The following is a 57,671-nucleotide window of genomic DNA, read 5'->3' as shown; positions in this document are numbered from 1 at the left end:
CGGCCCGCTGACTCTCTGACGACCGCCCCGAGCTGTGCGGCCAGCCGGGCCGTACGTCACGCCGCCGGCCAGCGGCCCGGAGGGCCCTTGATCGTCCCCCGCCCCGGGGCGCGCAGGCGTGCGACGCGCCCCGGGGACGGGCCGGGTCGGCGGCAGGGTCAGATGCCGGGGGCGTCGAGGTAGGTGTAGGTGTCGCCGGTGCTGCCGCCGAGGGTGGTGACGGTGATGGTGATGGCGCCGGCGGAGTGGGGCGGGGCGACGGCGGCGATCATCTGGTCGGAGGTGACGGAGAACGGTGCGGGCGCGCCGTCGAAGGTGACCTCCTGGGTGGTGGCCAGGTGGTTGCCGGTGAGGGTGACGTCGGTACCGCCGCCGGTGGGTCCGGAGTCGGGGCTGACGCCGTTCACGGTGGGCACGTCGAGGTAGGTGAAGGTCTGGCCGCCGGCGCTGCCGCCGGGGGTGATGACGGTGACGGGCACCGGGCCGGGGGACGGGACGGCCGGGATGGTGACGGTGACGGCGGTGTCGGTGACGGACTCGATGGTGGCGAGTCGGGAGCCGAAGCGCACCGAGGTGGCTCCGGCCAGGTCGGCCCCGGTGATGACCGCGGTGCCGCCGCCGGTGTAGGGGCCCATGGCGGGGCCTGCACTGGTGGTGATTCCGGTCAGCAGCGGGGGCGGGAGGTAGGAGAAGGTGCCGAAGACGGCGGTGCCGCCGGGGGTGGTGACGGTGACGGGGACCGTTCCCGACCCGGCGGGGGTGCTGACGGTGATCGAGGTCGCGGTGTTCGCCAGGATCGTGGCGGGGGCGCCGCCGAAGCGGACCGAGGTGGCTCCGGCCAGGTCGTGGCCCCGGAGGGTCACGATGGTGCCGCCGGCGGTGCTGCCGCGGTCGGGCTCGACGGTGAGGGCGATCACGCTCACGGCGTTGTCGGCGTTGTCCGTCACGTACAGCCGGTTCCCGGCGGGGGCGACCGCGACGCAGACGGGGCCGTTGCCCACGGGGATGCTGCCGGTGGCGGTGTCGGTCGTGGTGTCGATCACGCTGACGGTGTTGTCGGCGTAGTCGGTGGTGTAGGCGGCGGTCCCGTCCGGATTCACGGCCACGAAACGTGGCAGACTGCCGACGCCGATGGTGGCGATGACGGTCGTGGTGGCGGTGTCGACCACGCTGACGCTGTCGCTGCCCGCGTTGCAGACGTAGCCGCGGGTGCCGTCCGGGCTGAAGGCGATGATCACCGGGACGTCGCCGGCGGTGAAGCTGCCGATGACAGTGTTGGTCGCGGTGTCGATCACGCTGACGGAGCTGTCGCCGACGCAGCCGACGTAGGCGCGGGTGCCGTCGGGGGTGACGGCGACGCCGACCGGCATGGGGCCGGTGGTCACGGTGGCGGTGACCGTAGTGGTCGCGGTGTCGACCACGCTGAGGGTGTTGGCGCTCTGGCTGGTGACGTAGGCGAGGGCGCCGTCCGGGGAGAGCGCCACCGCGACGGCTGCGGCACCGACCGCGACGGTGGCCGTGAGGGTGTTGGTGGCGGTGTCGATCACCCCGAGGGTGCCGTCGTCGAACAGGGTCACGTAGACGCGGGTGCCGTCCGGCGAGACCGCCGTGAGGAACGGGCCGCCGCCGGTGGTGATGGTCGCGGTGACGGTGTCGGTGGCGGTGTCGATCGCGCTGATGGTGTTCGACGCCCGGTTCGCGACGTAGGCGCGTCCCCCGTCCGGGGACAGTGCCACCCCCAGCGGGGAGAGGCCGACGGGGATCGTGGCGTCGGCCGATGACATCACGGTGAAGCCCTGCCGGGGCAGCGCGACGGCGGACAGCAGCGCATCGGGTCGGATCGAGTCGGTCACGGCGCAGCCTCTCTGAGCACGGTTCGGAGCCTCGCAGCGCACTGCCCCGGACGTGGAAGGCGTTCATGGGACAAGTGGCTGCGGCTGATGCCGCCGCGGGGGCTTTGCCCGCGGCGCTGCGGCCCGTGCTGCAGGCGGTCGACGGCCCTCACTGGTCCTCATGACCGGAGGAGCACACGGGAGAACCGCTGCGACCGCCTCAGGCACGGCCCCCGGCAAGGGATGGGCAGCCCACCGGTTCTACTGCTCAAAGTGACCCATACCATCAAATGGGTGACAAGAGCCGGTCGTGCGGGATCACCCGAACAGCCCAGCATGCGACGCCGGCCTCTCTCGGGTCCCGCCTCGCGTACAGACCGGGCGGGAATCGGCGGGAATCCGCGTAGCGATCCGTGCGGCAGCGGCCTGCGCAGCGGCCGCGCCTTGGCACGGCGTCAGGTGGCGGAGTGGTCACGGTACCTGTGCAGGTGCCGACCGCAGCGGTGGCGGGGATCGTGCTCACCGCGGCGGGATTCCGGCTTGTGGAGCCGTTCCCGCTGCCGGTGGAGGTGAAGGCCGGCCCCGGGCTGTCGAAGACCTGTTCGGCCGAGGCGTCGCGCTCGCCCGGAGGGTCGTCACGGTGGCGTTGCGCGACCAGCGCCGGCTTGTCCGGGTCGGTGAGGCCCGGCCGGCGTGCGGCATGGGATGGCGTCAGTCGCCGGACATCCTGCAGTCGCGGCAGGCTCTTGGTGAGTCCGGCCCCGTCACCGAACGCGCGGGCGGGGCCGGCTCGCCGCCGGGTGGGTCGACAACCGCTAGAGCAGCCAGCCGAGGAAGGCCACGATGTTACCGAGCAGAGCGAGGAGCATGAGTCTCGTTCCTTTCAATTCCGTCGGAGCATGGTTACCGGCCGTATGAGTTCAGCGCCCGGGTGCGGCTACGGTCTGCAGCTCGTCGCACGCACTCCGTAGCTACCCGCGCCAAACGTGAGGTCACCCGAAAGATGGAGGATTCACCCCATTGGGCCAACCTGATGTGACCCGCCTCGTCAGGGGAGCCGCTCGGTGCGGCACGCCCGATCGGTTGCCCCGGGCACGGGCGGGGAGGAAAGAGGGCGCAGCGATCGTCACCGACCGCGGGGTCCCGCGTGGCAGCGGATCGGCGGCCGGTCGATGCGGGAGCGCGCTCGGTGGGCCCGGCGTGTGACGCGTGGTCGCGGTCTTCGGGCTGCCTCACGGACGGGCGGGGAATGCGCGCCGTGTTGTGCGGGTGCTACCGGGATGCCCGGTGCGAGGGTTTCTGCCGACGGTCCTCCTGGGACTCCTGCCGGGCGACGAGCAGTTGGCGCACCATCTGCTGCAAGGACACCACAGCCGTCACCGGCGGAAGGCCCGCGACGACGGCCTCGGGCATCGTGCAGGGTGTGCTGACGATGCACAGGAGGCTGGCGATACCCGCGAACACCAGGATGACCGACCAGGAGTTCGCCACCCTGCGCCCTCCCAGAGCGGCACGCAGAACGGAGAGGGACGCGACCATCCACGGTCCGTAGACGACGACCGGCCAGTACTGGGACAGACCCCTCGGCAGCTGCGAGAGGGCCACGTCCCGCAGCGGATGGTAGGAGATCATCCAACCGAGGATGCAGACCGCGGTGACGATCGTCAGCGTCAGGAATCCGATGACGGATCCGAGGACGTCGGGCCGGCGGCGTGCCGGGCGGGCGCGGTGCTCCCGGTGGTCGGCGACAAACTGGGGGTGGAAGCCCATGGCCGGCAGGCCGGCCTCCTCCTCGACCGCTTCCGCGTTCGAAGGATGCGGAAGCATCCCCGGGTCTACCCAGCCGTTGCCGACCGGGTCGACCCAGCCGTTGACGACCGGATAGGACAGGTCGGCGGACAGCTGCCCGGTGGACGGCCAGAGGGAGCGGTTGTGTATGACCCCGTTGTCGGGGGTGAATCCGGCTGTGCGGTAGGGGCTGGAATCGATGTCCGTCGACTCGTACACAGCAGTCCTCCTGTTTTGCGTCATCGTGGATCGTGGCCGGCGCTCTCGATCAGCCCGTTTATTCCTCTGATCGTTGCAGCCGCGTCGAGAACTCGAACTCGAGCCGGCGCAGGATGCGGAAGAGTTCGGCCAGCTGGCGTGAGCAATGCGTCAGCACCACGCGTTCGCCATTCTTCACGAGATAACCACTTTCCAGGTCGCCCGCGGGATTCGTCCGGTCCGGAACGAATAGCCAGTTGTCACCGGCACTGCACATCCGGTCCCGCTCCAGCGGCAATGGAAGAGGCGGCTTGACTGCTGTTGGACTCATGCCCCGACAACGATGGGCTAATCTCCGGGAAATGTACGGCATCCGGGTGTCCTGAAATATGCTCAGGCTGCCGGCGCTCGGAGCTTTTACCCGGGCCGCCGAGCTCCTTACCGGGCGTGCGGCGTTCTTGCGGCTGGCTTCGGATGGGGACGGTCGAAGCGGGCGCGACCCCGTCCGCTCGCTCGGCTTCCCCTCTTCCGTAGCGGGACGGCCTCGAACGGTGCCGGATGCTCTGCAATTCTCCTCAGCGGGGCTCGCTCGCGCGGGAGCCGCACGGCCACCGTTGCACCCCTTTCCCGTTCGGTCATCCGATTAACGGACGCTCGGATTGCGTGCGTGAAATGGCCGGTTGCACGTTTCCCGTTTCGGGTGACTGGTGATAGGACCGCTGGATGCCGCATCATGGTCGGCGTCCTGCCGCCGCCGTCACGAGGAACGCTCCGGGCGGACGACCGAACCCCACTGCCAGGCGTTCGAGCCGTCCGTTCCTGCCGACCGGAACGAACCACTGCCCGTGGCCGGATCCAGTGGGCCCCGACAATGAGTCGTACACGAGAGGTATTCACACCCTGTGATGGGAGGAGTACTCTTGGTCGAGACTTGGTTCAGTCGTGGATCAGCCGTCCGGACTCGGGTGAGTCCGGACGGCTGTGGGGGTGCAGTCGGTGCGACATCGCTGTTCCAGATCACCCTCGGGCGCCTGAATTCGAAACCGCGTCAGGCAGAAGCGACCACTCGTGATCGCTTCTCTTCGTTCGTTCGACCCTCTTCAATCACTGTGCCCCCTGTGGGGAGGTTTTGACGTGACCTAGCAGTATGGAGACGGACTTGGTCCGCACCACCGGACCTCCACCGTCTGTGCACCAATCACATGCCTGGGTGTCTGAACGCCCTGTATCCGTCGCCGCCGGCCACATACCTGAGTCGACGACGGAATCTCACCGCTGCCTCGGCCCGTCCGCACACTCGGATCAGGCGAGAACCTGTGTCCTGACGGGCTGTTGCCTCCTCACACGTCCGTAAGTAGGCACTGCCATTTTGCATCACCGAATCAGAATCTGCCAGCCGCTCCCCACCCATGTCGTGATCCGCCGTTCCGTCCTTCCCCGGGAAGGACGCAGGGCTCTGAATGAGCGAAACCTCAAAGGACCTTCCCAAACGGGCTGTCGAGCGCGCGTGACCACCGCTCGAACGGAGCGGGTCGGGGAAACGGCCGCCCCGGCGACTTCGGGCCGGCCGGCGTATCGCCCGTCGACCGGTCCTGGCGTCGACGGGCGGCCGGGCGGGCCGGGCAACGAGACGGGCGGGCGTCGGGCGTTCGGCGGTGCTCCGTGAGCCCGGGGTACTCGGAGACCGTGCACACGGAGCAGGCCCAGGGCCCCGGGCCTGCTCGCGGGCAGGCCCGTGCGACCGGGCGGGCCGGCCTGCCCGCCACCCGGTTCCCGGCGGCGTGGCTCAGTGACAGGGACTTGACCGGCGACCTGCTCCGGGTCGTGACGCTGGTACAGGACTACGGCTGGAAGTCGGGATTCTGCTTCGCCGCCGACGAGACCATCGGGCGGCAGCTGGGGCTGTCACGGGGCGGTGTCAACCGTCTGATCGCCAGGGCGAAGGCCAAGGACCTGGTTCGGGCGTCGCGGAATCCCGCCACCGGAACCATGAACCGTCGTGTCCGTCCGCCTGCCGACGACGAGCTCACCGTGTGCGTCGGCTCCTACGCCCGGGCGAGTCTGGCCGGTACCCGGTTCAAGGTCTATGCCCTGCTCTCCCTGCGGCAGCACTTCCCCGAACCGACTCCCGTCGCGCGGATCGCGCGCGAGTGCGGGATGAAGGAGGCGACGGCCCGTGAAGCGGTGGCCGAACTCCTGGCCCAGGGGTGGGTGAGCCGAGGAGCCGTCGAGAGGAGGGCGTACAGGTACGTCGTCCATCCCGTGCCCGTCCGCGTACCGGACGGGCAGCCGCAGTCCCTCCCGAGCGGGCCCGTCCCCGCGCCGCGGTCCGCGGACGGGCCCGCGGGCGACGGTGTCGGGGTCCTCGACACCGGACCGGATTCCCGTGACGGCGACCTGCTCGACCCGGGCCGGGAGGCCGCCGGTTCGGTGACAGCCGATGCCCCCGTTCCGGTGACACCGGCCACCCCCGATTCGGTGGCAGAAACACGATCCTTCCAACATGACCTGCTGAACACGTCCGCGGTCGTGGACGGTCGTCCGTCCCGCGGACCGGGAACCGTGCGCACCCGCGCGCGAGGCCACGCGGCGGGAGCCGACGGGGACGCAGCAGGCCCGAGGGGGCGCGAGGGACGGCAGACCGACCGCAGGACGATCCGGTCGATGACCGACGAGCAGAAGCGGTGGGGCCGGCAAACCGCGTCGTCGGCCCTGAGCCGCCTGCCGAGGCAACTGGCGGACCGGCTGACCGAGCGACAGCTCGACTTCCTCGCTCGGTACATCGTCGCGACCTTCGCCGACTACGGCACATCCCCCGAGGTCCACGGCGCGGTGGTCCTCGAAGCCCTGGAGTCGGCGTGGGAGTTCGCGCGCCGCAGGGAGCCGGTCGGCGCCGTGCCGTGGTCCTCGGTGGTCTCCCCGCTGCCCTGGCTGGTCAAGGTCGTCGACCGGGCGAGCGAGACGGTCACCGGGAGCAGGCCGGTCCGGAGCCCCGAGTGCGCGCTCTGCCGCGGGCCGCTGGTCGTCCGCGACGCCGACGATCCGGAAACCTGCCGTTCCTGCGGTCCCGCCGCCGCCGCTGCCGCCTGCCGCCGGCTCCGGGCGCAGTGGGAGCCGTCCGACCGGGCGCCGCACGCGCCACCCCCGGCGGACCCGTTCACGGCGCGGGTCGAGCCCGGTGCGGGCGAACCCGCCGACCGGTCGGCGGCAGGGGACGACGAGTCGGAAGGAGCAGTCCTTCGCCGGCGGATCGCCGCTCGCCGGATCGAGCGGGAACGGACCTGTGCCCGCGGTGGCGGGGCTCTGCCGACGGCCCGCCCCGCCGACGCCGCTCGGCACCGGCGGGGCGCCACCGAGGCCTCCGGTCGGGAGGCTGCCGGTCGGGGAGGCGTCGGCCGGGTGCCCGGACACGGGACCGGGCCCCGTGACGTGCCCCCGGGAGCCGTAGCGGCGTCCGATCCCGCTCCGCGGCGGGACGGCCGACCCGATGCGGGGAAGGCCGGCACGGCCGCCGCAGCGCGGCCGGGGCCTGCGGGACGCCACCGCGCAACCTCCAGCCGGGTCCGCCTCTCCGGTGGTCCGCCGGTTGCCGCCGGCGCCCGAGGCCGACGCGGGTGCGGGGCCAGCCGGCCGGGATCCCCACCCCGGGTCCGGCTCCTGTCGTTCCGATCGAGCCTGCGGTCGGTGTGCGGTGATCGCCGCCGTCGGGTCCCGACCGGTTCCCGCACGCGGTATTCCGCGATCGACGGGCAGTCTCCTCCGGATATGGTGTCCAATTTCCCGAGCGGACGGACCGGGATATGAAAATTTCCTGACGGAAGGGCTTCCGGTCCGATCGCACAAGCGGTTTGCATTTCTGGCGCGCTCGGCCGTACGAGTGAATCGACCGGTCTGGGGATTGCGGCTATTTCGGTCCGATGAGTAACTGGGTGCATCCGAATCGGGTGGGTCACCCATCCTCCCCGGGGGTAAGTAGCTGCGGTGTCTGCCGGCGCTTCCGGATTGCGCCTGATCGCTGAAGTGGCGCGTTGCCGCACCCCCGGTCGAGGAAATTGGATCAGCGGGCCGGTGCGACTCCATCGCACCGGCCCGCGTCGGCTCACGGGGTCGTCTCCGCAAGAGCCGGCAGAAGCACTCCTCCCGGGCGTGCACGGGCCTTCGGGGTCACACCGTCGATCAGAGGCCCCACGACAGGATCGTTCCCGGCGCAGCTTCTCGCGGCGCAGCTCCTCGTCGACGGTGCCTCCCACTCCGGTGCGACGTCCGGCCGAGGTCGGCCGGCCCGGCTGCGCATCCCCACCAGGACGCCTTCCCGGCCGCGACGCGCACAGGCGGAACGGCTGATTTCGGCCAGGTCGGTGCGGAATTCCGTGAGCGAGCCTCCGCCCTTGTGCGCCCGGAGGAAGTCCGCCCCAAAAGGCTCCACTGATTGCCGGGACCAATGACCCCGGATGTCTGCCATTCGCTGTCGGATCCGGACCCGGGTGGACGATACAAGCCGTTTCATTCCACCGGATCGTCGACGGCGTGAACTATTCCTACCTTCACACTAGGCGCTGCATTGCATAAATGCGCCCCCCTTTTCTTGCGGCGGATAGCTCCCCGCGAATAATCTATTTCTGATTTACTTCCACCAGTCCGGCGCCCGCTCGGCCGGCTGTGCGCCGAAGGGAATGGTCCGCAGGCGCCGGGCGTGGACCGGGACGCGAAAGCCACGAGCAGTCGCATGCGGCCCGTGAGCCGAGAAGCGGTCCCGCCGTTCACCGAGGAGGAGATTCCACTGACCACCGCAGAGATCGATGGACGGCCGACAGGAGCTCTCGCCGAAGATGTCCTGCGCCACTGGGTCAGGGGCCGTCCGCTGTCCTTCCGGCTGCCGTCCCTGGTCCGCGCGGTACCGGTCTCCCGGCGGCTGGCAGGGCTGTGGCTGGACGCCGAGGGCGTTCGGGCCGGCCATACCCGGGAGGCCGTCCTGCTGGTGATCTCCGAACTGGTCACCAACGCCGTCGAGCACTCCAACAGCGCGTACATCACCGCCTGGTTGCGCCGGACGGCGGACCGGCTCCTGGTGGAGGTCCGTGACCAGGGAAGGACCTCCGTGGTGCCGCGGCTGCACCGCGCCACGCCGGAGGAGGACCACGGTAGGGGTCTGGCGCTCGTCGCGGACCACTCGCAGGACTGGGGGGTGCGGCTCGGTACGGACGGCAGCTGCTCGGTGTGGGCCGCCGTCCCGCTATCCGGTCGGAGCGCCGCGGCGTGCTGACCGTTGCGGGACGGCCGCGATCCAGCCGGGCCGGGCGGCGCATCGAGCGTCAGCCCCCGTCTTCCACCGCGCACATCGTAAGGAGAACCCATGTCCAGCTCAGGCATCGAGGTCCGTGAGATCGTCAACAGCGTCATCAACTCGGTGGCCCGGCTCGACCGCGACGGCCTGCGTCGCCTCGATTCCGAAGGGCTCAGCGCGCAGTTCAACGCGCGTCTGGAGCTGGAGGACTACTTCCACGCGCTCTGGGAGCACCTGAACGAGTGCGGTGAGCACCCGGCCATCCGCACGGAATACCAGCCGCTGGCCGCCGTCCTCGACCTGCTCGCGGGCTTGAGTGAGAACGCCATGTTCGCGGACGGCGTCACCCGACAGGACCTGTTCCGCCAGCCCCAGCAGTGACAGGCCCCTCCGGAGGCAATGCCTCGGCGGGTCACGCATCAGCCCGTCCACCGAGTGCGCGGTTCCACGACCGCGCACTCGGGGATGGGCTGATCGGGTTTCATCGCGGTACGCCTCACGCCCGGACGGCGTCATGACGCCGTCCGGCGAGGTGGAGACGGTAGCCACCTCGCCGGACGCCGCCCGGCCTTCGCGGACCACGCGGGTACGTGACCTTCACCAGGTGGGCCCCGCTGTCCGGCGCATCGAGGACCGAGGCCTTGTCGACCGGTACCGTCGTGCCGCGCTGTGAAGCGGACGGCTCCACGGCGCGGCCCGACCGCCGGGGCCCCGCACCCGAGCGGGTGGACGACGGGCACCCTTGCGCCGCGAGAGCTCACACCGCGGAGTACCAGACGATCTCCAGGGCCTCCGTCAACTCGGCCGCCACGGCGTCCTCGCTGTCCAGCGCGGCGGCGGAGTCGCCGACCGAGTTGGACAGCGCCGCGCGGACGCTGTCGGCCGCCGCGGCGGCGATGTCCGCGCGGACCTGGCCGTGCTGGCAGGAGCAGTCGTGCCTCGCCCCGGCCAGGATGGCGAGGGTGTGGAGGTTGTCGGCACGGGCGGTGGCGGTGTCGTCGGCGATGTCGGCCTCGATGGCCGCCGCGTTGCTGTCGAGCGCGGCCGCGAGATCGGCGGCACACGTGGACACCTGGAGCACGGGGGCTTCCGCGGCCCGGGCCGCGGGGGCGATGGCGAGGGCAGCGCCGGTTGCGATCGCGACGGCGACGACGCCGGCGGCGAGACGAGAACGGATCATCCGAATCCCCTCCGAAAAGAAGCGTTGTTGCCGGCGGGGCGCCGGCATGGACGGAACGTAATGCACCGCCGAGCACGGATGGCAGGGCGCGCGGACGGGCAGGGTGGTGCGAAGAATTGATGTTCCGGCAATCGAAGGCGAATTCAGTAGTCTTCATACAAAATCTGCGCTACTCCATCCGAGTTGCTGTCGGGAAGGCCGGTGTTCGGGGTCCGGAAGGGCGGGGTGGGGAATTCGGTTAGCAATTCCCGGCGTTTTACCTGCCGCTGGTCGGTGAAATTACCCGGATCCGGCCGGCCGCGCGGGCCGCGCCGGCCGTGCGCAGGACGGGGGCGCGACCCCGCGCGTCCTCGGGCGCGGTCTGCCGGACCCTGCGCCGGGCGTGATCACGCCCGGCGCAGGGTCCGGCAGACCGCGGGGCCGTCGTACGCGCTATCTCCCCTCGGAGGGCTCCTGCCGCATCCGTGTCGTCCGGTTCGGGTGCCACGCCGAGCCGGTGTGGCTTCGCCGGTACGGCGTCGGGTCGTGCTGCCGATGCGCGGCGAGGTGGATCACGGCTTCGGACCGGACGTGCTCCTCGTCCTCGGCCGGGTCCTTCCGGATCCGGCCGAGGACGTCCGTCCACCGCCAGGACCGGCCGGAGCGCGCCGACGAAGCGCCGGCCTGTCGACCGGGCTCTAATCCGTCCTCCTGGCGGGTGTCCTGTCGGAGCGCCTCGGCCGCCGCGAGCGCTTCGGCGGACGGCGGACTGTACATCTTGCTGTTGCAAGCCGGCCTGGGCACAGGGAGCGGACGATCGAGACCGATCCCGTGCCGGTGGCCGATGACCGACAGGCCGGCACCGTCGGGCGCCAGTGAGTGCTGGGCGATCACCCGTCCACGAGGGGTCGCGATCGCCAGGAGCGGGTCACCGAGCCTCTGGCGCACTTCCACGGTGTGGCCGTGCAGGTGCCGCGGAACCGCGTAGAGGTTGCCCCGGTACGACACCATGCTGTTGGCCGAGACCGCGCGGGTCACGCTGATCCTGGCGGGGTACGGGTCGTGGGGGAGGTCGAGCAGGACCGGCGCGGGCGGCACGGTGCTCCCGTCGTGGCCGCCCCGTGTCGGGGCCTGGCGGGTGTGGATGAGCCTGGCCAGCCTGTCGAGGCTCTCCTGCGCCTCCAGCGGGCCGGTGTCCGCTCCGCCGGTCCGCCACCACAGGGCGAGGGTCTGCCCGATCGCCTCGTCGTCGGTGCCCTGCCGCGCCGGACCGAGGTCCGCGACGACACCGTAGTGCTTCGCGACCCTGCCCAGCGCCGTGGTCAGCTTGCCGCCTCCCGGGCAGTGGACCGCCGGCGTCCGGTCGAAGCGCCAGCGCCAGCCGGTCCCGCCGAGCTGGCGCAGGATCCGGTCGACGGAGCCGACCAGGTGGCCGAAGTCGATCTGCTCCGCGAGCGCCGCGCTCCAGCGCTGGGAGCGGGTCAGGCGTCCCACCAGGACGCAGGCGTGGGTGCAGCCCCAGTCCGCAGGGGGGTCGCAGAAGACGAACCAGCGGAAGTGCACTTCCTCCGCGTCGTCCTGCCGAGCGGGGCGGGTGCGGGGCGGACGCTGGCACAGCGGGCACCTGGGACGCAGCTGATGGGTCCGCAGAGCGCGGGTGAAGGTCGAGTAGCCGCCGTTGTAGCCGAGATCGACGAGTTCGGCGAACAGCGCCGACGCCTCGAAGTGGGCATCGTCCTGCAGTCGCTGGCGGCAGTAGGGGATGAACCGCTCGAACTCGCCCCCGCCGGAGCTGCGGACCCCGACCGTGCGCTTCCCGCTCAGATAGGAGCTCACCGTCTTGCGGTCACGGCCGAGGAGACGGGCGATTGCGGCGATGGACAATCCTCGGGATCGCAGGGCACAGATGTTGATGTATTCCTCTCCGGTCAGCAATTTTGCTCCTGTAAGGATCCGATAGGGATTACGGATCCCTCATGGGACCCATTGGAAGCCAGGAAATATACACGAAATCCGGAGGCGGGAGCAGAAAGGATTCTTCAAGACCTCGCCGATTGCTGTGCAATTTGAGTGAGCGAATCGAGCTGCAATCAATTGGCGACGGCCCCGTGCATCTCGTGTCAAGTCGCACGCGGAGATCGGCCAAAGAGTGGCCGGATCTCGACTGCCGGATGCTTGACAACTTTCGCAAGCGCGCAATGAGGGTCGACTGGAATAGACCTCTGTGGGCGCGGCGGCGCTCGCGGTCCTCCCAGGAATTCCGGGCCGTTCACGCATCCGGCGGCCCGTCGCGCCACCGTGCCCGGCGTACCGTGGCGCACGGCCGTGATCCTGGCCGGTCGCACGGTCGGCACCGCCGCTCGGAGAAACGGTCGATGGCATATGCCGGTGTACATGCGCACCCGCGCGCCCCCCGTCCGCTCCCGTGCCCGGACGTCGGCCGGGTCGGACGTCAACGGAAGTTGACACGTCGTGGGCTCGCCGCCGCACGCCGGAAGCGCACGCGGCCGCCAGGGGACCGACCCGCGGACGGTCCCGCCGGTGCGACCGGAAGGTCCACGCGTCCGGCGCGGCCGGGCGTTCACGCGGGGCAGGCCGCGCTCCAGGCCGCAACGTGCCGCCAATCGGGTGATGCGACGTCAAGTGCCTTGCCTGCTTGTCACCTCAATGGGTTACTGGAAGCTCCAAGCCGGTGGGTCGCCCATCCTCTCCGGGGGAGTGGGGCGTCGGCCTGCCGTACGGCCGGTCACTACCGTGGCGCCATGGGCTCCCCTGGGTGGGGCGTGAACGATCCGCCCGTCACCGCGACCGGCGACATCCATCCAGGACGGTCTTGTCCTCACGCCCGGAAAGCGGTCCGGCCACACCCGTGGACCGGCCCGCCGGCGCCCGCTCCACCGCCTCGGCCGTCCGTTTCGTCCCGGCCGGGGCCTGGTCCGGCCCGCACCGTGCGTAACCGCGATTCCTCCTGGGCCCGCCGTCGCGGCATTCACCCACCTCGTCCAAGGAGACAGTCGTGCCCATCTCCCCCAACCAGGGATCGTCCGGCGGCGGAACCACCGTCACCATCACCGGCGTCAACCTCGCCGGAGCCACGGCCGTGCACTTCGGCTCCAAGCTGGCCACCATCACCGCCAACACCGCCACCTCGGTCACCGTCATCGCGCCGTCGGGCAGCGGGACGGTCCAGGTGACCGTGACCACCGCGGGGGGCACCAGCAACCCGCTGAACTTCTACTACGTCGGCGCGCCGTTCAAGGCCTCGCTCAGCGACACCTCCGGGCCGCTGGCCGGCGGCAACACCGTCACCATCACCGGTACCGGGCTGTCGACCGCCACCGCCGTGAACTTCGGGGCCAACAGCGCCACGCCGACCGTCGTCAGCGACGGCGTCATCACCGTCACCGTGCCCGCGGGCACGGCGGCCGGATCGGTCGGGGTGAGCGTGACCACTGCGGGCGGAACCAACAACGGATTCAGCTACACCTACGTGGACGCGCCGACCGTGGCCACTGTCGTTCCTGCCGTGGGCCCGACCTCCGGCGGCACCCCGGTGACCATCACCGGCACCGCCCTGAGCACCACCCAGTCGGTCACCTTCGGCGGCACGCCGGCCCCGTTCGTCGTCGTCAGCGACACGCTCGTCACGGCCGTCACGCCGCCCGGCACCGCCGGGGCCGTCGACGTCGCCGTCACCACCGAGGGCGGCAGCGCGACCGCCGTGGGCGCGTTCACCTACCTCGCCGGCCCGGGGATCTGAGCCGGGAGTCAGGCCACTGGCGACCGGACCCCACGGCCGACGAGGCCGTCTGCCCGGGCGGGACCGTCATCGGTCCCGCCCGGGCAGTCTCGTCCCGCCGTACCCGCCGCCCGGCCCCCGTCGCCCCGGGGAACGGAGCCGGCTGCCCGATCGCGCAAGGGCCGGCGGCCGTGGGCGCCGCGATCGGGCGCAGGCCGAGCACGGCGCCCACGGCCGCCGCGCGCTGGACGGAGCCACCCGCGTCGAGGCGGCCCCGTTCCGAGGGGTTGATCGCGATTCGGTGAGTGGCGTCCGCGCGCAGCGGCCACTGGTTGATCCTTTCGGGATGGCTGCAGTCGCGAAGAGGAGATCAACACGATGACCGCACCCAACGGCGCGAGGTTGCCCGGACGTCTGGTCGGCGCTCCGGTCCCGGAGCATCCCGGTCCGTCCCGCCGCCCCGGCGGTCCCGCGGTCGGCGCGCTGCTGCGCGCGTGCCTCGGACACGCGCCGTGTGTACGACATCTTGATCCCCTTCTCCTTCTTCAGCCCCGAACAGCTGGCGAAGGTGAACGAGGACCGGGCCGACCGCGGGCTGGGACCGCTGACGGCCGAGGATCGGCCGCTCGCTCCCGCACCGCCGCGCAAGCCCCGGGTCGACAAGGGGACGAAGCGGTCCGCGAGACCGGACGTCCCGGGAGGTGCTTCGAGCACCCCCGGTGCTTCAAGCACCCCAACCTCAACATTCCGGTGGTCGTGGCCGCTCAGCTCAACCGGTGCGTCGAGCAGCGCGCGGACAAGAAACCAGCCATGGCCGACCTGCGGGAATCCGGTGGCATCGAGGCCAATGCCAACCAATCATCCTGCTCCACCGGGAGGGCGTCTACGCGAAGGATTCTCCGTGCGCGGGCGAGGCGGACCTGATCGTGGCCAAGAACCGCATGGGCGGCACATTCACGGTGACGGTCGCGTTCCAGGGCCACTACTCGCGTTTCGTCGACATCACCCGCAACGTCACCTGACGTCCCCGGGGTCCCGCACTCCGCGGCCGGATCCCACGGCCGGATCCCACGGCGGACGACCGGCCCGCGGCCGCTGGCGGGACTTCGCAGGTCAGCGGCTCGGCCGGGGCCGGGCGTGCCGGGGATGACACGGCTGTGAGGCCGGTCGACCCGGCCTGCTGCGACAACCTCCGAGCGTCCCCGCGCAGGTCCTGCCCGGACCGATCCCACGGCGCAAACCCGGGTCGGGAAGTCGCGATCCCACCGGGTGGGGAATCAGCGTGAAAATTCCCCGAAGGGGTGTCCGTTTTCGCTGATCGGCGTCGGGTCGCGCGCTACGAAATCGGCCGTTTCGCGGATTTCGGAAGGCGACCGGGCGCTGCGCCAAGCGGGTGAAAGCGAGTCGGAAGACTTGTCACCGATTTCACGGCTCTGGATTACTTTTCCGTATCCAACCGGCGGGCCGCCCATCCCTCCCGGGGGAAGCGCGCAGTCGGCGCCCGCTGTTGCTTCAGGCGGCGGGGTGACGTACGGCTCGCGATGGGCACCCCCGTGGAGGACGTGGATCCATCTGCCGGCACCGTCTCAGCGGTGCCGGCAGATGCGGCGGCTTACATACGCCCAGGAGGCGTCATGCAAGCGATCCGAAGGCTCCGAGGCGTGCTGGCCCGTGCGGCGGACAGGTGGTCTGCCGGCTCCCCTCCCTCGGACCGTCGACGGACGACTTCAGCGGTGTGGTGCTGGGGGCACCTGCTGGGGTGGTACGTGCCGACCGTGCTGGTGGGCCGTCAACCTCCGAGCAGACCGTCGACGACGGAGAGCGCGACCGCAGCCGTCGACGGCCACGCTTTCGAACGGAACTCCTCCGTGATGCGCTCGGCCGAGTCCGTCCGCGGCAAGCACAGGCGGCGCCGGGGGCGGATCGGCCGAGGACGGCGTCCCGACCGCCCCGGGGAGGCTCCCGGCGACGGCGACGGCGACCGGGCGGACGACGGCAGTCTCCTCCGCTGGGACGAGCCGGTCTGTTCCGCCTGACCCGCCCGGCGACACACCCCTGACGAGCCCCGGTCGATGTTCCCTCCATCGACCGGGGCTCCCCGCCTCGGCGCCCGCGGTCGCGCATCCCCGGGTGGACAACCGGCTCTCCGGCCGCTTGCGCACGCACGACATTCGTCAACTCGAAGACTGCACAAGCCTTTGGGAGTAAACCATGCTTGACCACAACATACCGGTGATCGTTTCGGTCAGTCCGGCGTCGGGGGCGGCGGGGTCGGTGGTGACCCTGACGGGCACGGGGTTCACGGGGGCGACGGCGGTGCGGTTCGGTGCCGTCAACGCCTCGTCGTTCACGGTGGTGTCGGACACGCAGATCACTGCGACGGTGCCGGCGGGTTCGGGCACGGTGCAGGTGACCGTGGTGGCGTGGTGGTGGGGGGCGACCAGCAACGGTGTTGCGTTCACGTATGCGGTCGCCGCTCCGGTGATCGTTTCGGTCAGTCCGGTGTCGGGGGCGGCGGGGTCGGTGGTGACCCTGACGGGCACGGGGTTCACGGGGGCGACGGCGGTGCGGTTCGGTGCCGTCAACGCCTCGTCGTTCACGGTGGTGTCGGCGACGCAGATCACCGCGACCGTGCCGGCGGGTTCGGGCACGGTGCAGGTCACGGTGACGACGCCCGCTGGCACCAGCAACGGTGTCGCGTTCACCTACGTTCCCGTTCCCCAGCTGGTGAGCGTGGTTCCCGCGGCGGGGCCGACCTCGGGCGGGAACACGGTCACGCTGACGGGCAGCGCGCTGGGCGCCGCCACCGCGGTCGCCTTCGGGTCCGCGCCGGCTGCCTTCACCGCCGTGTCGGACACTCAGATCACCGCGACCGCGCCGGCGGGCTCGGGCACCGTGCAGGTGACCGTGACCACCCCCGGCGGCACCAGCAACGGCCTCGCCTACACCTACACCGCGGCACCGGTGGTGGCCACGGTCGTCCCGGCCCAGGGGCCGGCGTCCGGTGGCAACACGGTCACGCTGACGGGCACGGGGTTCACGGGGGCGACGGCGGTGCGGTTCGGTGCCGTCAACGCCTCCTCGTTCACGGTGGTGTCGGCGACGCAGATCACCGCGACCGTGCCGGCCGGGGGGCCGGGGCCGTCCGGCGTCACCGTCACCACGGCCGCCGGCACCAGCCTTCCGGTGCCCTACTTCTACCTGAGCAGCCCCCAGCTCACCGCTGTGGTCCCCGGCCAAGGGCCTGTCCTCGGCGGAACCACCGTCACCGTCACCGGAAGCAATCTGCTGGGGGCGACGGCGGTGCGGTTCGGTGCCGTCAACGCCTCGTCGTTCACGGTGGTGTCGGCGACGCAGATCACCGCGACGGTGCCGGCGGGTTCGGGCACGGTGCAGGTCACGGTGACGACGCCCGGTGGCACCAGCAACGGTGTCGCGTTCACCTACGTTCCCGTTCCCCAGTTGGTGAGCGTGGTTCCCGCGGCGGGGCCGAGCTCGGGCGGGAACACGGTCACGCTGACGGGCAGCGCGCTGGGCGCCGCCACCGCGGTCGCCTTCGGGTCCGCGCCGGCTGCCTTCACCGCCGTGTCGGACACTCAGATCACCGCGACCGCGCCGGCGGGCTCGGGCACCGTGCAGGTGACCGTGACCACCCCCGGCGGCACCAGCAACGGCCTCGCCTACACCTACACCGCGGCACCGGTGATCTAGGGCCTGTCCGGCGGATCTTGCCGGGCGCACGACGCCGGATCATCCCGCCTGGACGCACGCCCGAATCGTCCAAGTACACCCAGTACGAGGGCGATTCGGGCGCACGCCCGGACGGGCGCGAAGTGGGGGTGCCTCCCGGCCGAAGGCTGGGGGAGCCGCTCGCTGATCCAACGCGAATCGTCAGACACACCCTAAGCGCGGAGATCGGAGTCCCGTCCATGACGGGGTGTCCGACGAACAGTGAGCTCCGACAGCGAATGCTGTCGGAGCTCACTGTTCTCGTGCCGCCGGGTCATCTCGCGCTCGGACCGGCGGTTCGGCCGCCGTCCTACAGGTAGGTGTAGGTGGCGCCGTTGCTGGTGCCGGCCGGCGTGGTCACCGTGACCGGGACGGTCCCGGATCCGGCCGGCGAGACGGCCAGGATGGCGCCGTCGCCCAGCACGGTGAAGTTCGAGGCCGGGGTGGCGCCGAACAGGACCGACGTCGCGGCGGACAGGCCGTGGCCCACGATGAGGACGGGCAGGCCGCCCGTGGCCAGGCCGACCGGCGGCACGAGCGCGAGGATGGTCGGCGGGGTCGGCGGCTGGTAGGTGTAGCTGAGGTTGTTGCTGGTGCCGCTGGGCGTGACCACCGTGACCGGGACGGTCCCGGTCCCGGGCGGGGCGACGGCCGTGATGGCGCCGTCGAACTGGACGGTGTAGCTGAGCGCGGGGGTGGCGCCGAACAGGACCGCCGTGGCCCCGGTCAGCCCGGTGCCGACGAGCAGCACGGGGCTACCCCCGGTCGCCGGACCCTGCGAGGGGACGAGTGCGAGGAGAATCGGGGACATAGGATTCCTCTTTTCCGTCTTCCGAACGCCTGACAAGGCCGTTGCGGCCGAGTCGGGGAGGCGTTTTCCTCACGGTAGGTTCGGGTTCCGGTGCGTGGCAATAGGGAATTCGATAAGGGTGGTAGCGCGAGGCCGGATCGGGAGCGCACAACTTTTTCGACGCCTCGCCGAGTGGGGTCGGAAGCGACCCAAGTCTTGCCATTGGGTATTTTATGTGAGCATGGGCGGGTGCCTTCCCGGGTGCTCGTCGAAGAATTCTCAAGAATTCGGTGGGGAATTATGGCGAGTGCGCCCGTGAACTGGGGAGATCGTATCCGGAAGTCAGCCGATACTCCCCCTCTGACCTGCGACTATGTCAATGACTCGGCGCGCCTCGGGAGCATGGCGCAGTTTTCGTACTTATCCTTGGCGGCGCTTCGGAATCGGGGCTTTGTTCGGATGGAATAACGGCTTCAGAGGCGTCTCCGTGATCTGCTGGCTGCGGTGCGAGTGCGCCCCTGGCTTGCGTCGTGCGCTGTTGGTTTTCCTGGGTTGAACGGCTTTCCGTTGGGGTACTCCGTGTGTACGCCGTCAACCGGCCGGATGATCGTCTCGAAGAATTCTTCTGCGTTTCCGAATGGGAAGGTGAGTGTCGTGCCAAACTCTCTGCTCGTCTTCCTCAGGGGCGGCCCGATCGACATTCCTGAGATTCGGGAAGTGAAATCCGGGAACGCCGAGAGCAGGTTGAGGATCCCCCGCGGGAACGGCTACGAGCACTTCGAGATCACGCAGGACTTCAAGGACGTCGGGGGCGTACTGATGCCCGTCTACCAGTGGTCGTACCGGACCGCCATCGCCGAGTAGGTGCGCGCGTCACCGTCTCCCCGGCATCCGACGCCGGCGCCGGGCCCCGCGAGCCGCACACCGACGCGGCGCCGCCCCGCATCACCCCACCCCACACTCCGAGGTGAGCAATGACCAGCGACCGTCCCGTACGAGTACGGACAGAGCATCAGCCCCGCACCCGTGGGGGCGCGTCGTGAGCGGGCCCTCCAGCCCGCGCCCGCGAAGCGGCACCGGCGAGCGGGACACCGTGGTCACCGGCATGGGGTTCTGCCTGCCGGGCGAGGAGCAGCCGCTGTTCACCGCGGGCGAGGTCTGGGACGTGGCCTCCAACGGCCGCTCGTGCCTCAAACACCACGGTGTCTACTACGGCTCGGTCGATCTGCCGGACGCGGCGTTCGCGGAGCGCCTGCCCGGGCTGCCGGGCATCTTCTCCCAGCACTACACCAACGCGCACCGCTACGGGCTGGTGTCCCTCGTGGAAGCCTGCTCGGACGCCCAACTGAGCATCAGGGACGGCGACCTCACCGAGGCCGCCGTCCTGGTCGGGCGCGGGGGCATCGACGCCAACGTCTCCAGCTACCTAGAGGTCCTGCACGCCGACGCGTGCACCATCACGCCGCACCAGGCGATGGAGCTGTTCGTCAGGGCCCAGCAGGGACTCACCCCTTCCGATGTGGCGCTGGTCCAAGGGGCGCTGATGCGCACCACCGGCCCCTGCTTCACGGTGTCGTGCGGCTGCGCGTCCTCCGCCGTCCAGATCGGCAACGCCCGCCGCATGATCGCGGACGGCGAGACCGACCTCGTCGTCGTCACCGGCGTGGACGTGTTCGGCGTGGACGTGATCCAGAACGTCCAGCGTCTGCTGCACGGCGCCCAGCGCGCCTACGACACCATCCGCGTCGACGGCATGCCCGAACTCCTCCCGGCCTTCGACCGGGTCATGAGGCCCTACGACCGGCGGGCCGACTGCGTGAACCACGGGGAGGGGTCGGTGACCCTGGTGCTGGAGAGCCGCGACCACGCCCAGCGGCGCGGGGCGTACACCTACGGCCAGGTCCTGTCGCACGGCATGACCCGCGACGGCCTGTCCAACCCGCTCGCGAGCGACGAGAACGGCGCCTCGCTGGTCGCCGCCATCCGCAAGTGCCTCGGCGACCGGTGGGACATCGGCCAGATCCCCTACATCCACGGCGGAAGCGACGGCGACGTCGTGGTGACCGCGTTCGAGGCGAACGCCGCCCGACAGCTCTACGGCGACGCCGTCGAAGACCTCCTGATGACCTCCCAGGAAGCCTGCTTCGGCCACAACGGCGCCCCGGCGGGAGCCCTGGGCGTCGCCCTGACCCTCCTGATGCTGGAGCAGGGGGAGGTGTGCCCCACTGCGAACTGCGAGGAGCCGGCCGACAACATCTGCTTCGATCCCGTCCCCGGGCTGCGCACCCGGCACCTGGAGTTCGACTACGCGCTCACCTGCAACTACCAGATCGGTGGCGTCAAGAGCGCGATCCTGCTGGGCAGTTCGGACGTCGACTGAACCCCGGCATCCGCCGACCGCACCGCCGGACGGCGAGCGCTCCCCACCCCCGTCCGCGCAAGCGCGTAGGAGAGCATGTGATGGGCCACGCAGAGAACCTGAAAGCCGCTGACGCGCACATCGCCGTCGTCGGCATGGGATGCCGGCTTCCCCGCGACATCGACTCGCCCGCCGCGTTGTGGCGGTTGCTCGAAGCCGCCCGGGACGCGGTCGGCCAACCGCCGATCGGCCGCGCGGGGCACGTGGCCGCGGCCCCGGCCCACGCCGCCGGGACGATGCCGCCGTGGGGCGGATACCTCAGCGACGTCGCCGGCTTCGACGCCGACTTCTTCGGGGTCTCGGGCAAGGAGGCCGACGTCCTGGACCCCCAGCACCGGCTGCTCCTGGAAGTGACGTGGGAGGCACTCGAACACGCCGGATTCCCCCCGGAGCGGCTGGCGGGGTCCTCCACGGGGCTGTTCTCGGGCCTGAGCTACACCGACTACATGGAGTCCCTCGCCGGCCAGCCCCGGGAACTCGAGGGCGCGGTCCTGACCAACGGGCACTGCGTCGCCCCGGGGCGCATCTCCTACCTGCTGGGCCTGCAGGGCCCGTGCGTGGCACTGGACACCGCGTGCTCGTCCTCGCTCGTGGCGGTCCACCTGGCCTGCCAGGCCCTGCGCGACGGCGAGTGCGACCTCGCGCTGGCCGGCGGCGTCACCCTCATGCTCGGCGCCAGGACGACGATGTCCTTCGCCCGCATGGGGATGCTCTCGCCCACCGGCCGGTGCCGGACCTTCGACGCGGCCGCGGACGGCTTCGTCCGCGGCGAGGGCTGCGGCGTCGTCGTCCTCAAGCGCCTTGAGGACGCACTACGGGACGACGACCGCGTCCTGGCCCTGGTGCGCGGCTCGGCCGTCAACCAGGACGGCCGCTCCGACGTCCTGGCCTCGCCCTCCGCCGAGGCCCAGCAGGCCCTCTACCGCCAGGCCCTCGCCCGGGCCGGAACCGACCCGCGCGACGTGGGCCTGGTGGAGACGCACGGCACCGGCACACCCGTCGGCGACCCCGTCGAGTTCTCCAGCCTGGCCGCGGTCTACGGCACCGGGCAGGGGCGCTGCGCGCTGGGTTCGGTGAAGACGAACGTCGGGCACCTGGAACCGGCGGCCGGCGTCATCGGCCTGATCAAGGCGGTGCTCTGCCTCCGGCGCGGGCTCGTCCCGCCCAACCTGCACTTCACCCGGTGGAACCCGGCCATCAGCGCCGAGGGCACCCGCCTGTTCGTCCCCACCGGCCTGTCCGCCTGGCCCACCCGGACGGCCTCGCGACTGGCCGCGGTGTCCTCCTTCGGCTTCTCCGGGACCAACGCCCACGTGGTCCTCGAACAGGCCCCGGCCCGCCGCCGCACCGTCGTCCTCCCCGGCGCGCCCACCGCGGGCACCGCCGTACACGCGGCCGTGCCCGCCGGCGACCCGCCGTCGCGGTCGCAGGCCGCCCCGCCCCACGTCTTCCTCCTCGCCGCCGGCTCCCCGGACGCACTGCCCGCCGCCGCCGCGCGCCTGGCCCACTGGCTGGAGACCGAGGCAGGCGCCACCCCCCTGCGCGACATCGCCCACACCCTCGCACTGCGCCGCTCCCCCGGGCGCGGCCGGCTCGGCGTGGTGGCCGACTCCCACCGCGGCCTGGCGCACGCGCTGCGCTCCTTCGAAGCCGGCCGGGCCCACCCCGGCGTCGTCCGCGGCCACGTGGGCGCGGGCGTCACCCGCCGTCCCGTCTGGGTGTTCTCCGGCCAGGGCTCGCAGTGGCAGGGCATGGGGCACGGCCTGCTCCACCACGAGCCGGCCTTCGCCGAGGCCCTGGCCGAAGCCGATGCGCTGATCGGCGACGAGACCGGGTTCTCCGTCCTGCGGGCCGTCCGCGACCGCGAACACGTCAGCGGCTGCGGCCGCGTGCAACCCGCGCTGTTCGCCCTGCAGGTCGCCCTGGCCGCCGTCTGGCGCGACCACGGGGTCGAACCGGCCGCCGTCATCGGCCATTCCATGGGCGAGGTCGCGGCCGCCGTCACCGCCGGAGCGCTCACCCTGGCCGACGGCGTCCGCGTCATCTGCCGGCGCTCCGCCCTCCTCACCCGCATCGCCGGAGCCGGGGCCATGGCGAGCGTCGGCCTCGACAGCGCGACCGTCGAGAACGACCTCGCCGCCGTCGGCGACGGCACGGTGTCCGTGGCCGTCGTCGCCGCCCCCGACTCGACCGTCGTCGCCGGCACCGCGGCCGCCGTCCGGCGCCTGACCACCGCCTGGCAGGCCCGCGGACTCGTGGCACGTCTGATCGACGTCGACGTCGCCTCGCACTGCCCCCAGGTCGACCCGCTGCTCGCGGACCTCGCCGCCGAGCTCGCCGAGCTCACCCCCAGCCGGCCGGCCGTCCCCTTCTACACCACCGTCCTGGACGACCCCCGCGACACCCCGGTCTTCGACGCCGCCTACTGGTGCGCCAACCTGCGCCGACCCGTACGCTTCGGCGCCGCCGTGGCCGCGGCCGCCGCCGACCGCCACCAGGTGTACCTCGAAGTCTCGCCGCACGCCGTCGTCACCCGCCCCCTCGCCCAGAGCCTGACCGGCCTGCTCCACGAGCCCGTGATCCTGCCGACACTGCGCAAGGGGGAGGACGACCGCACCACCTTCCGCACCCAGCTCGCCGCCCTGCACTGCGCCGGAGCCGGCGTCGACTGGTCCCGCCTCTACGCGGGCGGCCGCCTGGCCGACCTACCCGCGCTGACCTTCGACCGCCGACCCCACTGGACCGACACCACCCCACCCGCAGCGGCGGCCTCCCCGCACACCGGGAGCGCCCCCGCCGCCCTGCCGGGAGCGCACACGGAGGTGCCCGGCGACCAGCCCCGCCACACCTGGCACGCCGACGCCGGCACCGACGTCCTGCCCTGGATGGCCGACCACCGAGTCCACGGCCGGCCGGTCCTGCCCGGCGCCGCCTACTGCGCCCTGGCGCTGTCCGCGGCCGGCGAGGTCTTCCGCGGCGCCGCGCACGACGTCGAAGCGACCGACATCCGCTTCCGCGAGCTGCTGCACCTCGACGCCCGCACGCCCGTCGGCACGACCGTCACCCTGACCGGCGCCGACCGCGCCGACTGCGAAGTCTTCGGCCAGGACGAGGACGGGACCTGGGTACGGCAGGCCACCGCGGTCCTGCGCCGCACCGACGCCTCCCCCCGGACACCGGCGCTCCCCGCGGCCGCACTGGCCGCCGACCACCCCGTCGTCCTGGACCCGCACGCCCTCTACGCGAGCCTGCGCGCACGGGGCCTGGAGCACGGACCCGCCTTCAGCGGCATCACCGAGCTGCGCGCCGGCGCCCAGGGCGACAGCTTCTGGGCCCGCGTGACGCTGCCGGACCCGGCACGCACCGCCCGCCACGGCCTGCGGATCCACCCGGTCCTCCTGGACCTGTGCGCCCAACTCGTCGTCGCCGGCCTGATCGACGAACCGGACCACGGCCTGGTCCTGCCCGTCGGAGTGCGCGCCGTGCGGATCCTCGCGGCCCCCGAGGACGCCTGCTACGCGCACGCCCGGCTCACCCGCACCGACGCGGACGGCATCGTCGGGGACGTGCGGCTGCTGGACGAGGAGGGAAACCCCCTCGTCGAGATCGACGCGCTGCGCTTCGTACGCCGCGGCGCGGCGGCCGAGGAAAGCGTCGACCGGTGGTTCATCGAGACCGGCTGGCAGCCGGTGCCGCGCCGGGAGAGCCCCGAACCGCCCGCCCCGGGCCCCTGGCTCGTCATCGGCGAGGCGGACGGATCCGCCCGGGCACTGGCGGACGCCCTGGAGCTCGCCGGAGCCCGTACCGACGTCCTCGACGTCCCCGTCGACAGCGCCGCCCTCCAGCCGCTCAAGCAGAGCATCGCCCGGCACTGGGACCGCGCACCCGCACCGTGCGCCGTGGTTCTGCTGTGCGCGCCGTCCGCGCCCGAGGACGACGCCGCCGCGATCGCACTGCGCCGCACCCGCCGCCTGCTCGCCGCCGCACAAAGCGCGATCGCGCGCGACACTCCCGCACGCCTGTTCGCCGTCACCCGGTCCGCCCACGCTCCGGAGCCGGGGCAGCCCGCCGACCCCGCCCAGAGCGCCCTGCGCGGACTCGTGCGCGTCCTGACGCACGAACACCCGGAGCTGCGGGCGACCCTCGTCGACGCCGACCACGCCGACACCGGCCTGCACCGGCTCGCGGCCGAACTCCTCGCCGACCCTCCCGAGGACGAGATCGCCCTGCGCGGTGACACCCGGCACATCGCCCGGCTGTCCTACACCCCCCTGTCGGAGGCCGAACGCGCCACCGCCGTCACCCGCACCGTGCGCTACGGCGCCGACCGCTTCCAGCTCCACGCGGGGCGGCTCGGCGACCTCGACGCCCTGCGCCTGACCACCTCGCCACGGCGTACCCCCGGTCCCGGCGAGGTCGAACTGCGCCTCCACGCCGCGGGCGTGAACTTCCGCGACGTGCTCACCGCCATGGGCATGCTGGCGACCGACGACGAGGCGGGCTACCGCATCGGCTTCGAAGCCACCGGCGTGGTCACCGCCGTCGGACCGGGCGTCAGGCACGTGTGCGTCGGCGACAGCGTCGTCGCCGCCGACGTGCGAGGCGGACTCTTCACGACCTTCGCCACGCTGCCCGCCGCCGCCGTCGCCCCCTCCCGGCCGGCGTGCCCGCGGAGACGGCCGCCGGGCTGCCCGTCGCCTACCTCACCGCCTGGTACGCACTGCGCCGCCTCGCCAGGCTCGCCGGCGGCGAGCGCGTCCTGATCCACAGCGCCACCGGCGGGACCGGACTGGCCGCGATCGCGGTCGCGCGGCGCCTGGGCGCCGACGTGCTCGCCACCGCCGGCAGCGAGGACAGGCGCCGATACCTGCGCGCGATGGGCATCCGGCACGTCATGGACTCCCGCTCGCTGGACTTCGCCGAGCAGACCCGCGACGCCACCGCCGGAGAGGGCGTCGACGTGGTCCTCAACTCCCTCTCCGGGCCCGCCATCAGGGCCGGACTGGAAACGCTGCGCCCCTTCGGCAGGTTCGTCGAGCTGGGCGTGCGCGACATCCTCGCCGACACCCCGCTGGGTCTCGCACCGCTGCGGCACAACATCACCATGAGCGCGGTCGACCTCGTCGAGCTCCAGGACACCCGCCCGGACACCTTCGCCGAGCTGCTGGGCGAGGTCCTGACCGAACTCCGCCGGGGCACCCTCGCCCCGCTGCCGTGCCGGACCTATCCGTTCGCGCAGGCCTCCGACGCCTTCCGCCTCATGGCCGGCGCCGGGCACATCGGCAAACTGGTCCTGACGGTGCCCGGCGAAGGCCAGGCCACCGCCGTACTGCGCGACCCGCCCTCGCCGGTACGGGCGGACGGCGCCTACGTCGTCACCGGCGGCCTGCGCGGCGTCGGCCTCGCCACGGCGCTGTGGCTGGCGGGCCGGGGCGCCGCCCACCTCGTCCTCAACGGACGCACGTCCCCCTCGGCCGAGACCGAACGGGTCCTCGCCGCACTGGGCGACCAGGGGACCCGCGTCAGCGTCGTGCTCGGGACATCGCGCAGCCCGGCGTCGCCGAGCAGCTGGTGGCCGAGGCCACCGCGTGCGGCGGGCACCTGCGCGGCGTGGTCCACGCCGCGATGGTCCTCGACGACGCCGCGGTGTCCAACATCACCGACGACCAGCTCGAACGCGTCTGGCATCCCAAGGTCACCGGCGCCTGGCGCCTCCACGAGGCCACCGCCGGACTGCCGCTCGACTGGTTCGTCCTGTACTCCTCCATGGCCTCCCTGCTCGGCAACCCGGGCCAGGGCGCCTACTCGGCCGCCAACGCCTGGCTCGACGCGTTCGCCACCTGGCGCACCGCCCTGGACCTGCCCGCGCTGGCCGTGAACTGGGGGCCCTGGGGCGAGACCGGGGTCGCCACCGGCTTCGCGGAGCGCGGCTACCGGACCATTCCCACCGCGGAAGGATTCGAGGCCCTGGGGGCGCTCCTGACCCACGGCCGTGTACGCACCGGCGTGATCCCGGGCCCGCCGGACACCTGGATCCCCCCGGCCGGGCGGGCGTCCTCGCTGTTCGCCCTCCTCACGCCCGAGGCGCCCGGCACCCCCGTACAGGCGCCCGGGCAGGATGCGGCGCGCGACATCCGGGACGAGCTGCGGGCCGCGGAACCCGGCCTCGCCCGCCGCACGGTCCTTGAGGACTACCTGGCCGGACACATCCGCACCGTGCTCCGGCTGGGGGCCAGCACCCTGGACCCGCAGACCCCGCTGAACGCGCTCGGGTTCGACTCCCTGCTCCGCATCGAACTGCGCACCCGCCTGGAGGCCTCCCTCGGCGTCAGGCTCGCCGGCGACTTCGTCGCGGGCCACCCCACGCTGGCAGCTCTCGCCGACGGCCTCGCGCAGCACATCGGCATCAGCCTGACCGCCGACGCCCCACCGGATCCCCCCGGCGGGGCCGAGCCCCTGGCCGCGGACCTCATCGCTCCCCGCTCGCGGCGGTCGGCCCTGCCGCCGGACGTTGCCGCCGGCACCGAACCGCAGAGGAGGAACCCATGAGCTCACTCCGGGCCGCCGGCGCCACGCCACTGCCGGACCGCGAAGCACGGGATCCCGGCCCTGCCGGGAGAGGGAACCAGGGGACGGCCATGACCTCCGCAGACTCGCCACGCTCGGACCCGCACGACACGCAGGGACGGCGCATCACCATGTTCGTCCTGCCGGAGGCCCACTGCGTGGGACCCGTGCGCCGTGCCGTGAACGCCATTCTCAGCCACTGGGACATAGCGCACCTCACCGACGACGCCGAACTCCTGACCTCCGAGCTCCTGACGAACGCAATCCGTTACACCGACAGCGAGCACCTGATCAGGGTGACCATCGCGCGCGACCAGCGGTGGCTTTCGATCGGCATCCGGGACCGCTCGGCGATTGTTCCCCGGGCGCACCGGGCGCCCGCCTCCCAGGAAGGCGGGCGCGGGCTGCTCCTGGTGGAGAGCATCGCCGGCTCGTGGGGGTACCGTTTCCACCTCGACGGAACCAAGACGGTTTCCTGCCGATTGCCGCTGTGAGGCCGCGCGCCGCCCCGGACCCCGCCCGCCGTGTCCGCCGCACCGACGGTCCGGCACCGGTCCGCGCGGCGCGCGATTCGCGCGTCCTTCGATCGGCAATTCCCGCGCCGCTCGGCGGACCCCGAGAAGTATGCGGGATATTGCGGAGCCGGGGTGGAATTCCCGGTCGGGACAGCGGTAAACCCGCTCCCTGAAATTGCCCACGACATATCCGTAAAGAAACGTTTCCGCTCCTTGAGCCGTTCGGTCGCATGCTGTATTTTTCGACCATGCCCGGCGGCCGCCGTTAATTCAAGGCGCTTTGCGGCGGCGAAATTCCGACAAACTTGGGGTCGTGATGCTGAGTGCAGAGGAATACCGAGAGATTTGCGCCATGCGCCACCAGGGCTGGTCCATCTCGGCGATCGCCCGGTGCATGGGCCGTGACCGCAAGACGGTCAGGGCCTACCTCACCGGGGAGCGGACCGTAGGGGTCCGGGCGGAGACCCGTGACGAGTTCCTGCAGTTCGTCTCGTACTGCCGGCAGCGCCTCGACGACGATCCGCACCTGCAGGCGAGGATGCTCCACGGCGAGATCGTCGAGCTGGGCTACGACCGCGCCTACTCGACCTTCACCCGCGCCCTGCGCAGGCATCTGATGTGGCCGCGCTGCGGACCGCGCCACCGCGGGAGGGCCAGCCCCGGCGGAGGCCCCCTGGAAGACGTGCAGTTCGACTGGGTACAGCTCCCGGCCCCACCGGTCGAATGGGACTGCGGGCAGGAGATGTACCTGCTCATGGGCTCGCTCACGCGATCCGGCCACTGGCGGGCCGCCCTGGCCGGCACCGGCGACCTCCCGCACTGCGTGGAAGCCCTGGACCAGGTGCTGCGCCGCCTCGGCGGCACCGGCGAGCGCTGGTCATTCGACCGGACCGCGCCGGTCTGCTCGACGGCCGGCAAGGTGATCGCCGTCTTCCACGAGATCGCGATCCACTACGGAGCCACCATCGCGATCCGTCCGCGGACGGGAGCGCCCGACCCCGTCGTCCGCGCCCACCGCTCCGTCGTCCGCCACTGGTGGGACACCGCGGCCGGCGAACCCGGCGTGCAGGCGGCCCAGGACAGCCTCGACCGCCTGACCGAGCGCTCGGGCAGCCGGAACCGGCCGGCGGGCTGCCGCACCCGAGCCCTGCTGCCCCTGCCCCCGAAGCCGTTCCCGGCGCGCATCTGCGTCCAGCGCAGGGTCGACCCCCGCGGACTCGTGTCGTTCGAGGGCAACTTCTACCTGCTCCCCGCGGGGCTCGTCGGCAACGAGGTGAGGATCCGCCGACGGCTGGACGAACCCCACCTGTCCGTCACCACCACCCGCGGGGCGGTCATCGCCTGCTTCCGCAGGGCACCGAGGGGGGCGGGCCGGACGGTCGCCGAGCACGACGGCCCGATCGCCCTGGAACGGCCCGGCCGGACGTCCGGCGCCGGGGCGCGAGCCCGCAGGACACCGTGTCCGTCGAATCCGCACCCGAGGACCGCTCCGTGAGCATCGGACCGAGCACCAGCGCGCTGCTCTCGACCACCGGCCGCACCCACAGGCAGGACGTCACAGCGTCCTACGCGGCCCTGGCCCAGGCCTGTGCGGCCACCGGCGACGACGCCCGGCACGCCGAGCTGGTCAGCGACCACCCCCACGACGTCTGGTCGCTGCCCGCCTCGCGCGCGATCGCCCTGGTGCACACGGGGCAGGACGAGGCATGGGCGCTGGTACGGGGCGCGGAGCTGCTGGAACAGCACCAGGTGGCCGTCGTCACCCCGTACTACGGCGGCGTGCGCACGGCCGCCGGCCGGGCCGTCACCTTCTGGCACGACCCCGGGAAACGGCGTCGGGACGCGTCGCTGAGCGCCCGGGTGACCGCCGCGGTGCACCGGATCCATCCCGGGTCCGCGCTGTGGTTGGAGGACCACGACCCGTTCGCCGGCCTGCTGGACGGCCTGGACGACACCCCGCTGAGCGAGTCCGCTCGCCGGTTCCTGTTCGAGTGCACCGCCTGGCTGCAGGCGGAGTGGGCGGGCATCGACTGGCCGACCCCGCCCACCGTCATCCTCGGCGCCCGACGACTCGCCCGCTGCCACGACGGCGGGACGCACCCGCGGCTGGCGCTGCGCAGACCGCTGTGGCGCGGCCACCGGGAGTGGGACCTGGTCGCCGCGCGCTGGAGCAACGAGCTGCTGCGCGGCCGCCGCGACGACTTGCAGGCCTACCACCGCACCTACACCGCGCACGGCCGCACCGGCGCCGCGATGCCCTGCGAGCACATCGGCGCGTGGTCGGGCTACCAGGTCGTGCGGGACGTCGTCGTGCTCACCGCCGTGATGGACACCGTGCGCCGCGCCCGCCTCGACTCCCGGACCCGCGACCTGGCGGTCCACCAGGTGGCGTGCCTGCGCGGCGCCCGGCCGGCTCCGTGGGACTGGGGGAAGCGGTGATGGCGGCAGCGGTCGGCGTCCGCCGCGGGCTGTGCGGTGATCGTGTCCCGGTCCGCCGCCGTGTGGGGCCGGTCAGTAGCCGCCGGAGTAGCCGCCGCTCTGCGCGGTGGTCGGCGACGCGGCCTGTCCGGTGGTGCCCGGCGCCTTCTTCCCCTCGGGCGTGCTCGCGAACCAGGTGCCGCCGACGCCCTGGCCGTTGGTCTGCCCCGCGGCGGTGTCCCCGGCGAAGCGGTAGAGCGGCCAGCCGTTGAGGGTGACCTGCTTCGTGCCGTCCGGCCGGGTCACACTGCCGACCAGGGCGGAGTCGACCCCGCTGACCTGCACCGCGTCCTGGGCGGTGAGCGGCGGCCACTTCGCGGCGCAGGCGTCGGTGCAGGTGCTCGCGGACGGCTTGGCGGTGTCCTTGTCGAAGCGGTACAGGGTCCGGCCGGTGGCGTCGGTGACGACCGGCCCGAGCGTGGCCGACTTCACGGCCACGAGCCGGACCCCGCCGGTGCCGCCGGTGGCCGGGGCTGACGACGTGGCGGCCGCGGCCGGAGGGGTGGCGGCGGACGTGGCCGCGCTCCCGCCGGACCCGCCGGCCGTGTCCGGCCCGCAGGCGGTGGCGGCGAGTGCCAGCACGGTGATCCCGGTGGCGGCGAGCATCCGGCGCGCGGCGAAGGCCGGAACGGTGAACGCGGGCATGACGAACTCCCCCTGGAGAGCGGTCGGTTGACGATCCGGGCGGTGTTCGCCCGGGCACCCTCCACACGAGTCCCGGACGGGAACGGTTCAACGCCGGCGACAAATATTTCTCGCCCGGGCCCCGCTCCGAGCCGTGCCCGCCTCCGAACAGCGGGCTTCGTATCCGTCGTGTATCGGGGAGCGCTTGATCGGGCATCGATGCCGTCGTCGCGGCGGCGGTGTCCGATCTCTGCGGTATCGTCCGTTCTCGTTCCGTCCCCGTCCCCGTCCCCGTCCCTGTTCCCTGCCGCCGCCCGCAACCGATCGAACGAGGAGCGTGCCGCCCGTGTCCGAGCCCCGTCCGGTCCGCGTGCTGCTGGTCGAGGACGACGAGCTGATGCGGCACTCGTTCACCGTCGCGCTCGAACGGTACGGGTACGAGATGACGGCCGCGGCCGACGGGCTCACCGGGCTGGAGCTGTTCCGCGACGGCGGCTTCGACCTGCTGATCCTGGACGTGATGCTGCCCGGCCTCGACGGGATCGGGCTCTGCCGCAGGGTGCGGGAGTCCAGCCTGGTGCCCGTGCTGATGATGTCCGCGCGCGGTGACGGGCTGGACGTCGTCGCCGGGCTGGAGGCCGGGGCGGACGACTACGTGGTCAAACCCGTCGACACCTTCGTGCTCGTCGCGCGGATCCGCTCGCTGCTGCGGCGGGCGACGTACGCGCCGCACCCGGGGTCGGAACCAGGGCCGGAACCAGGGGCGGAAGCGGGTCCGGGACCGGCCGCCGCCCCGGCGGAGGACGTCCTCACCTTCGGGGACCTCGTCATCGACACCGCCGGCATGGAGGTCTCCGTCGCCGGCAAGCCCGTGGCGCTGACCCCGACGGAACTGAAGGTGCTCCTCGAATTCGCCGCCCGCCCGGGCGTCGTGCTGGAACGGCACACCCTGCTGCGCGACGTCTGGGACTACGGCTGGGACGGGGACAGCCGGGTCGTCGACCTGTGCGTGCAGCGGCTGCGCCGCAAGCTGGGCCGCGACCGGATCGAGACGGTCCGCGGCTTCGGCTACAAGCTCAGGCGCTGAGCCCGGTGCGAGCCCTTCGCCGCCGCACGCCCCGGAGCCGTACCTCCCTGCGCTGGAAGATCGCCGCCCTGGCCGCCCTCACCGCCTGCCTGGTCGCCGCGGCCGTCGGCGTGCTGGTGCACCTGTGGACCGCGCAGGACATCCGCAGCCGCGCCGAGGCCCAGGCGTTCAACACGGTCTACTCGGCCATGGACGTCTACCGCCGCACCGGCGCGCTCGCGGACGGCGCCGAGCTCGACCCGCCCGGACTGCCCGCCGCCCTGCGCGCCCCGGCCGACGACGACCGGCACACGGCCTACGATCCCGCCGTCCACGGGAACCTCGGGCCGAGCGTCTGGGGCGCCCAGCGCACCGCCGGGCCGGGCAGCCCGGTGCTCGCCGTCCGGATCAACACGAACCCCGAACTGCACACCCTGAGCCGCCTCGACGTGACCGTGACGGTGGCCTCGCTGGTCGCCCTCGCGGCCGCCGTGCCCCTGGCGGTGTACGGGGCCGGCCTGCTCGGCCGCCGGCTGCGGCGCGTCTCCGAGACCGCGGGCCGGATCTCCGCCGGGGACCTCGACGCCCGCACCGGGCCGACCAAGGGCCGCGACGAGGTCGCCGACATCGCCGCCGCCGTCGACCTCATGGCCGACAGCCTCGGCCGGCGCCTGGGCATCGAGCGGCAGTTCACCGCGGACGTGGCCCACGAACTGCGCACCCCCGTCGGTGGCCTGGTCGCCGCCGTCGACCTGCTGCCGCCCGGCGAGACGGAGGACCTGCTCCGCGCCCGCGTGCGCGACCTGCGCGGCTTGGTCGAGGACCTGCTGGAGATCTCCCGCCTCGACGCCGGCGCCGAACAGCCGGTCCGCGCCCGGGTACCGCTCGGCGCGGTCGTCGCGGAGGCGGTCGCGCGCACCGGCCACGACGCCGAGGTGACGGTCGAAGGGGAGACGACGGGGGAAGACGAGGGCACCGTCCACGTGGAGACCGACCCGCGCCGGCTGGAACGCATCGTCGGAAACCTCGTCGTCAACGCCCACCGCCACGGCGCCGCCCCGGTCAGCGTCACCGTCGGCCTCGCCGGACGGACGGTCGTCGTGCGCGACCACGGCCCCGGCTTCCCGGCCGACCTGCTGCGCCACGGCCCGCGCCGCTTCCACACGGGCGCCCGGGAGCGCGGCGCGGGCCACGGCCTCGGTCTGACCATCGCGTTCGGCCAGGCCCGGCTGCTCGGCGCCGAACTGCGCCTGGACAACGCCCCGGACGGCGGCGCCGTCGCCACCCTCTCCCTGCCGCCGGACTGACGGCCGCCGTCCGGCGGCGGACACCGCGGCGGCCCGCGAACGACGCCGCGCGCGCAGAACCGATACGAACCGGAGCGCCGGCCGATACACCGCGGCCCGGGCCCCCGATACCTTCCCCGACAGCCTTCGACGTGCAGCCCCCGAGCCCCGCACCGAGAAGGAGCCCCCGTGACCCTCGACCCCCTGGCCCGAGCGCCGCCCCCGGGATCGCCGCCGCCACCACCGACCTGACGAAGGTCTACGGCGCCCACGACACCCGCGTCACCGCCCTGGACGGGGTGAGCGTCGGCTTCCGGGAGGGCGAGTTCACCGCGATCATGGGCCCGTCCGGCTGCGGCAAGTCCACCCTGCTGCACTGCCTCGCCGGGCTGGACACGCCCACCTCCGGCTCGGTGCGCATCGGCACCACCGAGCTCGGCACGCTGGACGACCGGCAGCTCACCCGGCTGCGCCGGGACCGGATCGGCTTCGTCTTCCAGGCGTTCAACCTCCTGCCCACCCTCACCGCGCTGGAGAACGTCACCCTGCCGCTGGCCATCGCAGGGCGCGGCCCCGACCAGCGCTGGCTGGACCGCGTGCTCGCCATGGTCGGCCTCGCCGAACGCCTGCACCACCGGCCCGCCGAGCTGTCCGGCGGGCAGCAGCAGCGCGTCGCCGTCGCCCGCGCCCTGGCCGGGCGGCCCGCGGTCGTCTTCGCCGACGAGCCCACCGGCAACCTCGACTCCCGCGCGGGGACGGAGGTCCTCGGCTTCCTGCGCGACTCCGTCCGCGAACTGGGCCAGACCGTGGTCATGGTCACCCACGACCCGGTCGCCGCCGCGTACGCCGACCGCGCGGTCTTCCTCTCCGACGGCCGCCTGGTGGACGAGCTGGTGCGCCCCACCCCGGAGCGGGTGCTGGACGTGATGCGCAGCTTCGACGCGCGCGCCGCCGCCCGCTGACCCCACCGGCTCCCCAGACCGACTCCCGACTTCCCAGGAAGACGCCCATGTTGAAAACGGCCCTGCGCAACGCTCTGGCCCACAAGGCCCGTCTGGCCATGACCGTGCTCGCGGTCTGCCTCGGCGTCGCGTTCGTGTCCGGCACCCTCGTGTTCGCGGACTCCACCGCCGCGGCCCACCGCGCCGCCGCCTCACGGAACTTCGCCGACATCGCGGTCACCGTGACGGCCAGGACACCCCCGCCGGGGGCCGCGGCGGGTCTGCAGCCCGACCCGCTCGACGACTCGCTCGCCCGGAAGCTGGCCGACCTCCCCGGCGTCGCCGCTGCCCGGCCGACCGCCGACGGCTCGGCCGTCCTGAACGCGGCCGACGGCACCCCGCTGCGGGTCGGTGCGCGCTCGGCGAACCAGGCCGCCGCCTACGTCCCCGGACGGGACGGCACCGACAGCCGCTACCCGCTGGCCGAGGGCCGCGCCCCGAAGGACGGCGACGAACTCGCCGTGGACCGCGGCACCGCCGCCGCCGGCCGGCTGAGGATCGGCGACCGGGTTACGCTCGCCACCGACGGGCCGGCCATGACCAAACGGCTCGTCGGCATCGTCACCACCACCGACACCCGGGTGACGGCCGGCGGCACCCTCGTCCTGTTCGACCGGGCGACCGCCCAACAGCTGTTCGCCACCCCGGGCCACTACACCGGCATCGACCTCGCCGCCGCGCCCGGCACCGACCCGTACGAGCTCGCCCGCCGGGTCGCCGCCGTCCTGCCCGCCGACCGCGCCGAGGCCACCACCGGTGCCGCCCAGGCCGCCCAACAGGCCATCCTGGTCGACACCCTGACCCGCGGCTACGAGAAGCTGCCACTGGTCTTCGCCGGAATCTCGCTGTTCATCGCCTCCTTCCTCATCGTCAACACCTTCACCATGCTGGTGGCCCGGCGCAGCCGGGAGATCGCTCTGCTGCGGGCGATCGGCGCCCAGCGCCGCCAGGTGGCGCGCTCCGTCCTCCTGGAAGCCCTGCTGGTCGGGCTCCTCGCATCCGCGGCCGGGTTCCTGCTCGGCCTCGCCATCGCGTCGGTGTTGCCCGACCTGCTCGGCGACGGGCTGCCCCGCGGCCCGCTGGTGATCGGCCCGGGGTCCGTCCTCGCGGCGCTCGCCGTTGGGGTCGGCGTCACCGTGCCCGCCGCGTGGCTGCCGTCCCGACGGGCGGCCCGGATCGCTCCCATCGAGGCCCTGCGGACGGCCGAACAGCCGCCGCCCGCACGCCGGTTGACGCTGCGCGCCGTGGCAGGCCTGGCCCTCGCCGTCCTCGGCGCCGTCCTCCTGGTCTCGCTGCGCGGTGCCAAGGACGCCTCGGAGGAGAACCTGCGCACCGCGATGCTCGCCCTCGCCGCCCTCGGCTGCGGCCTGATCGCGCTCGCGCCGGTGCTCGCCGCCCCGGTGATCCGCGCGTTCGGCGGGCTCACCGGCCGCCTCGGCGTCGCCGGGCGCCTCGCCCGCGACAATGCGCTGCGCGACCCGCGGCGCACCGCCGCGACCGCCGCCACCCTGCTGGTCAGCACCGCGCTCGTCACCGGGCTCGCCACTATCGGGAACTCCGCCGCGCGTGCCCTCGACCACCGGGCCGCGGCCGGGCTCCTCGCCGACTACGTGATCGGCTCCCGCTCCACCACGGACGGCATCGACCAGGCCGCCGTCCGGCGGGTGGCCGAGACCCCCGGGGTGCGGACGGCGAGCGCCGTCACGGACTCCACCATGATCACCGGCGGCACGGTCCTGCAGGTCGCGGGCATCGACCCCGGCGCGGTGGGCACCTCCGACACGGCGGGCACGGTGGTCCGGCTCCACCTGACCGGCGGCTCCCTCCAGGACCTCGGCCCGGGCCGGATCGCCGTCTCCGCCACCGTCGCCCGCGAGCACCACCTGAGCCCCGGCGACCGCCTCGACGCCCGGATCGGCCGCTCCTCGGACACCCGGCCGTACACCGTCGTGGGCGTCTACCAGGACGACCCGACCGCGCACGACGTGCTCGCCGCCCGCGCCGAGGTGGCACCCGACAGCCACCTGCCGGGCTCCGTCCAGCGGATCCTCGTCCGCACCGAAGCCGGCACCGGTGGCGGTGCCGACGCCGCCTCGCCGGCGATGCAGCAGCGCCTGCGCACCGCCGTCGGCAACAGCCCGCTGCTGAAGGTCCAGGACCGCGCCCAGCTCGTCCGCGAGGCCGCCGGCACCATGGGCGACCTGCTGGCCGTCCTGTACGGGATGCTCGCGGTCGGCGCCGTGATCGGCGCGCTCGGCATCGTCAACACCCTGGCCGTGTCGGTCGCGGAACGCACCCGCGAGATCGGCCTGCTGCGCGCCGTCGGCCTGGACCGCGCGGACGTCCGGCGGATGATCCGTCTGGAGGCGGTCACCGTCGCCGCCTTCGGCACCCTGCTCGGCCTGGCCGCCGGCCTGGCCGGCGCCTGGGCCGTCGGCCCGCTGGCCACCGGCGCGGTCGACCACTACACCCTGGCCCTGCCCTGGGGCACCCTGCTGCTGGCCTGCGCCGCATCCCTCGCCATCGCCGTCCTCGCCGCCACCGCCCCGGCCCGCCGCGCCGCCGCCCTCGACCCCCTGACGGCCACCGCGCAGACCTGACGGCCACCGCGCAGACCTGACGGCCACCGCGCAGACCTGAGCCGACCGGCTCGGGGTAGTGGAGATGATCTTCGTTGAGTAGGGTGAACCGCCGGATGGCGGGGGGCCGTCCGTACGCCGCCCCCGTGGATCCGTGCTTGACCGCCGACGCCTCCATGGAGTGTGGACAGATGCAACCGACGTTCGTACTGGTTCACGGAGCCTTCGCGAACTCCTTCTCCTTCGCGCCGCTGCAGGCCGAACTCGGCCTCCTCGGGCACCGGTCGGTGGCCGTCGACCTCCCGGGCACGGGTTCGCCGCCACCTACCCGGTGGCCTACCAGGCGCCGCAGGACCTCGCCGGACTCGCCACCACGCCCGGGGCCATCAAGGGCGTCACACTCGCCGACAACGCCGCGCACCTCATCGGGATCCTGGAGCGGGCCAAGCGCAACGGGCCCGTCATCCTCGTCTCGCACAGCCGCGGCGGCGTCACGGCCACCGCCGCGGCCAACCGGCGGCCCGACCTGATCGACCGCATCGTCTACGTCTCCTCCTGGTGCCCCGTCGACCTCGACGTCAGCGCCTACTACGCCGAGCCCGAGATGGCCACCGTCGACGCCACCGGGATGATGGCGGCCATGGTCGCCGACCCGGCCGAACTCGGCCTGCTGCGCTCCAACTTCCGTACCGCCGACCCCGGCGTCCTCGCGGCCTTCAAGGCGGCCTTCCTCGCCGACGGCACGGACGAGGAGCTCCTGGTCTTCCTCAACACCTTCCAGCCCGACGAGAACCTGGACGCCGGCGGGCCCGACGACCGGGCGCAGCGCGACAGTTGGGGGCGGATCCCCAAGTCGTACGTCCGGCTGACCGAGGACGCGGGCGTGCCGCTCGCCATGCAGGACCGGATGATCCGCGAGGGCGACGCGCTGACGCCGGAGAACCCGTACGACGTCCGTACGCTCACCGGCAGCCACCTCAAGTGGCTGGTCGACCCGGCACCGGCGGCCCGGGTCCTGGACGAGATCGCCGCCCTCCTGCCCGCCGCTTCCTGACCGGAGCCGGCCGAACGCCGCGCCGGGCCGTGACCTTCGGGTCACGGCCCGGCGCGGCGTTTCGGTCAGATGCCGGGGACGGCGTCCTTCGCGACGGCGTGCCAGTTGGTGACGATCGGCTTGTCGACCGGGGTGGGGCCGACGGGGAGGCCGGCCGGGTTCGGGTCGGCGTTGCCGATGGCGATGATGACGTCGGTGAACTGGACCGCCTGGTTGCCCTTGGTCGTCTTCGCCTGGACACCCGCGTACGCGGTCTTGGCGCCGCTCAGGGTGATCGGCTCGCCGGTGGTGTGCTCGGCGGCGGTGGCCTCGATGCCGCCCGAGCCGAACGCGATGGTGGGGTGGGCCGCGGGGAGCGTGCAGGTGATGCCCGGCTTGGCCTTGGCCGTGATCAGGATGTAGCCGCCGGCCTGGGATTCGGTCTTCGCGCCGAAGACCAGGTCGTTGGCGCGGCAGGCCTGGCCGGACCCGCCCTTGTCGGTGGCGGCGGGGGAGGAGGGGGCCGAGGACCGGGGGTCGGCGGGAGCCTTCGTCGGCGCGGCCGAGCCCGGTGCCGCCGAGCCCGGCGCCGCCGAGCCCGGCGTGGCCGGGGCGGGTGCCGCGACGGTCGCCGCGGGGCTCGCGGCGGTGGAGCCCGCGTCCGAGTCGTCCGGTCCGCAGGCCGTCGCGGTGGCGGCGAGTGCCGCGACGGCGGCGGCGGTCAGGGCGAGGCGGCGCGTGCGCATGGGGTGCTCCTGCTGTCGGTGGGCCGGTGCGGGCGACTGATGTGTGCTCACCGTACGGGGAGTTCGTTCACGGCCCGGTGCGGGAAAGTTCCCGATCCTGTCCCAGAAGCCGCCCGCCGTCACCGATTCCGGAGGTGGTTGACGGGAGCCGGCGAGGCGGGATGCCGGCCTGGCAGGAATCGTTCGTCAATCGTCAATATTGCCACTGTTGACGGTTTCTGACGCCTGCAAAGGTGAGTGAGTCGATCAAGCACCGGAGAACCCGCCGGCACCGGGGGACCGGTCCCCGTCCGAACGACACCACTCCACACGGGAGTTCACCACACACCTCGGCACGCCGAAGGCTGCCCGAAAACAGCAAGGACGACATGAAGCTCTCCCTCATAGCCCGTAGTTCGTCCGTCGCCGCTCTGGTGACGACCGCCCTCGCCTTCGGTGCGGTCGCCGCCGCCCCCGCGGCCGTCGCCGGGCCCGGTGCCGGGCCCGGTACCGCCGCGGTCGACTCGGCGAGTCCGTCCGCGGACTACCCCAGCGCCGGCCAGGGCACCCCCACCTCCCAACTCCGCAGCAACGGCCTGGCCGCGCAGCTCGCCGCCGCCAAGCCCATCACCCGCAGCGAGACCCTCAAGCGCGCCGCCACCTGGGTGGACCAGGGCCTGGAGTACAGCATGGGGGGCGAAACGTACCAGGGCTGGCGCACCGACTGCTCCGGATACGTCTCCATGGCGTGGGGCCTGCCCGGTCCCGGCGAGACCACCGACTCGTTCATCCCCGAGGGCATCGCCCACAGGATCACCAAGGACGAGCTCAAGCCCGGTGACGCCCTCGACAACCCCAACCCGGGCCGGTACGGGCACGTCGTCCTCTTCGAGAAGTGGGCCGACGCCGACAAGTCGTCCTACTGGGGCTACGAGTTCAACAGCCGCGGTGTCTTCCACCACGTCATCCCGTACCCCTACTTCAACCACCAGGACGAGTACGAGCCGATCCGGCTCAACTCCATCGTGGACGACGAGGTGACGCCCGTCGCCACCGACGACACCAGCAGGATCAAGGGTGACTTCGACGGTGACGGTCGGGATGACGTCGCGGTGCTGTACGACTACGGCAAGGACGGTGAGCGCAACCACTCGGGTCTGTGGACGTTCACCAGCAAGGGGGCCGGTTTCAACGCTCCGCGGCAGGTGTGGGACAGCGGTTCGGACAGCTGGAACTGGGCGTCCAGCAAGGTGACGGTCGGCGATTTCAACGGTGACGGCAAGGCCGACATCGGGGTGCTCTACGACCTGGGTCGTACCGACGACGGTCGCAACCGCACCAGGCTCTACACCTTCACCAGCACGGGCAGCGGCTTCACCGGCCCGCAGCTGGCCTGGGACAGCTCCACCGACGCCGTCAGCAGCTGGAACTGGGCGACCAGCAAGCCCGTGGTCGGCGACTTCAACGGTGACGGCAAGGCCGACATCGGCGTGGTCTACGACTACGGCCAGTTCGACACCGGCAACCGCACCGCTGTCTGGACCTTCACCAGCACCGGCGCCGGATTCGCCGGCCCCAAGCTGGCCTGGGACAGTGCCACCGATGCGGTGAAGAGCTGGAAGTGGACCAACAGCAAGCCCGTGGTCGGTGACTTCAACGGTGACGGCAGGACCGACATCGGCGTCCTCTACGACTACGGCCAGAAGGGCGACATCAGCCGTACCGGGCTCTGGACCCTCAGCAGCAACGGCACCGGCTTCAACTCCCCGCAGCAGGTCTGGGACAGCAGCAACGACGCCGTGAAGAGCTGGAACTGGGCCGCCAGCAAGCCCGTCAGCGGTGACTTCAACGGCGACGGCAAGGCCGACATCGGTGTCCTCTACGACTACGGCAAGGACGGGGACGCCAGCCGAACCGCCGTCTGGACCTTCAACAGCACCGGCGCCGGCTTCACCGGCCCCAAGAAGCTCTGGGACAGCAGCAACGATGCCGTCAAGAGCTGGAACTGGAACGCCAGCAAGCTGACCGCCGGTGACTTCAACGGTGACGGCAAGGCCGACATCGGTGTCCTCTACGACTACGGCAAGGACGGGGACGCCAGCCGCACCGGTCTGTGGACCCTCAGCAGCACCGGCACCGGCCTCAGCTCCCCGCAGCTGGCCTGGGACAGCAGCAAGGACGCCGTCAAGAGCTGGAACTGGAACGCCAGCAAGCTCGGCTGATCCGCACGGCCGCGGAGGGACGCCGTCCGCGCACGGCGTCCCTCCGCGTGCCGTTCCCCAAACCCGCAGGCACCCACCGGGACCCACCGGCATCCGCCGGCCCGACACGGCCCGGATGCCGGCCCGACACGGCCCAGATGGAGAGTCACCCCCCATGCAACTGCCCAAGAAACGCGGCCGAGCCCTCGCCGTCTCGACCGCCCTGCTCGCCCTGGTCGCACCAGGGCTCGCCCAGCAGGCCCAAGCCGCGCCCGCGACGCCGCACCGGGACGCCACCACGGCCGTGACCTACCACGGCCTCACCCTCGACGTGCCCTCCACATGGACGGTCGTCGACCTGGAAAAGGCCCCGGACACCTGTGTCCGCTTCGACCGGCACACCGTCTACCTGGGGCACCCCGGTGCCGAACAGGCCTGCCCGCCCCACCTCGTGGTCGACAAGACGGACGCCCTGCTCCTGGAACCGATCCCCGGGACCGTCGGCCGGCAGGCCTCCGACGTCCTGCGCGTCCCGCAGGGCGCGGCGATGCCGCGCACGCTGCTGGTGGGCTCCGATCAGGAGTCGCGGGTGGCCGTCGAAGGCGCCGGGGTGCTGGTGACCGCCGCGTACGGTGCGTCCTCCAACGCGACCGTCGCCGCCATCCTCGGCAACGCCCGGATCGACGCCACGGCTGCCAAGCCCGCCGCTCCGGCACCGGCTCCCGCTCCTGCGCCCGCTCCGGCTCCCGTGCCCAAGGCGTTCGGCGCGCTCACGGCGCAGCCCGCCGTCGTGGCCGACACCGGCTACACCGGACCGGGTTTCGACGCCTGCACGGCCCCGTCGCCCAGCACGATGAACGCCTGGAAGGCGTCGCCGTACCGGTCCGTGGGCATCTACATCGGCGGGCGCCACCTGGGTTGTTCGAAGCAGCCCGAGCTCACCCCCGACTGGGTGCGCGAACAGACCTCGAACGGCTGGTACCCGCTGCCGATCTTCGTGGACCGTCAGGCCTACGACATCTCACCGACCGACGCCGTCAACCAGGGCCGGGAGTCCGCGGACACCGCCGTCGCCAAGGCCGCCGACCTGGGGTTCGGGCCGGGCACGGTCATCTACAACGACATGGAGCACTACGACGACCGGTCCTACCGGGACCGGGTCCTGGACTACCTGTCGGGCTGGAGCAGCCGGGTGCGCGAGCGCGGCTACCGGTCCGGTGTCTACGCCGGGGTCCGGAGCGGTGTGCAGGACCTCGCCTCGGTGGCCGGCGATTCCGACTACGCCGGCCCGGACGTGGTCTGGTCCGCCAACTGGAACTACCAGGCCGACGTCTCGGACTCGTCCATGGGACTCCCCGGGCCCGGCTTCTGGTCCAACCGGCAGCGCGTCCACCAGTACCGCGGCGAGGTGGACGAGACCTACGGCGGCGTGACGCTCAACATCGACCGCAACTACATCGACGTCGGCCCGGCCGGTACGCAGCCCGTCGTCGCCGCGCAGGAGGACTCGTCCCGGGTCAAGGGTGATTTCGACGGTGACGGTCGGGATGACGTCGCGGTGCTGTACGACTACGGCAAGGACGGTGAGCGCAACCACTCGGGTCTGTGGACGTTCACCAGCAAGGGGGCCGGTTTCAACGCTCCGCGGCAGGTGTGGGACAGCGGTTCGGACAGCTGGAACTGGGCGTCCAGCAAGGTGACGGTCGGCGATTTCAACGGTGACGGCAAGGCCGACATCGGGGTGCTCTACGACCTGGGTCGTACCGACGACGGTCGCAACCGCACCAGGCTCTACACCTTCACCAGCACGGGCAGCGGCTTCACCGGCCCGCAGCCGGCCTGGGACAGCTCCACCGACGCCGTCAGCAGCTGGAACTGGGCGACCAGCAAGCCCGTGGTCGGCGACTTCAACGGTGACGGCAAGGCCGACATCGGCGTGGTCTACGACTACGGCCAGGCCGCCGACACCGCCAACCGCACCGCTGTCTGGACCTTCACCAGCACGGGCACCGGGTTCGCCGGCCCCAAGCTGGCCTGGGACAGTGCCACCGATGCGGTGAAGAGCTGGAACTGGGCCGCCGGCAAGCCCGTCAGCGGTGACTTCAACGGCGACGGCAAGGCCGACATCGGCGTCCTCTACGACTACGGCAAGACCGGGGACATCAGCCGCACCGGCCTGTGGACCTTCACCAGCACCGGCGCTGGCTTCTCCAGCGCCAAGCAGGTCTGGGACAGCAGCACCGACCCCGTCAAGAGCTGGAACTGGGCCGCCAGCAAGCCCGTCAGCGGTGACTTCAACGGCGACGGCAAGGCCGACATCGCCATCGCCTACGACTACGGCAAGACCGGGGACGCCAGCCGCACCGGTCTCTGGACCCTCACCAGCACCGGCGCCGGATTCGCCGGCCCCAAGCTGGCCTGGGACAGCGCCACCGATGCGGTGAAGAGCTGGAACTGGAACGCCAGCAAGCTGGTCGCCGGCGACTTCAACGGCGACGGCAAGGCCGACATCGGCGTCCTCTACGACTACGGCCGGACCGGGGACATCAGCCGCACCGGCCTGTGGACCCTCAGCAGCAGCGGTACCGGCTTCAACTCCCCGCAGCAGGTCTGGGACAGCGCCAACGACGCCGTCAAGAGCTGGAACTGGAAGAACAGCAAGGTCGGCTGAGCGCGCCCGTCGACGGATGGAGACCTTCAGAACATGCGTTTACCGAACATCAGGAAACACCCGCTCGTCACCACCGCGGCCGTGGCACTGGCCGCAGCCGGCCTCTCCCTGACGCCTTCCGCCCCGGCCCACGCTGCCTCGGTCGCCACCTGGGACAAGGTGGCGAAGTGCGAGAGCGAGGGCGACTGGAGCTACCACAGCGGAACGAACCTGGGCGGTGGCCTGCAGATCATTCCGAGCACCTGGGAGGGGTTCGGCGGGACGGATTACGCGCCGTTCGCCTACCAGGCCACCAAGGAACAGCAGATCAGGATCGCGGAGAAGGTGCTCGCGGCCCAGGGCGTGAATGCCTGGCCGAACTGCTGGCAGGGCACGGGCCTGGGCGACGACAGCGAACCGCCCTTCCCCGACGTTCCCACCCCCACCCCCACCCCCACCGACCCGGAGCAGAACCCGGCCACCCGGATCAAGGGTGATTTCGACGGTGACGGCCGGGACGATGTCGCGGTGCTGTACGACTACGGCAAGGACGGGGAGCGCAACCACTCGGGTCTGTGGACGTTCACCAGCAAGGGGAGCGGTTTTACCTCCCCGCAACGGGTGTGGGACAGCGGTTCGGACAGCTGGAACTGGGCGTCCAGCAAGGTGACGGTCGGTGACTTCAACGGTGACGGCAAGGCCGACATCGGGGTGCTCTACGACCTGGGCCGTACCGACGACGGCCGTAACCGCACCAGGCTCTACACCTTCACCAGCACGGGCAGCGGCTTCACCGGCCCGCAGCCGGCCTGGGACAGCTCCACCGACCCCGTCAGCAGCTGGACTTGGGCCAACAACAAGCCCGTTGTCGGTGACTTCAACGGTGACGGCAAGGCCGACATCGGTGTCCTCTACGACTACGGCAAGAGCGGAGACGCCAGCCGCACCGGACTCTGGACCTTCACCAGCACCGGCGCCGGCTTCTCCAGCGCCAAGCAGGTCTGGGACAGCAGCACCGACCCCGTCAAGAGCTGGAACTGGGCCGCCAGCAGGCCCGTCAGCGGTGACTTCAACGGTGACGGCAGGACCGACATCGCCATCGCCTACGACTACGGCAAGACCGGGGACGCCAGCCGCACCGGCCTGTGGACCTTCACCAGCACCGGCGCCGGCTTCTCCAGCGCCAAGCAGGTCTGGGACAGCAGCACCGACCCCGTCAAGAGCTGGAACTGGAACGCCAGCAAGGTGACCGCAGGCGACTTCAACGGTGACGGCAAGGCCGACATCGGCGTCCTCTACGACTACGGCAAGACCGGGGACATCAGCCGCACCGGTCTGTGGACCTTCACCAGCACCGGCGCCGGGTTCGCCGGCCCCAAGCAGGTCTGGGACAGCGCCACCGATGCGGTGAAGAGCTGGAACTGGAACGCCAGCAAGCTGGTCGCCGGTGATTTCAACGGTGACGGCAAGGCCGACATCGCCATCGCCTACGACTACGGCAAGACCGGGGACGCCAGCCGCACCGGCCTGTGGACCCTCACCAGCACCGGCACCGGCCTCAACTCTCCGCAGTTGGCCTGGGACAGCAGCACCGACCCCGTCAAGAGCTGGAACTGGAAGAACAGCAAGCTCGGCTGATCCGGCGCCGAGCCGATCACCCTCGCAGGCCCCGCAGAGTCACTCCGTCTCCGCGGGGCCTGCGACGGTGACGTCGGGTCCGCTGTCGATCACCGCGAACCTGGCGATGCTCCGCGCAGGTTCCGTGTTCCCCGGGGAATGCCCGGCCACCGGGGTCGGTTGCAGCCGAACGACCCCGCAAGCGGACACCGCTTCCACAGCGGGCCCATGACGGACGGTTACGGAAGGGCTTGTACGTGAAGATCGGCGACATCGAGGTTCTGGCGGTCATGGACGGGGTGGGTACCGAGACCGCCGCCGAGATCCTCACCCGCCCCGGCACGGACGACCCGTGGGCCTGCCATGACCACCACCGGGAGCCGGACGGCACCCTGAACCTGCCGCTCGGTGGCTTCCTGGTGCGCAGCGGGCAGCGGACCGTCCTGGTGGACGCCGGGGTCGGCCCGTTCGACGACGGCCGCTACCGCGGGGGCGCACTGCTGGACTCGCTCGCCGCCCAGGGCGTCGCGCCCCAGGACGTGACCGATGTGGTCTTCACACACCTCCATTTCGACCACGTCGGCTGGGCCGCGGTCGACGGTCGGCCGGTCTTCCCGCGCGCCACCTACCGTGCCCACCGCGCCGACTGGCAGCACTTCGTCACCGGGCCGGCCGCGACTCCCGCGGCCGTCGCCAAACTCACCCCGCTGGAAGGCCGACTGGAGCTGTTCGACGCCGACTTCACCCTCGCCCCCGGCATCGACGCCCTCCACCTGCCCGGCCACACCCCCGGCACCACCGTGTACGTGCTCTCCTCCGGCGGACGCCGGGCGCTGCTCCTGGGCGACGTCGTCCACTCGGTGGTCCAGTTCGGTGAGCGCGACTGGCAGGTGATCTGGGACGTCGACCCGGCAGCCGCGTCCGCGGTGCGCAACCGCATCGCCGACGAGGCCGCCGACACCGAGGACCTACTGGTCGCCGCGCACTTCCCCGGCATGCGCTTCGGCCGCATCCTTGCCGCCGACGGCAACCGCCGCTTCGTCGCCGTCTAGGAGGCCAGCGGGGCAGCGGGACACCCTGCTGCAGGAGGTGCCGGCGGAGCCGAAGTGGGCCGACAGCCTCACCGACGCGGCCCGGCGGGCGCTGTCCCCGCTGTTCCGGACCCAGGTGAACCCCTACGGCTGGTTCGCGCCGAACAAGGCCAACCGGCTCGACCTGGCCGCGGTCACCAACCCGGGCCGGCGGACATGCCCCGCCGGCTACCAGGCACCGGCCGACAAGCAACGGCGGAACGGCCACCCGTGCCCGGGGCGGGGCCGTACAGTCCTGGCCATGACGACCGACACCACCACCGCGTCGTGGCGCGAGATCGAACGCACCACCGTGTTCAGCAAGTTCGGCAGGTCCGTGGACCGCGTCGAGTTCGAGCTGCCCGACGGCCGGAAGGAGGAGTTCTACCTCAAAGCCGAGCGCCCGGCCGGAGCGGTCCTCGCCCTCACCACCGACCAGCAGGTCATCCTCGCCCGCCAATACCGGCCCGGCCCGGACCAGGTGCTCTACGAACTGCCCGGCGGCTTCCTGGAGCCCGGAGAGGAATCGCTGGCCGCCGTCGCCAGGGAACTGCTCGAAGAGACCGGCTACCGGGGCGAGGTCCACGCCGCCGGCCCGTACTGGCTGGACGCCTACTCCAACGCCCGCCGCTTCGCCTTCTTCGCCACCGGCTGCGTCAAGGTCGCCGAACCGACCCCCGAACGCACCGAGTTCATCGACGTCGTCACCCTCGACCTCGCGGAGTTCCGCCGCAGCGTGCTCCGCCGCGGCGAGATGACCGATACCGCCGCCGCCTACCTCGCCCTGGACGTGCTGAACCTCCTGTGATCCCGGGGTGGGCGGGCCGGTACCCCCACGCTCACCCACCGCCACCCGGGAGGACCCCCGTGACCGAACGGAGCACCACCGACACCATCGCCCCGTACTACAGCAGCACGCTCGTCTCCCTGCCCGCCCGGGCCGTTGCCCTGGTCCTGGCCGGCGGCAAGGGCAGTCGGCGCCCTCGGCCGGCGGCAGGAGTCCACGCCGACCGGGCAGAGCCGGCAGTCGAGCCGCAGGCCGGGTCTCCTCCAGGACCTCCCGCCGCGCCGCCTCCTCGGGGCTTCGCCGTCTTCGAGGAGACCGCCCGGCGCCCACCAGCGCTGCAGCCAGCCCTTGGCAGCCCGGCCCGCGCTGTAGGAGTCGTGCACGAGCAGCAGCTTCCCGTCGGGGTCGAAGAGCAGCACGCCGCAGCCGTGCAGGGTTCGGGGCAGCGTCTTGACGAACTCCTCGCGGGGCTTCCAGGGCTTCGGCATCGAGTACCCGCTGCTCAGGTCGCGGGCGCGAAGAGCGCGCGCAGGTGGGCAGGGTCCGCGGTGCCGGGGATCGGCGCCACCAACGGGCCGAGGTCCAGCAGCCACCGCAGGGCCTCCGCCGGATCGGGCAGCAGGCCGGCGTTCAGCGGCCGGTACGGCACGTACGGGATGCCGTTGTCCAGGCAGTACGCCAACGCCGGATCGTCCGGTTCGGCGGCGTTCAGGCAGTTCTGCACGGCGGCGACCGCCACTAGCTTGCCGGCCTCGCGGATCTGCTCAGGGGTCACCTTGGACAGGCCGATGGCGGCGACCTTACCTGCGGCCCGCAGCTCCTCCAGCTCGCCGACCTGATCGGCCAGCGGGACCGCGGGGTCCACCCGGTGCAGGTAGCACAGATCGATCCGCTCGGTGCCCAGGCGGCGCAGGGACGCCTCCACGGCGGCGCGCAGGTACTCGGGCCGGCCCAGCGGGCGCCAGACGTTCGGGGCGGGCCGCACCATGCCGACCTTCGTGGCCAGCAGCAGCTGCTCGGGGTAGGGGTGCAGCGCGCGGCGGATCAGTTCCTCGACGGTGTGCGGGCCGTAGGCGTCGGCGGTGTCGACGTGCAGGATGCCGAGGTCGTGAACGGCCTCGCGCAGCAGTGCGGCGGCACCGACCATGTCGGCCGGCTCGCCCCAGGTGCCGGGGCCGGTCAGGCGCAGGGTGCCCAGGCCCAGGCGCGGGACTGTCTTACCCGCGATCGTGATCACGCCGCCACGTCCCACGCGGCAGCGATCGCCTCGACGGCCATCTCGACGGTCTCCGCGTGCTCGTCGCTGGGCACCGTGATGTGCGGCACCGAGTAGCCCCTCAAGGCCCGGTGGAGCTGCCGGTCCACGGCCTCGCGGAACGCGGCGTCAGCCCAGTCGGGGTCCTTGCCCGGGTGTTCGGCCAGCGGCAGAGCCGGGTCCAGCACGGTGGCCAGGAAGACCACCGGCCGGGGGCTGGCCAGCTGGACCAGGGCCGTCAGACGGGACAGCGCTTCGGGGTCGGGGCGCTCGTCCCGGTGCTCGACCGCCGCCAGGAAGTAGGCGAGGGCGTCGAAGGGAGTGCGGTCCACGATCACGACGTCCGCGGTGAGCTCCGCCTCCAGGGCGGCGTTGGCCGTGGCGTTGATGATCCACGTGCTGGAGGCGGCGGTGTGGCGCGTCATCTTCGGGAGGCCGAGCTCGGCGGCCCGCTTGGCGAAGCCGCCGGTGCGGGCGACCTTGAGGCCGGTGGCGCGCAGTTCCATCTCGATGCGCCTGGCGATGGTGGTCTTGCCGGTCGAGTGCGTTCCGGCGATGTAGAGGCGAAGCGGTGTCACCACAGTGTCTGTTCCTCGGACTTGGGCGGAGCGGGAAGGGGGGCGCCGGGCATCCCGGGTGGGACGGCTGCGGCGAGCAGCGTGTCCCACGTGTCGTAGTGCTCGGCGAGAGAGAGCAGCAGCAGGGCGGTTGCGTGGGCGTCGTAGGCGGCCCGGTGGCGCTGGCCGGGGATGGACTCCAGGTCGATGGCGGTCAGCTCGATCAGCGCGTCGAGGCTGTACCGGCGGGCCTTCGGGTAGGTGGCGCGGGCGAGCCGCAGGGTGTCCAGCACCCCGGCCGGCTTCCAGTCGGGCATGTGCCGCAACAGCACGCCGTAGTCCACGTGGGCGTTGTGCGCGGCGATCCACACGCCTTCCAGGTCGGCGTGCACCTGGGGGCCGATCTGCTCCCAGGTCGGCGCGGTGGCGACGTCCTGGTTACGGATGCCGTGCACCCGCCGTGCGAACGGCGTGATGGGGTTCGGCGGGCGCAGCAGCGTGGAGCGTGTGGACGACGGCACCGGGATCCCGTTGACCACAGGGACCGCTGCGACCTCCACCAGGTCCGGCGGCGTTCCTCCGTTGCCCTCCACGTCTACGACGAAGAGACGGGGCCAGGCGCCGTAGTCCATCAGCGTTCCCTACTTGTTGTCGGCCCAGCCGATTTCGGCCCGGCCGTGGCGGCGGTAGCGGTGCGGCTTGTCACGGTCGTGGACCTGGTAGCCGAAGCCGTGCTGGAGGTAGTAGCGCGGCGGCTCGTTCAAGCCCTCGACGATGATGGCGCGTTCGGTGATCTCAACGTCGCCGGTCGCCCCGAGAGCACGGGCGGCCGCGGTGGCCTCTTCCAGACTGGGGGCCTTCCAGGCATCGCGGCACAGGCCCAGCTGCGCCGCCGGGCAGATGTCGCACAACTCCCGGATGCCGTAGTGCCCGTTGTAGTCGGCCACCTTGTGGGCGTACGCGACGCCGCAGCTGGTCTTCCGGAACAGCGGCCCGTACGGCTCGGCCCCGTCGTCGGGCCGGCGGAAGGCGTCGAGGATGCGCTGCTCGGACTCCTCCGGCATGATCTTGCGGCGGGCGACGTCCTCGTACGGCATCGGCAGGCCGTGGTCCGCGTAGTACGCGGCGATCTCCTTGCGGAAGAACAGCCCGGTGAACACCGTCGCGTCGGCGTGCCTCGACAGCTCCAAGGCCCGCTGGATGTGCTCGTCGGAGTCGTTGAGACCCGGCACGATCGGCCGCCAGTACAGCACCGTGCGGTAGCGCTCGGCGTGCTGGTGGAGCGTCTGGAGGCTGGCGGCGGCGATGGCCGAGTCCACCGGTTCGATGCCCGGGTGGTCGATACCGGAGTGCGTGACCAGCACCGTCAGCCGGATGTTCTCGAATCCGTTCAGGACCTCGCAGTCCTCGGGGTCGACGCGCCACCTGGTGATGATCAGAACGTGGTTGGTCAGGCCCTGCTCGTCCAGCAGCCGCAGCGTCCGGAACGTGTGCGGCTTGACGACCGGGAGCATGGGGTCTGTCGCCCGGTTGAAGATCTGGATCGGCGTGCGGTGGGGCCGGAAGTACCGGTGCCCGGTCAGCAACTCCACCGCGGCCTCGTCGCTCATCAGCCGCCGAGGGGTCTTGAGCTCGAAGTTGTCGAACAGGTGACGCACGCAGTACCCGCAGTCCAGCGGGCAGCCCACGATGTGGTTGAGCGACAATCCGCTCTTGCGGTACTCGATGACCTCGGCGAGCTCCGGCTTGAGCGAAGCGATCTGCTCGACGTTCAGCAGGGGCAGCGGGCGCCGGGCCCTCCTGGCGGCGGTCGTCATCGGTGATCCTCCTTGATCTCCAAGAACTGGTGGTGGCCGGCGCCGAACCACGTCCCGAAGTCCCGGCGCGCGGCGCGCCGGTCGTCGGAGGTGTGGATCAGGTTCTCCACGAGGCGGCGCTGCGCCCGGGCGGCCGTGAGGCTGTCGGTGCCCAGGTCGGCGCGGATGGTGCCCGGCTCGGCCTGGTGGGGGTCGAAGTGCCCGAGCAGGCTGCGCAGCCGCTCGGGGGTGCCGGGTTCGCCGTAGGCGAGCGCCACTTCCACCGGCTGTCGCACGTAGGTGGTGCGCAGGCAGCCGGGAACGTCGACCTCGAAGCGGTCCCGCGTGACCAGCAGGTCCCAGTAGTGGACGAAGATCTGCCAGTCCTCCACGAGGACCTGCTGCCGGTGGACGATCGTCGCGGCGGGCTCCAGCCGGGCCAGCACCTGGTCACTCACGCCCCGGCGCACGCAGTCCGGCTTGAGCAGCACCACGCTCCAGCGGGCCCAGTCCACCCCCCGCAGCGGGTTGTGCTGATCGGGCTGCGGGATCACGTGTTCTCCCCGGCTGCGACGCGGGCCGGCCAGCGGCGCTCGAACTGCCAGCGCGCGCCTGGCTCCAGCGCGTCGAGCACGCGCTGGTCGACCGGGACTTCCGGGCAGTTGACCACCTGCCGGTGCGCCTCGAAGAGCAGCAGGACGCGCTGCCAGTACCGCGGCAGGTCCAGTCCGGCGACGTCCCTGGGGGTGTACTGGACCCGGTTGGCGCGCAGCAGCTCCTCGTGCTCCAGGACGGTCCGGATGTGCTTCCACGTGGAGTCGGCGGGCATCACCGGCGGCGCGAAGCAGGGCACCGTGGCGTAGCTCGCCGCCGTCTCGTCCAGCACCCTGCCCGCGCGCTCCAGGTCCCGGAGCCCGACGTGCATCGAGCCCACGTGGTGGGTGTAGGAGCCCAGGCGCAGTCCGAGGAGCGCGGCGGCGAACTCCTGGATCAGGGTGAAGGAGTAGACGTCGCAGACCATGCCGCGATTGGCGTCGTTGGCGCGCATGTAGGTGACCATGTGCAGGTAGCCCTCACGGGCCAGCAGGTGGAGGCCGACCAGGCAGGGCAGGTCGGGGTGGCCGATCTCGTCCAGGTCGCGGGCCTCGAAGATCGGCATGTACGCGCGCTTGCTGTCCTTCTCGGCCCGCAGCAATTCCAGCGCCTGGTCGAAGGCGGAAGGCGCGCCGTCTGGACGGGGAGCGAAGATCCTGGCCCCGTAGGACGAACCTTCGATGGTGACGCCGTCGCGCGAGTCGGCCCGGCGGCGGTTCGCGTAGTGCCCGATCAGGTCGAGGTTCCGCATGCCGCCCAGGTACCAGAGCGCTTCCGCGTAGTGGTACACCGGGTTGACCGGTCGGCTCGTCAGGTACAGGGCCCGCTGGCGGGGATCGGCGAGCCGGAAGCTCGCACCGATGATCTCCTGGCTGTCGTTACCCCGAGCCGAGTTGACGAACTCGTAGGTCTCGGTGACGTACCGCAGGACGGCGACGTAGGCGTGCTGGAACGAGGGGAAGACGACGGGTGCGATCACACTGAGCTCCACTTCTTGGTGCGGCTCCGGAAGGAGAAGCGCGAGACGGGGAGATGGGACGGGCCGGGACTTCCACGCCGTCCCGGGGGCGCACGGCGATCGCCTCTCCGGGACCGGGCAGGTCGGGGAACGGCGTCAGCCGGGCAGGTGGAGAGAGGGAGACCGTGTCGGAGCAGCATGGGGGCGTAGGTGATGACGGCCGCGCGGTGAAGCCACGCGGTACGGCTTCGGTAGCCGGCCCCGGTCAGGCTGACGCCGGCCGGAGACGGGCCCCCTCAGTGAACTGCCGGACCGGTGCCGTAGCCCGTAGTGGGACTACGGCCCGTAGTCCCACTACGGGTTAAACGATCTGTACGCCCGCGCGGGCGGCGAAGTCGCGCACACCCGGCAGCCGCCGGTCGTGCCGCAGCAGGCCGGCTGCGAGGTCACGAACCGCGCCCCTGCGCAGCTCTTGCGGGGCCGCTTCCTCGGCAGCCAGCAGGGCGCGGTAGCACTGCTCCGGCTTGCCCCACTGGTCGAAGGCACGGGCCACGTCGGTGAAGAATCTGGCCTGCCGCTCGGCGGTCGGCAGCGCGGCCGGGTCGATCGTGCGGGCCGTCTCGATCGCCCGGCCGGCATCCCCGAGCTCGAAGTGCACACTGACCTCGTGAAGGCCGACGCCCTGGATGCCGTCCACCAGGCCGGAGGACCGGCCCGCAGCGGCAGCACTGTCAGCGGCCTCCGTGATGAGGGAGTGGGCGTACGCCCTGTCGCCCGCCTTCGCCGCGGTGTAGGCGGCGGTGGCGTAGAGGTCTCCGCGCGTGGCCAGGCGGGACGCTTCGGGGACAGAGGTGTCGGCGAGCAGGTCGTCGGCCGCGACGACGACGATGTCCGTTGCCCTGGCCAGGCTGCCCTGGCGGCGCCAGGCGCTGGACACCATGCGCTGCGCCTCGGCCGTGATCAGCGGGTCGCCACCCAGGCGGGCGGCGGTCAGTGCGCGGTCGGCGGTGACGGCCACGAGGTTGTTGTCGCCGATCTTGATGCACAGGCGCACCGCGATGTTGTAGAGCTGGGCGACGGTGCGGGCGCGCTCCTCCGCGGTGCCGACGACATCGGCCGCAGCGATCCGGCCGGGCAGCGCCTGGGCGAGGACGTCGTACTTGGCCGCCTTGAACTCCCGACGGGAGACCACGACGGACTCGGCGACGGACGCCCGAGTCGGCTCCCGCCGGGGAGCGGGGATCCGTCCTGCCCCGTAGAGGAGCAGGTCTTCCAGGCCGGAGAGCGGCGGCGCCGGCTCGGCCTGCGCAGCCTGCTGTCCGGCCACCGGAGCGAAGAGGGCGGCAGCCGCCAGGGTCAGGAACGGGCGGCGTCGCACATCGTCCTCCTCGGCACCGGAAGTCGTCGTCAGCGTAGCCGAGCTGACGCGCCGTCGCGGTGATCTGTTCGCCTTCTTCGCGGCGGGCTGCGGCAGGGTCATCAGCGTGTCGACCCCGACGTCCAGGGCGTCGGCCAGCAGTCGCAGCAGCGGCACGTCCTGGACTTGCTGGAGGTCCCGCTCGACCTGCGACATCCACGCCTCGCTGCGGTTGAGCTCGGTCGCCAGCCGCAGCTGCGTCCAGCCCTTCTCCGTGCGGCGCAGCGAGATGAACCTGCCGAACGTGATGCTGTCGGTCACCGTTCCCCCCGGTGCTCGTAGTCAGCACGCCACGGACCGCTACCGTAGCGACAGGTGCGTGCTCCGGGCAGAGCCCCGTTCTCCGCTTCACCCCGTGGTCCCGGGCCGTGCACCCGCTGCTGGCGAAGTAGCCGCTCAGGTGCCGAACTGTGGCCCAACGGTCCGAGGTCTCCATTTCTGCTCTCCTGCAGTGGGCGCCGAGTCCCGGTTCGCCGCGCCCTCCTGCGCCTCCCAGGCCAGCGGGCTGCTGCCCACGTGCCGGGCGAAGGCCGCCCGTCCCTGGTAGAGCGCCAAGAGGAGGCGGCAGATCGGCGCGATGACCACGATGTCGAACACAGGCCCGAGCCGGGGCTGCCTAGCGACCAGGTCGCCCCCCAGTCGCAGGGCATCGTCCACGAGCACCCGCATCGGAGTGCGGGGCCTGAGGTGTTCGTACCTGCTCTCGGTCCCGGCGAGCAGCAACACCAGGTAGCCGGTCAGCTCCTCGTGCAGCGCGTAGAGGGCGTCCAGGTCGGCGCCGGTGAGTTCCCCGCCGGCCATCGCCCGAGCCGCCAGTCCGTCCGCTCGCGCCACGATGCGCAGGGTGGCGCGCACGTCGATCTCGATCGGAGCCCTAGCCACAGGTCGCCCCCGAACGCCGGCCCGCGAGGATCAAGTTGGCCACCGTGCGCGGCTGACAGAGCACCGCAGCCGAGATCATCGGCACGACCCAGAAGGCGCGACCGCCCTCCTTCCGCGTCAGGCCCGGTCGCGGGACGGCGGTGGTCTGCCCGAGGCCCAGACAGGGCGCGTCCTGGATCGGCCAGTTCCGCGCCGTGCCGTCCGGTACGACCGCGTCGTACGAGTCGTACGAGTCGTACGAGTCGTAGCAGAACACCGGGCCGCGCTTGAGGACGCGGCTCAGGTGCCGGTCCAGGAGCCTCGGCTGGTCGGTCCTTGAGACGGCGCGCACCTCGGCCCCAGGAACGACCACGACGTCGAACCGCACGCCGGTCGGCAGCAGCGCCAGGTCGTCGCGCGCCCAGTCAGCGGAGGCCAGCCGGGGAACAGGCGTCGCTGCCGCGAGCCAGCGCGCCACGGCGTGATCATCCAGCTGCCGCTCAGCCACAGGACAGTCCTCTCCGAAGGCCGCGATGGGCGATGTTCGCGACGTCCTCCGGCAGGCAGAGGACCCCGGGGGATTTCATCGGGACGGCCCAGTACGGCCTGGCGGTGCGGTCCCGCGTGAGGCCGGGCGCCGGCACCGTCACAGCCGAGCCGCGGCCGAGGAGGGCGACGCCCGGCACCGTCCAGGTGCGGACCGCGCTCGGCGGCACCAGCGCCACGTAGAGCCCGCGGTCCCCCGTGCAGAACACCGGCCCGTCGAACGACGCCGCGAGGTAGCGGTCGATGGTCGCCCAGTCCGCGCTTCCCGCCGCGCTGGCGACGATGTCGGCAGGCAGGCGCGCCGCCGAGAACAACGTCCCGCAGGGCAGCACGGTGACGCCGCGCGTCGCCCAGTCGGCGGCGGCGGCCGTCCGCTCGCCGTCGGGGAGGGCCGCCAAGAGCCAGTGCCGCACGGCGGCCTCGCGCTCGGCCCCGGTCACCAGGTGCGCTCTCATGCCGTCACCACCGAACCGGCCGCACCGGGCTCCAGGGTCCCGTAGTGGCGCGCGGCCTCTTCCAACGCCGAGGCCATGTCTCGGCCGTGCAGCAGCCCCTGCGGCTTCCTGGTGCCCTCGATCCACGGCAGGTTGTCCCAGCGCGTCCCGTGACTCGGCGGGACAGCGATCCAACCTCGGTCCCCGCTGCGGACCTCCCCCGGAACCCCAGCGCGCAACGCGTACCGGGCGGTCGCGGGCAGCATGAGCAGGGTGACCGTCTCCTCGGAAACGATGCACGGCGCCGGCGTGATCGCGTCCAGGTCGATCATCGCCGCCATGCCCAACTGGCGCGGCACCACGAGCGCGTCGAAGGGGCCGGTCCAGGCGATGAGGCCGGCACCCGGGGCCTGCTGGAGGGCCTGCGCGAGTACCTCGGCGTCCCGCAGCACCCGGGCGCCGGGCTTCGGGTGGGCGCCGGACGTCGAGCAGTCCGGGGTGCCGCAGGCGCAGCCCTGGCGCGGGCGGTGCCTCCACCCGACCGAAAGCGGCCAGCCGAGGGCGTTGATGTACGCCTCCGCCGCATCCTCGGGCCGCCGATGGTTCACGAGTTCCATGTGCCGTTGCTCCCTCGGTGATCATCTGCACACAAGCAGTGACAGAACCCGAGGGTGGCAGCCGGACGCGGCTGCGCCCCCTAAAAATTCTAGGGGGCGTCAACTGTTCTAGATCATGGGCAAGTTAGCGCACGAGTTCCATGTTTCGCACGAAGCTCGACAGCACGGTCTGCTGCGACGGCACGCCGACCCTGACCAGGTCGGACACCAGGGCGCGGCTCATGGGGTCCGCGTAGACGTAGTGCCGCGCGAGGCCGGCCGCCTCCTTGAGCCGCACGACGGCCGCCGACGACTTGCCCATCCGGTGGAGCGCCCGGGCCTGGTCGACCATGCAGTGCGTGCGTCGCTCCTTCGACGGGATGCTGTCGATGTCCACCGCCGGCACCCGCTTGAGACCCACGTCGGGCTGGTCGACCTCGACGCCGGCCTCCGCCGCGTGCACCGCGACCACGCCGCGCCCGAAGACCGTGTGCTGCTCGACGTCGTACCAGCCGTCCGGCAGCCGGCCAGCGGTCTCGACCGCCGCGTCGATCTGAGCCCAGGCGTCCGCCCGTTGCCCCGACCTGGCGTAGGCGATCGAGCATCGCAGTTGCAGCGCCCCGTACATCGACACCGCCCGGTCCTGGGTCTGCCGGCCGACCGTCATCGGCTCCAGGTCCCGCATCGCCGCCCCGGCGACCGCCAGCATCTCCCGCGGGGCCGCCTGGTGCAGAAGCGCGCCGCACCGGTCCCATGCCACCGCCGCCTTGACCAGCGGGTCGCCGACCTGGGACGCCGCCCCCGCTGCGACCTCGGCCGCCGTCCACGCCAAGTCGGGGTAGCCGAGCTGATTGAGGCACATCCGGGCCGTCCTCGCCGTGTCAACCAGCAGGCGCAGCGCTTCCTCTCTCGCTCGGCCGGCGAGGGTCAGGACAGCGGTGTTCAGGTCCTCGATCAGCGGCGGCACCAGCCGGGCAATCTTCGGCAGGTTCGCGGCTTGCCGAGCCTCGCTCGCCTTCACGACCTGCGCCCCCAGGTCCACCAGGTCGACCAGCGCCGCCCCGGTCGGCGTCAACCCAGGATGCCCCGAGAGGATCAGGCCGGCGCGCCGGATCCCCGTGCGCAGGGCCGGGATGTAGGAGTGCGCCAGGCTGCCGCTGCCGTGCTGGAGCCGGTACGGCAGCCCGAGCAACCATGCCGGGTCGACATCGCAGCGCTCCGCGATGGAGGTGATCACGCTGAACCGGTCGAGCGGCAGTCGACCGGCCTCGATGTTTTCCAGCCACTTCTCGGTACGACCGATGAAGCCTGCCAGCTGAGCATGCGTCATACCGGCCGCGTTCCGAGCGATTCTGACGCGCGCACCGATCGACTCGTCGTTCAAGGGCATACTGGAGCCTCCGTTCCTGACCTCGACACTCAGGACGGTACTCCGAACGCGCCCCCGCGTCGCCACCCGGCTAACACGGGGGCGCTTCTGTCCCTTGACGTCAACGCGATTGCGGAGCAACGGAAGCAAC

The 57,671-nt window shown here is 72.0% G+C and carries 41 protein-coding genes and 6 pseudogenes (1 of these 47 running past the window's edge); 25 read left to right on the top strand and 22 right to left on the bottom strand.

Annotated elements, in window-relative coordinates:
* The 5 genes and pseudogenes from CRP52_RS36130 to CRP52_RS38805 form a co-directional block, all read right to left on the bottom strand.
* A pseudogene (locus CRP52_RS36130) lies at positions 1 to 56 on the bottom strand (transposase); its annotated part reaches 343 nt to the left of the window's first position; the annotation flags it as partial.
* Positions 57 to 158: 102 nt separating this feature from the next.
* Positions 159 to 1,853, bottom strand: a complete 1,695-nt coding sequence (locus tag CRP52_RS40695) for an IPT/TIG domain-containing protein (RefSeq protein ID WP_306458940.1) — start codon at positions 1,851 to 1,853, stop codon at positions 159 to 161.
* A 1,251-nt stretch (positions 1,854 to 3,104) separates the two neighbouring features.
* Complete coding sequence (locus CRP52_RS36120) at positions 3,105 to 3,839, bottom strand: DUF2637 domain-containing protein (RefSeq protein WP_101948359.1); 735 nt, start codon at positions 3,837 to 3,839, stop codon at positions 3,105 to 3,107.
* A gap of 58 nt (positions 3,840 to 3,897) precedes the next feature.
* The gene (locus CRP52_RS36115; protein ID WP_143685929.1) at positions 3,898 to 4,149 is read right to left on the bottom strand and encodes a hypothetical protein; all 252 of its coding nucleotides are present in this window, start codon (positions 4,147 to 4,149) and stop codon (positions 3,898 to 3,900) included.
* Positions 4,150 to 6,619: 2,470 nt separating this feature from the next.
* Positions 6,620 to 6,787, bottom strand: coding sequence for a hypothetical protein (locus CRP52_RS38805; RefSeq protein WP_179853157.1), 168 nt, complete (start codon positions 6,785 to 6,787; stop codon positions 6,620 to 6,622).
* A 1,766-nt stretch (positions 6,788 to 8,553) separates the two neighbouring features.
* On the opposite strand from CRP52_RS38805, the gene CRP52_RS36105 reads away from it, so the two are divergent.
* Complete coding sequence (locus CRP52_RS36105; RefSeq protein WP_179853156.1) at positions 8,554 to 9,081, top strand: ATP-binding protein; 528 nt, start codon at positions 8,554 to 8,556, stop codon at positions 9,079 to 9,081.
* 90 nt (positions 9,082 to 9,171) lie between these two features.
* Positions 9,172 to 9,483: a hypothetical protein gene (locus CRP52_RS36100; protein WP_097241064.1), complete on the top strand. Its 312-nt coding sequence runs from the start codon at positions 9,172 to 9,174 to the stop codon at positions 9,481 to 9,483.
* A gap of 376 nt (positions 9,484 to 9,859) precedes the next feature.
* On the opposite strand, the gene CRP52_RS36095 is transcribed toward CRP52_RS36100, so the two are convergent.
* Both CRP52_RS36095 and CRP52_RS36090 read right to left on the bottom strand, forming a co-directional pair.
* Entirely contained in the window at positions 9,860 to 10,282 is a 423-nt protein-coding gene (locus tag CRP52_RS36095) for a hypothetical protein (RefSeq protein ID WP_097241063.1), read from the bottom strand.
* A 432-nt stretch (positions 10,283 to 10,714) separates the two neighbouring features.
* Positions 10,715 to 12,145, bottom strand: a complete 1,431-nt coding sequence (locus CRP52_RS36090; RefSeq protein ID WP_097241062.1) for a Mu transposase domain-containing protein — start codon at positions 12,143 to 12,145, stop codon at positions 10,715 to 10,717.
* A 1,132-nt stretch (positions 12,146 to 13,277) separates the two neighbouring features.
* Here CRP52_RS36090 and CRP52_RS36085 point away from each other — a divergent pair.
* The 4 genes and pseudogenes from CRP52_RS36085 (at position 13,278) to CRP52_RS36075 (ending at position 17,711) form a co-directional block, all read left to right on the top strand.
* Positions 13,278 to 14,021, top strand: a complete 744-nt coding sequence (locus tag CRP52_RS36085) for an IPT/TIG domain-containing protein (RefSeq protein WP_097241061.1) — start codon at positions 13,278 to 13,280, stop codon at positions 14,019 to 14,021.
* Positions 14,022 to 14,738: 717 nt separating this feature from the next.
* A pseudogene (locus CRP52_RS40265) lies at positions 14,739 to 15,022 on the top strand (DnaB-like helicase C-terminal domain-containing protein); the annotation flags it as partial.
* Positions 15,023 to 16,211: 1,189 nt separating this feature from the next.
* Positions 16,212 to 16,649 (top strand): annotated as a pseudogene (locus CRP52_RS41005) (IPT/TIG domain-containing protein); the annotation flags it as partial.
* Between the two features lie 15 nt (positions 16,650 to 16,664).
* Positions 16,665 to 17,711 carry an IPT/TIG domain-containing protein gene (locus CRP52_RS36075; protein ID WP_373560593.1) on the top strand — a complete coding sequence of 349 codons (1,047 nt, stop codon included), beginning with the start codon at positions 16,665 to 16,667 and terminating at the stop codon, positions 17,709 to 17,711.
* Positions 17,712 to 18,039: 328 nt separating this feature from the next.
* Here the strand turns inward: CRP52_RS36075 and CRP52_RS36070 are convergent, their stop codons facing one another.
* Positions 18,040 to 18,540: an IPT/TIG domain-containing protein gene (locus CRP52_RS36070; protein WP_097241059.1), complete on the bottom strand. Its 501-nt coding sequence runs from the start codon at positions 18,538 to 18,540 to the stop codon at positions 18,040 to 18,042.
* Positions 18,541 to 19,122: 582 nt separating this feature from the next.
* Between CRP52_RS36070 and CRP52_RS40255 the strand changes: the two genes are divergently transcribed.
* From CRP52_RS40255 to CRP52_RS36040, 8 genes and pseudogenes are all read left to right on the top strand, one after another.
* A complete protein-coding gene (locus CRP52_RS40255) occupies positions 19,123 to 19,383 on the top strand; it encodes a DUF5988 family protein (protein WP_257033235.1) in 261 nt (86 codons plus the stop codon).
* Positions 19,384 to 19,558: 175 nt separating this feature from the next.
* A complete protein-coding gene (locus CRP52_RS36060) occupies positions 19,559 to 20,899 on the top strand; it encodes a beta-ketoacyl synthase N-terminal-like domain-containing protein (RefSeq protein WP_257033234.1) in 1,341 nt (446 codons plus the stop codon).
* Positions 20,900 to 20,979: 80 nt separating this feature from the next.
* Entirely contained in the window at positions 20,980 to 25,701 is a 4,722-nt protein-coding gene (locus CRP52_RS40690) for a polyketide synthase (protein ID WP_306458939.1), read from the top strand.
* A pseudogene (locus tag CRP52_RS40240) lies at positions 25,602 to 26,773 on the top strand (MDR/SDR family oxidoreductase); the annotation flags it as partial. The gene CRP52_RS40690 and the pseudogene CRP52_RS40240, both read left to right, overlap by 100 nt.
* A 39-nt stretch (positions 26,774 to 26,812) precedes the next feature.
* A complete protein-coding gene (locus tag CRP52_RS40235; protein ID WP_257033249.1) occupies positions 26,813 to 27,487 on the top strand; it encodes an acyl carrier protein in 675 nt (224 codons plus the stop codon).
* A gap of 89 nt (positions 27,488 to 27,576) precedes the next feature.
* Complete coding sequence (locus CRP52_RS36050) at positions 27,577 to 27,999, top strand: ATP-binding protein (RefSeq protein WP_179853155.1); 423 nt, start codon at positions 27,577 to 27,579, stop codon at positions 27,997 to 27,999.
* A 373-nt stretch (positions 28,000 to 28,372) separates the two neighbouring features.
* Positions 28,373 to 29,515 (top strand): Mu transposase domain-containing protein, encoded by a 1,143-nt coding sequence (locus CRP52_RS36045; protein ID WP_097241056.1) that lies wholly within the window; start codon positions 28,373 to 28,375, stop codon positions 29,513 to 29,515.
* Complete coding sequence (locus CRP52_RS36040; protein ID WP_143685927.1) at positions 29,512 to 30,459, top strand: hypothetical protein; 948 nt, start codon at positions 29,512 to 29,514, stop codon at positions 30,457 to 30,459. The genes CRP52_RS36045 and CRP52_RS36040 overlap by 4 nt, the downstream gene beginning before the upstream one ends.
* A gap of 72 nt (positions 30,460 to 30,531) precedes the next feature.
* Here CRP52_RS36040 and CRP52_RS36035 read toward each other — a convergent pair whose 3' ends face one another.
* On the bottom strand, positions 30,532 to 31,143 hold the full coding sequence (locus tag CRP52_RS36035; RefSeq protein ID WP_257033233.1) for a hypothetical protein: 612 nt from the start codon (positions 31,141 to 31,143) through the stop codon (positions 30,532 to 30,534).
* A 376-nt stretch (positions 31,144 to 31,519) separates the two neighbouring features.
* Here CRP52_RS36035 and CRP52_RS36030 point away from each other — a divergent pair, with 376 nt between their 5' ends.
* From CRP52_RS36030 to CRP52_RS36010, 6 genes and pseudogenes are all read left to right on the top strand, one after another.
* Positions 31,520 to 32,209, top strand: a complete 690-nt coding sequence (locus CRP52_RS36030) for a response regulator transcription factor (protein ID WP_373560592.1) — start codon at positions 31,520 to 31,522, stop codon at positions 32,207 to 32,209.
* Positions 32,210 to 32,214: 5 nt separating this feature from the next.
* Positions 32,215 to 33,495: a sensor histidine kinase gene (locus CRP52_RS36025; protein WP_257033232.1), complete on the top strand. Its 1,281-nt coding sequence runs from the start codon at positions 32,215 to 32,217 to the stop codon at positions 33,493 to 33,495.
* A 206-nt stretch (positions 33,496 to 33,701) separates the two neighbouring features.
* Positions 33,702 to 34,436 carry an ABC transporter ATP-binding protein gene (locus CRP52_RS36020; protein WP_218893229.1) on the top strand — a complete coding sequence of 245 codons (735 nt, stop codon included), beginning with the start codon at positions 33,702 to 33,704 and terminating at the stop codon, positions 34,434 to 34,436.
* Positions 34,437 to 34,483: 47 nt separating this feature from the next.
* Complete coding sequence (locus tag CRP52_RS36015) at positions 34,484 to 37,075, top strand: ABC transporter permease (RefSeq protein WP_097241053.1); 2,592 nt, start codon at positions 34,484 to 34,486, stop codon at positions 37,073 to 37,075.
* A gap of 95 nt (positions 37,076 to 37,170) precedes the next feature.
* A pseudogene (locus CRP52_RS41000) lies at positions 37,171 to 37,335 on the top strand (hypothetical protein); the annotation flags it as partial.
* Positions 37,287 to 38,108: pseudogene (locus CRP52_RS36010) on the top strand (alpha/beta fold hydrolase); the annotation flags it as partial. The pseudogenes CRP52_RS41000 and CRP52_RS36010, both read left to right, overlap by 49 nt.
* A gap of 65 nt (positions 38,109 to 38,173) precedes the next feature.
* Here CRP52_RS36010 and CRP52_RS36005 read toward each other — a convergent pair.
* Positions 38,174 to 38,833 (bottom strand): hypothetical protein, encoded by a 660-nt coding sequence (locus tag CRP52_RS36005; protein ID WP_097241052.1) that lies wholly within the window; start codon positions 38,831 to 38,833, stop codon positions 38,174 to 38,176.
* Between the two features lie 368 nt (positions 38,834 to 39,201).
* On the opposite strand from CRP52_RS36005, the gene CRP52_RS36000 reads away from it, so the two are divergent.
* The 5 genes from CRP52_RS36000 (at position 39,202) to CRP52_RS35980 (ending at position 47,158) form a co-directional block, all read left to right on the top strand.
* Positions 39,202 to 41,034, top strand: a complete 1,833-nt coding sequence (locus CRP52_RS36000; RefSeq protein WP_097241051.1) for a C40 family peptidase — start codon at positions 39,202 to 39,204, stop codon at positions 41,032 to 41,034.
* A gap of 154 nt (positions 41,035 to 41,188) precedes the next feature.
* Positions 41,189 to 43,684 carry a glycoside hydrolase domain-containing protein gene (locus CRP52_RS35995; RefSeq protein WP_097241050.1) on the top strand — a complete coding sequence of 832 codons (2,496 nt, stop codon included), beginning with the start codon at positions 41,189 to 41,191 and terminating at the stop codon, positions 43,682 to 43,684.
* 33 nt (positions 43,685 to 43,717) lie between these two features.
* Positions 43,718 to 45,301, top strand: coding sequence for a transglycosylase family protein (locus CRP52_RS35990; protein ID WP_097241049.1), 1,584 nt, complete (start codon positions 43,718 to 43,720; stop codon positions 45,299 to 45,301).
* 236 nt (positions 45,302 to 45,537) lie between these two features.
* Positions 45,538 to 46,332: an MBL fold metallo-hydrolase gene (locus tag CRP52_RS35985; RefSeq protein ID WP_257033231.1), complete on the top strand. Its 795-nt coding sequence runs from the start codon at positions 45,538 to 45,540 to the stop codon at positions 46,330 to 46,332.
* 37 nt (positions 46,333 to 46,369) lie between these two features.
* Positions 46,370 to 47,158, top strand: a complete 789-nt coding sequence (locus CRP52_RS35980) for an NUDIX hydrolase (protein WP_257033230.1) — start codon at positions 46,370 to 46,372, stop codon at positions 47,156 to 47,158.
* Between the two features lie 481 nt (positions 47,159 to 47,639).
* Here the strand turns inward: CRP52_RS35980 and CRP52_RS35975 are convergent, their stop codons facing one another.
* From CRP52_RS35975 to CRP52_RS35920, 12 genes are all read right to left on the bottom strand, one after another.
* A complete protein-coding gene (locus CRP52_RS35975; protein ID WP_257033229.1) occupies positions 47,640 to 48,374 on the bottom strand; it encodes an aldo/keto reductase in 735 nt (244 codons plus the stop codon).
* A complete protein-coding gene (locus CRP52_RS35970) occupies positions 48,371 to 48,973 on the bottom strand; it encodes an AAA family ATPase (protein ID WP_097241047.1) in 603 nt (200 codons plus the stop codon). The genes CRP52_RS35975 and CRP52_RS35970 overlap by 4 nt, the downstream gene beginning before the upstream one ends.
* Entirely contained in the window at positions 48,967 to 49,581 is a 615-nt protein-coding gene (locus CRP52_RS35965) for a 3'-5' exonuclease (RefSeq protein ID WP_097241046.1), read from the bottom strand. Before CRP52_RS35965 ends, CRP52_RS35970 begins: the two co-directional genes overlap by 7 nt.
* A 9-nt stretch (positions 49,582 to 49,590) precedes the next feature.
* Positions 49,591 to 50,766, bottom strand: a complete 1,176-nt coding sequence (locus CRP52_RS35960; RefSeq protein WP_097241045.1) for a radical SAM protein — start codon at positions 50,764 to 50,766, stop codon at positions 49,591 to 49,593.
* Complete coding sequence (locus CRP52_RS35955) at positions 50,763 to 51,299, bottom strand: nucleoside-diphosphate kinase (RefSeq protein ID WP_257033228.1); 537 nt, start codon at positions 51,297 to 51,299, stop codon at positions 50,763 to 50,765. The genes CRP52_RS35960 and CRP52_RS35955 overlap by 4 nt, the downstream gene beginning before the upstream one ends.
* Positions 51,296 to 52,318, bottom strand: a complete 1,023-nt coding sequence (locus tag CRP52_RS35950; RefSeq protein WP_257033227.1) for a thymidylate synthase — start codon at positions 52,316 to 52,318, stop codon at positions 51,296 to 51,298. Before CRP52_RS35950 ends, CRP52_RS35955 begins: the two co-directional genes overlap by 4 nt.
* 340 nt (positions 52,319 to 52,658) lie before the next feature.
* The gene (locus CRP52_RS35945; RefSeq protein ID WP_097241044.1) at positions 52,659 to 53,975 is read right to left on the bottom strand and encodes a helix-turn-helix domain-containing protein; all 1,317 of its coding nucleotides are present in this window, start codon (positions 53,973 to 53,975) and stop codon (positions 52,659 to 52,661) included.
* Positions 53,976 to 54,110: 135 nt separating this feature from the next.
* Positions 54,111 to 54,596 (bottom strand): hypothetical protein, encoded by a 486-nt coding sequence (locus CRP52_RS35940; RefSeq protein ID WP_097241043.1) that lies wholly within the window; start codon positions 54,594 to 54,596, stop codon positions 54,111 to 54,113.
* Positions 54,589 to 55,083 carry a hypothetical protein gene (locus CRP52_RS35935; RefSeq protein ID WP_097241042.1) on the bottom strand — a complete coding sequence of 165 codons (495 nt, stop codon included), beginning with the start codon at positions 55,081 to 55,083 and terminating at the stop codon, positions 54,589 to 54,591. The genes CRP52_RS35940 and CRP52_RS35935 overlap by 8 nt, the downstream gene beginning before the upstream one ends.
* Positions 55,076 to 55,576 carry a hypothetical protein gene (locus tag CRP52_RS38800; protein ID WP_097241041.1) on the bottom strand — a complete coding sequence of 167 codons (501 nt, stop codon included), beginning with the start codon at positions 55,574 to 55,576 and terminating at the stop codon, positions 55,076 to 55,078. Before CRP52_RS38800 ends, CRP52_RS35935 begins: the two co-directional genes overlap by 8 nt.
* The gene (locus CRP52_RS35925) at positions 55,573 to 56,172 is read right to left on the bottom strand and encodes a hypothetical protein (protein WP_097241040.1); all 600 of its coding nucleotides are present in this window, start codon (positions 56,170 to 56,172) and stop codon (positions 55,573 to 55,575) included. The genes CRP52_RS38800 and CRP52_RS35925 overlap by 4 nt, the downstream gene beginning before the upstream one ends.
* A 124-nt stretch (positions 56,173 to 56,296) precedes the next feature.
* A complete protein-coding gene (locus CRP52_RS35920; protein WP_097241174.1) occupies positions 56,297 to 57,541 on the bottom strand; it encodes a helix-turn-helix domain-containing protein in 1,245 nt (414 codons plus the stop codon).
* Positions 57,542 to 57,671: the final 130 nt, after the last annotated feature.

The organism is Streptomyces sp. 1331.2, assembly GCF_900199205.1.
Classification (GTDB): domain Bacteria; phylum Actinomycetota; class Actinomycetes; order Streptomycetales; family Streptomycetaceae; genus Kitasatospora.
Note: the sequence above shows the minus strand (reverse complement) of the source record. Positions and strands in the feature narration are given on the sequence as shown.

Coding starts and splice junctions, on each gene's coding strand:
- CRP52_RS35965 (WP_097241046.1), bottom strand. CDS start 49,581: ATGGACTACGGCGCCTGGCCCCGTCTCTTCGTCGTAGACGTGGAGGGC.
- CRP52_RS38800 (WP_097241041.1), bottom strand. CDS start 55,576: ATGAGAGCGCACCTGGTGACCGGGGCCGAGCGCGAGGCCGCCGTGCGG.
- CRP52_RS35990 (WP_097241049.1), top strand. CDS start 43,718: ATGCGTTTACCGAACATCAGGAAACACCCGCTCGTCACCACCGCGGCC.
- CRP52_RS36030 (WP_373560592.1), top strand. CDS start 31,520: ATGCGGCACTCGTTCACCGTCGCGCTCGAACGGTACGGGTACGAGATG.
- CRP52_RS40690 (WP_306458939.1), top strand. CDS start 20,980: ATGGGCCACGCAGAGAACCTGAAAGCCGCTGACGCGCACATCGCCGTC.
- CRP52_RS35995 (WP_097241050.1), top strand. CDS start 41,189: ATGCAACTGCCCAAGAAACGCGGCCGAGCCCTCGCCGTCTCGACCGCC.
- CRP52_RS35960 (WP_097241045.1), bottom strand. CDS start 50,766: ATGACGACCGCCGCCAGGAGGGCCCGGCGCCCGCTGCCCCTGCTGAAC.
- CRP52_RS40255 (WP_257033235.1), top strand. CDS start 19,123: ATGATCGTCTCGAAGAATTCTTCTGCGTTTCCGAATGGGAAGGTGAGT.
- CRP52_RS36015 (WP_097241053.1), top strand. CDS start 34,484: ATGTTGAAAACGGCCCTGCGCAACGCTCTGGCCCACAAGGCCCGTCTG.
- CRP52_RS36095 (WP_097241063.1), bottom strand. CDS start 10,282: ATGATCCGTTCTCGTCTCGCCGCCGGCGTCGTCGCCGTCGCGATCGCA.
- CRP52_RS36005 (WP_097241052.1), bottom strand. CDS start 38,833: ATGCGCACGCGCCGCCTCGCCCTGACCGCCGCCGCCGTCGCGGCACTC.
- CRP52_RS36000 (WP_097241051.1), top strand. CDS start 39,202: ATGAAGCTCTCCCTCATAGCCCGTAGTTCGTCCGTCGCCGCTCTGGTG.
- CRP52_RS36045 (WP_097241056.1), top strand. CDS start 28,373: ATGCGCCACCAGGGCTGGTCCATCTCGGCGATCGCCCGGTGCATGGGC.
- CRP52_RS36100 (WP_097241064.1), top strand. CDS start 9,172: ATGTCCAGCTCAGGCATCGAGGTCCGTGAGATCGTCAACAGCGTCATC.
- CRP52_RS35925 (WP_097241040.1), bottom strand. CDS start 56,172: ATGGAACTCGTGAACCATCGGCGGCCCGAGGATGCGGCGGAGGCGTAC.
- CRP52_RS36050 (WP_179853155.1), top strand. CDS start 27,577: ATGACCTCCGCAGACTCGCCACGCTCGGACCCGCACGACACGCAGGGA.
- CRP52_RS36115 (WP_143685929.1), bottom strand. CDS start 4,149: ATGAGTCCAACAGCAGTCAAGCCGCCTCTTCCATTGCCGCTGGAGCGG.
- CRP52_RS36035 (WP_257033233.1), bottom strand. CDS start 31,143: ATGCCCGCGTTCACCGTTCCGGCCTTCGCCGCGCGCCGGATGCTCGCC.
- CRP52_RS35920 (WP_097241174.1), bottom strand. CDS start 57,541: ATGCCCTTGAACGACGAGTCGATCGGTGCGCGCGTCAGAATCGCTCGG.
- CRP52_RS36070 (WP_097241059.1), bottom strand. CDS start 18,540: ATGTCCCCGATTCTCCTCGCACTCGTCCCCTCGCAGGGTCCGGCGACC.